At 60.7% G+C, this 56,032-nt stretch carries 53 protein-coding genes and 1 tRNA gene (1 of these 54 cut by a window edge); 23 read left to right on the top strand and 31 right to left on the bottom strand.

Annotation, left to right across the window (positions count from 1 at the left end; all coding sequences use genetic code 11):
- On the top strand, positions 1-1,164 hold the 3' portion of the coding sequence (locus MB824_RS09125) for a dihydrolipoyl dehydrogenase (RefSeq protein WP_238748271.1). The gene continues 264 nt to the left of window position 1, outside the view; only the last 1,164 of its 1,428 coding nucleotides appear in the window; its start codon lies beyond the left edge, outside the window; it ends in the stop codon at positions 1,162-1,164.
- A gap of 292 nt (positions 1,165-1,456) precedes the next feature.
- Here the strand turns inward: MB824_RS09125 and thrS are convergent, their stop codons facing one another.
- Both thrS and MB824_RS09115 read right to left on the bottom strand, forming a co-directional pair.
- Positions 1,457-3,361 (bottom strand): threonine--tRNA ligase, encoded by a 1,905-nt coding sequence (thrS, locus tag MB824_RS09120; protein ID WP_238748172.1) that lies wholly within the window; start codon positions 3,359-3,361, stop codon positions 1,457-1,459.
- Between the two features lie 129 nt (positions 3,362-3,490).
- Positions 3,491-3,567, bottom strand: a tRNA-Val gene (locus tag MB824_RS09115).
- A gap of 238 nt (positions 3,568-3,805) precedes the next feature.
- Here MB824_RS09115 and pnp point away from each other — a divergent pair.
- A complete protein-coding gene (gene pnp / locus MB824_RS09110; RefSeq protein ID WP_238748171.1) occupies positions 3,806-5,923 on the top strand; it encodes a polyribonucleotide nucleotidyltransferase in 2,118 nt (705 codons plus the stop codon).
- Positions 5,924-6,138: 215 nt separating this feature from the next.
- Here pnp and MB824_RS09105 read toward each other — a convergent pair whose 3' ends face one another.
- Complete coding sequence (locus MB824_RS09105) at positions 6,139-6,750, bottom strand: glutathione S-transferase N-terminal domain-containing protein (RefSeq protein WP_238748170.1); 612 nt, start codon at positions 6,748-6,750, stop codon at positions 6,139-6,141.
- Positions 6,751-6,807: 57 nt separating this feature from the next.
- Positions 6,808-7,158 carry a VOC family protein gene (locus MB824_RS09100; RefSeq protein ID WP_238748169.1) on the bottom strand — a complete coding sequence of 117 codons (351 nt, stop codon included), beginning with the start codon at positions 7,156-7,158 and terminating at the stop codon, positions 6,808-6,810.
- A gap of 124 nt (positions 7,159-7,282) precedes the next feature.
- Between MB824_RS09100 and MB824_RS09095 the strand changes: the two genes are divergently transcribed.
- The 3 genes from MB824_RS09095 to MB824_RS09085 all read left to right on the top strand — a co-directional run bounded on the left by MB824_RS09095 (position 7,283) and on the right by MB824_RS09085 (position 9,953).
- Positions 7,283-7,771 carry a GAF domain-containing protein gene (locus MB824_RS09095; RefSeq protein WP_238748168.1) on the top strand — a complete coding sequence of 163 codons (489 nt, stop codon included), beginning with the start codon at positions 7,283-7,285 and terminating at the stop codon, positions 7,769-7,771.
- Between the two features lie 62 nt (positions 7,772-7,833).
- Complete coding sequence (locus MB824_RS09090; RefSeq protein WP_238748167.1) at positions 7,834-8,430, top strand: hypothetical protein; 597 nt, start codon at positions 7,834-7,836, stop codon at positions 8,428-8,430.
- Positions 8,431-8,588: 158 nt separating this feature from the next.
- Complete coding sequence (locus MB824_RS09085) at positions 8,589-9,953, top strand: murein hydrolase activator EnvC family protein (RefSeq protein WP_238748166.1); 1,365 nt, start codon at positions 8,589-8,591, stop codon at positions 9,951-9,953.
- 224 nt (positions 9,954-10,177) lie between these two features.
- On the opposite strand, the gene MB824_RS09080 is transcribed toward MB824_RS09085, so the two are convergent.
- Both MB824_RS09080 and MB824_RS09075 read right to left on the bottom strand, forming a co-directional pair.
- Positions 10,178-10,681 (bottom strand): cytochrome b, encoded by a 504-nt coding sequence (locus MB824_RS09080; RefSeq protein WP_238748165.1) that lies wholly within the window; start codon positions 10,679-10,681, stop codon positions 10,178-10,180.
- Between the two features lie 186 nt (positions 10,682-10,867).
- Positions 10,868-11,536, bottom strand: a complete 669-nt coding sequence (locus MB824_RS09075; RefSeq protein ID WP_238748270.1) for a DedA family protein — start codon at positions 11,534-11,536, stop codon at positions 10,868-10,870.
- A 148-nt stretch (positions 11,537-11,684) separates the two neighbouring features.
- On the opposite strand from MB824_RS09075, the gene ygfZ reads away from it, so the two are divergent.
- From ygfZ to cls, 3 genes are all read left to right on the top strand, one after another.
- Positions 11,685-12,527, top strand: coding sequence for a CAF17-like 4Fe-4S cluster assembly/insertion protein YgfZ (gene ygfZ / locus MB824_RS09070; RefSeq protein ID WP_238748164.1), 843 nt, complete (start codon positions 11,685-11,687; stop codon positions 12,525-12,527).
- A 1-nt stretch (position 12,528) separates the two neighbouring features.
- Positions 12,529-13,035, top strand: coding sequence for a DUF4442 domain-containing protein (locus MB824_RS09065; protein ID WP_238748163.1), 507 nt, complete (start codon positions 12,529-12,531; stop codon positions 13,033-13,035).
- Between the two features lie 166 nt (positions 13,036-13,201).
- Positions 13,202-14,671 (top strand): cardiolipin synthase, encoded by a 1,470-nt coding sequence (cls, locus tag MB824_RS09060; RefSeq protein WP_238748162.1) that lies wholly within the window; start codon positions 13,202-13,204, stop codon positions 14,669-14,671.
- Positions 14,672-14,857: 186 nt separating this feature from the next.
- Here cls and MB824_RS09055 read toward each other — a convergent pair whose 3' ends face one another.
- The 4 genes from MB824_RS09055 to pmbA form a co-directional block, all read right to left on the bottom strand.
- A complete protein-coding gene (locus tag MB824_RS09055) occupies positions 14,858-15,166 on the bottom strand; it encodes a lysozyme inhibitor LprI family protein (protein WP_238748161.1) in 309 nt (102 codons plus the stop codon).
- 316 nt (positions 15,167-15,482) lie between these two features.
- Positions 15,483-16,184 carry a helix-turn-helix transcriptional regulator gene (locus tag MB824_RS09050; protein WP_238748160.1) on the bottom strand — a complete coding sequence of 234 codons (702 nt, stop codon included), beginning with the start codon at positions 16,182-16,184 and terminating at the stop codon, positions 15,483-15,485.
- A gap of 333 nt (positions 16,185-16,517) precedes the next feature.
- Positions 16,518-17,549 (bottom strand): Holliday junction branch migration DNA helicase RuvB, encoded by a 1,032-nt coding sequence (ruvB, locus tag MB824_RS09045; RefSeq protein WP_238748159.1) that lies wholly within the window; start codon positions 17,547-17,549, stop codon positions 16,518-16,520.
- A gap of 118 nt (positions 17,550-17,667) precedes the next feature.
- Positions 17,668-18,999, bottom strand: coding sequence for a metalloprotease PmbA (gene pmbA, locus MB824_RS09040; RefSeq protein WP_238748158.1), 1,332 nt, complete (start codon positions 18,997-18,999; stop codon positions 17,668-17,670).
- 129 nt (positions 19,000-19,128) lie between these two features.
- Here pmbA and yjgA point away from each other — a divergent pair, with 129 nt between their 5' ends.
- The 3 genes from yjgA (at position 19,129) to panC (ending at position 22,602) form a co-directional block, all read left to right on the top strand.
- Positions 19,129-19,662, top strand: coding sequence for a ribosome biogenesis factor YjgA (yjgA, locus tag MB824_RS09035; RefSeq protein WP_238748157.1), 534 nt, complete (start codon positions 19,129-19,131; stop codon positions 19,660-19,662).
- Between the two features lie 131 nt (positions 19,663-19,793).
- Positions 19,794-21,626, top strand: coding sequence for a SurA N-terminal domain-containing protein (locus MB824_RS09030; RefSeq protein ID WP_238748156.1), 1,833 nt, complete (start codon positions 19,794-19,796; stop codon positions 21,624-21,626).
- 136 nt (positions 21,627-21,762) lie between these two features.
- Positions 21,763-22,602, top strand: a complete 840-nt coding sequence (gene panC / locus MB824_RS09025) for a pantoate--beta-alanine ligase (RefSeq protein ID WP_238748154.1) — start codon at positions 21,763-21,765, stop codon at positions 22,600-22,602.
- Between the two features lie 294 nt (positions 22,603-22,896).
- Here panC and MB824_RS09020 read toward each other — a convergent pair whose 3' ends face one another.
- The 8 genes from MB824_RS09020 to MB824_RS08985 form a co-directional block, all read right to left on the bottom strand.
- A complete protein-coding gene (locus MB824_RS09020) occupies positions 22,897-23,496 on the bottom strand; it encodes a hypothetical protein (RefSeq protein ID WP_238748152.1) in 600 nt (199 codons plus the stop codon).
- 27 nt (positions 23,497-23,523) lie between these two features.
- Complete coding sequence (locus tag MB824_RS09015; protein ID WP_238748150.1) at positions 23,524-24,876, bottom strand: aldehyde dehydrogenase family protein; 1,353 nt, start codon at positions 24,874-24,876, stop codon at positions 23,524-23,526.
- Positions 24,877-24,898: 22 nt separating this feature from the next.
- Positions 24,899-25,231 carry a hypothetical protein gene (locus MB824_RS09010; RefSeq protein ID WP_238748149.1) on the bottom strand — a complete coding sequence of 111 codons (333 nt, stop codon included), beginning with the start codon at positions 25,229-25,231 and terminating at the stop codon, positions 24,899-24,901.
- A 293-nt stretch (positions 25,232-25,524) separates the two neighbouring features.
- The gene (locus MB824_RS09005) at positions 25,525-26,313 is read right to left on the bottom strand and encodes a hypothetical protein (RefSeq protein ID WP_238748148.1); all 789 of its coding nucleotides are present in this window, start codon (positions 26,311-26,313) and stop codon (positions 25,525-25,527) included.
- Between the two features lie 99 nt (positions 26,314-26,412).
- Positions 26,413-27,546: an AAA family ATPase gene (locus MB824_RS09000; protein ID WP_238748147.1), complete on the bottom strand. Its 1,134-nt coding sequence runs from the start codon at positions 27,544-27,546 to the stop codon at positions 26,413-26,415.
- A 101-nt stretch (positions 27,547-27,647) separates the two neighbouring features.
- A complete protein-coding gene (locus tag MB824_RS08995; protein WP_238748146.1) occupies positions 27,648-28,445 on the bottom strand; it encodes an RNA ligase family protein in 798 nt (265 codons plus the stop codon).
- A gap of 144 nt (positions 28,446-28,589) precedes the next feature.
- On the bottom strand, positions 28,590-29,657 hold the full coding sequence (locus MB824_RS08990) for an AI-2E family transporter (protein WP_238748145.1): 1,068 nt from the start codon (positions 29,655-29,657) through the stop codon (positions 28,590-28,592).
- Positions 29,658-29,758: 101 nt separating this feature from the next.
- Positions 29,759-30,418, bottom strand: a complete 660-nt coding sequence (locus tag MB824_RS08985; RefSeq protein ID WP_238748144.1) for an NAD(P)H-dependent oxidoreductase — start codon at positions 30,416-30,418, stop codon at positions 29,759-29,761.
- 231 nt (positions 30,419-30,649) lie between these two features.
- Between MB824_RS08985 and efp the strand changes: the two genes are divergently transcribed.
- On the top strand, positions 30,650-31,210 hold the full coding sequence (efp, locus tag MB824_RS08980; protein WP_238748143.1) for an elongation factor P: 561 nt from the start codon (positions 30,650-30,652) through the stop codon (positions 31,208-31,210).
- A 156-nt stretch (positions 31,211-31,366) separates the two neighbouring features.
- Here the strand turns inward: efp and MB824_RS08975 are convergent, their stop codons facing one another.
- The 10 genes from MB824_RS08975 to MB824_RS08930 form a co-directional block, all read right to left on the bottom strand.
- Complete coding sequence (locus MB824_RS08975) at positions 31,367-31,954, bottom strand: RDD family protein (protein WP_238748142.1); 588 nt, start codon at positions 31,952-31,954, stop codon at positions 31,367-31,369.
- A gap of 122 nt (positions 31,955-32,076) precedes the next feature.
- Positions 32,077-33,801: a flotillin family protein gene (locus MB824_RS08970; RefSeq protein ID WP_238748141.1), complete on the bottom strand. Its 1,725-nt coding sequence runs from the start codon at positions 33,799-33,801 to the stop codon at positions 32,077-32,079.
- Positions 33,802-34,068: 267 nt separating this feature from the next.
- Positions 34,069-34,971: a hypothetical protein gene (locus MB824_RS08965; protein ID WP_238748140.1), complete on the bottom strand. Its 903-nt coding sequence runs from the start codon at positions 34,969-34,971 to the stop codon at positions 34,069-34,071.
- A gap of 288 nt (positions 34,972-35,259) precedes the next feature.
- A complete protein-coding gene (locus MB824_RS08960; protein ID WP_238748139.1) occupies positions 35,260-36,678 on the bottom strand; it encodes a hypothetical protein in 1,419 nt (472 codons plus the stop codon).
- Between the two features lie 91 nt (positions 36,679-36,769).
- Positions 36,770-37,432: a YqiJ family protein gene (locus MB824_RS08955; RefSeq protein WP_238748138.1), complete on the bottom strand. Its 663-nt coding sequence runs from the start codon at positions 37,430-37,432 to the stop codon at positions 36,770-36,772.
- A gap of 101 nt (positions 37,433-37,533) precedes the next feature.
- Complete coding sequence (locus MB824_RS08950; RefSeq protein ID WP_238748137.1) at positions 37,534-38,382, bottom strand: SPFH domain-containing protein; 849 nt, start codon at positions 38,380-38,382, stop codon at positions 37,534-37,536.
- Between the two features lie 271 nt (positions 38,383-38,653).
- Positions 38,654-39,121: a tetratricopeptide repeat protein gene (locus MB824_RS11665; RefSeq protein WP_305067915.1), complete on the bottom strand. Its 468-nt coding sequence runs from the start codon at positions 39,119-39,121 to the stop codon at positions 38,654-38,656.
- A 150-nt stretch (positions 39,122-39,271) separates the two neighbouring features.
- On the bottom strand, positions 39,272-39,772 hold the full coding sequence (locus MB824_RS08940; protein WP_238748136.1) for a hypothetical protein: 501 nt from the start codon (positions 39,770-39,772) through the stop codon (positions 39,272-39,274).
- Between the two features lie 284 nt (positions 39,773-40,056).
- Positions 40,057-40,719, bottom strand: a complete 663-nt coding sequence (locus tag MB824_RS08935; RefSeq protein WP_238748135.1) for a PspA/IM30 family protein — start codon at positions 40,717-40,719, stop codon at positions 40,057-40,059.
- Positions 40,720-40,742: 23 nt separating this feature from the next.
- A complete protein-coding gene (locus MB824_RS08930) occupies positions 40,743-41,258 on the bottom strand; it encodes a hypothetical protein (protein WP_238748269.1) in 516 nt (171 codons plus the stop codon).
- 329 nt (positions 41,259-41,587) lie between these two features.
- Between MB824_RS08930 and MB824_RS08925 the strand changes: the two genes are divergently transcribed.
- The 3 genes from MB824_RS08925 (at position 41,588) to argF (ending at position 44,874) form a co-directional block, all read left to right on the top strand.
- Positions 41,588-42,289 (top strand): lipoyl protein ligase domain-containing protein, encoded by a 702-nt coding sequence (locus tag MB824_RS08925; protein WP_238748134.1) that lies wholly within the window; start codon positions 41,588-41,590, stop codon positions 42,287-42,289.
- Positions 42,290-42,403: 114 nt separating this feature from the next.
- Entirely contained in the window at positions 42,404-43,780 is a 1,377-nt protein-coding gene (locus MB824_RS08920; RefSeq protein WP_238748133.1) for a hypothetical protein, read from the top strand.
- Between the two features lie 86 nt (positions 43,781-43,866).
- Entirely contained in the window at positions 43,867-44,874 is a 1,008-nt protein-coding gene (gene argF / locus MB824_RS08915) for an ornithine carbamoyltransferase (protein WP_238748132.1), read from the top strand.
- Between the two features lie 177 nt (positions 44,875-45,051).
- Here argF and MB824_RS08910 read toward each other — a convergent pair whose 3' ends face one another.
- On the bottom strand, positions 45,052-46,437 hold the full coding sequence (locus MB824_RS08910) for an MATE family efflux transporter (RefSeq protein WP_238748131.1): 1,386 nt from the start codon (positions 46,435-46,437) through the stop codon (positions 45,052-45,054).
- A 369-nt stretch (positions 46,438-46,806) separates the two neighbouring features.
- Positions 46,807-47,820, bottom strand: a complete 1,014-nt coding sequence (gene trpS, locus MB824_RS08905; RefSeq protein ID WP_238748130.1) for a tryptophan--tRNA ligase — start codon at positions 47,818-47,820, stop codon at positions 46,807-46,809.
- A 231-nt stretch (positions 47,821-48,051) separates the two neighbouring features.
- Between trpS and MB824_RS08900 the strand changes: the two genes are divergently transcribed.
- From MB824_RS08900 to MB824_RS08880, 5 genes are all read left to right on the top strand, one after another.
- Complete coding sequence (locus tag MB824_RS08900; protein WP_238748129.1) at positions 48,052-50,133, top strand: AsmA family protein; 2,082 nt, start codon at positions 48,052-48,054, stop codon at positions 50,131-50,133.
- 75 nt (positions 50,134-50,208) lie between these two features.
- Positions 50,209-50,595: a diacylglycerol kinase gene (locus MB824_RS08895; protein ID WP_238748128.1), complete on the top strand. Its 387-nt coding sequence runs from the start codon at positions 50,209-50,211 to the stop codon at positions 50,593-50,595.
- A 92-nt stretch (positions 50,596-50,687) separates the two neighbouring features.
- Positions 50,688-51,227, top strand: coding sequence for a hypothetical protein (locus MB824_RS08890; protein ID WP_238748126.1), 540 nt, complete (start codon positions 50,688-50,690; stop codon positions 51,225-51,227).
- 45 nt (positions 51,228-51,272) lie between these two features.
- Positions 51,273-51,803, top strand: a complete 531-nt coding sequence (locus MB824_RS08885; protein WP_238748125.1) for a hypothetical protein — start codon at positions 51,273-51,275, stop codon at positions 51,801-51,803.
- A gap of 96 nt (positions 51,804-51,899) precedes the next feature.
- A complete protein-coding gene (locus MB824_RS08880; protein WP_238748124.1) occupies positions 51,900-52,157 on the top strand; it encodes a GNAT family N-acetyltransferase in 258 nt (85 codons plus the stop codon).
- A 106-nt stretch (positions 52,158-52,263) separates the two neighbouring features.
- Here MB824_RS08880 and MB824_RS08875 read toward each other — a convergent pair whose 3' ends face one another.
- Positions 52,264-52,824: a hypothetical protein gene (locus MB824_RS08875; protein WP_238748123.1), complete on the bottom strand. Its 561-nt coding sequence runs from the start codon at positions 52,822-52,824 to the stop codon at positions 52,264-52,266.
- Between the two features lie 123 nt (positions 52,825-52,947).
- Here MB824_RS08875 and MB824_RS08870 point away from each other — a divergent pair, with 123 nt between their 5' ends.
- From MB824_RS08870 to MB824_RS08860, 3 genes are all read left to right on the top strand, one after another.
- Positions 52,948-54,606: an electron transfer flavoprotein-ubiquinone oxidoreductase gene (locus MB824_RS08870; protein ID WP_238748122.1), complete on the top strand. Its 1,659-nt coding sequence runs from the start codon at positions 52,948-52,950 to the stop codon at positions 54,604-54,606.
- A gap of 260 nt (positions 54,607-54,866) precedes the next feature.
- Positions 54,867-55,385, top strand: coding sequence for a GbsR/MarR family transcriptional regulator (locus MB824_RS08865; RefSeq protein WP_238748121.1), 519 nt, complete (start codon positions 54,867-54,869; stop codon positions 55,383-55,385).
- Between the two features lie 39 nt (positions 55,386-55,424).
- Positions 55,425-55,871, top strand: a complete 447-nt coding sequence (locus MB824_RS08860; RefSeq protein ID WP_238748120.1) for a hypothetical protein — start codon at positions 55,425-55,427, stop codon at positions 55,869-55,871.
- The last annotated feature ends 161 nt before the right edge of the window (positions 55,872-56,032 follow it).

Genomic DNA, 56,032 nt, shown 5'->3' with positions numbered 1-56,032 from the left:
CGGGTCAAAGCCGAGCGCGACCGTTTCGTCGGTTTCGTGCTGGAAGATGTCGAAGCCTGGCCGGCCGAGCGCCGCATTATGGGCGAAGCCAAATTTATCGACGAGCACACCGTCGAAGTCGGCGGCCACACCCGCATCAGTGCCGAGCGCATCGTGATTGCCACCGGCTCGCGCCCGCTGATTCTGCCGCAGTGGCAGCCTTTGGGCGACCGTCTGATTGTCAATGACGACGTTTTTTCTTGGGACGATCTGCCCGAGAGCGTTGCCGTGTTCGGCCCCGGCGTGATCGGTCTCGAACTCGGCCAGGCGCTGTCGCGGCTGGGTGTTAAAGTCGAAATCTTCGGCGTCAGCGGCAATCTGGCCGGCCTGGCCGATCCGGTGATCCGCCGCGAAGCCGTTGCCAGCTTCAGCCAAGAGCTGACCCTGCATCTGGACAGCCGCACCCAGGTTTCGCTCGATGAAAACGGCAAAGTGGTGGTGGACTGGGAAGAAAACGGCCAAAGCGGCCGCTTTGTTGCCGATTACGCGCTGGCTGCCGCCGGCCGTGTGCCCAATACCGACAACATCGGCCTGGAAAACCTGAATATCGTTACCGACGCGCGCGGCGTGCCGGTGGCCGACCCGCACACCATGCAGACCAGCATTCCGCACATCTTTATCGCCGGCGATGCTTCCAACCAGCTGCCCCTGCTGCACGAAGCCAGCGACCAGGGCAAAATCGCCGGCGACAATGCCGGCCGCTACCCCGACGTGCGCCCCGGCCTGCGCCGCAGCCCCATCGGCGTGGTCTTCACCGACCCGCAGATAGCCAGCGCCGGCGAGCGCTACACCGCCCTGCAGCAGCGCTACGGCGAGCGCTTTGACAGCGCCGTCGCCATCGGCGAAGTTTCCTTCAAAAACCAAGGTCGCAGCCGCGTGATGCTGAAAAACCAGGGTCATTTGCGCGTTTATGCCGAACAAGGCAGCGGTCGCTTGCTCGGCGCCGAAATGTTCGGCCCCGCCGCCGAACACATCGCCCACCTGCTCGCTTGGTCGCACCAGCAGGGGCTGACCGTGGCGCAGATGCTCGACATGCCCTTCTACCACCCCGTCGTCGAAGAAGGCCTGCGCACCGCCCTGCGCGACGTGCAGTCCAAGCTGCGCTACGACCATCAGGCAGCCTGAAAGCGCTGAGCAGTCAAACTCAAACCAAAAATAAAACGGCACCGCGTTTCCACGGTGCCGTTTTTGCCTTTCAGGCTGCCTGCGCCCTTGCGATTCGCAGCAGACTTACCGCTTTCCCCTACTCCCGCACCCAAGCAGCCTGAAAACACTCCGCCCTTTCAGGCTTCCGTAATAATAAAAAAAAACGGGCAGTCGTCCGATGGGGGCAGTCTGGTAGGATTTAGGCGAACAGCCTGCGCTACAGCGCTTCAGGCAGCCTAAAAACACTTTTCAGGCTGCCTTAATGCCGTTTTCAGGCTGCTTGCGTCAATTCTTTCTGCAGCAGCTCGACAAACGCTGCCACGCTCATGCTGCCCAGGTCTTCGCCTTTGCGGCGTACGGCGACTTGGCCGTTTTCTTTTTCCTTGTCGCCGACGACGACTTGGTAGGGGTAGCGGTATTGGCTGTTGTCGCGGATTTTGTAGCCGATTTTTTCGTTGCGCAGATCCAGCTCGGCGCGCAGGCCGGCGGCTTGCAGTTGGGCGGCGACGTCGCGGCAGTAGTCGGCCTGTTTTTCGGTGATGTTCATCACCACCATCTGCACGGGGGCGAGCCACAGCGGGAAGGAGCCGGCGTGCTCTTCGATCAGGATGCCGATAAAGCGTTCCATCGAGCCCAAAATCGCGCGGTGCAGCATTACGGGGCGGGCGCGGCCGTTGTCTTCGGTAACGTATTCGGCGCCGAGACGCTCGGGCAGCACAAAATCAAGCTGTATGGTGCCGCACTGCCAGGAGCGGCCGAGTGCGTCTTTGATGTGGTATTCGACTTTGGGGCCGTAGAAGGCGCCTTCGCCAGGCAGCTCTTCCCATTGGATGCCGCAGGCGGTGAGCGCGTCGCGCAGGCCTTGTTCGGCTTTGTCCCAGATTTCGTCGGAGCCGGCGCGTTTTTCGGGGCGCAGCGAGAGTTTGACGCTGACGTTTTCAAAGCCGAACTGTTTATAGATTTTCATCACCAGCTGGTTGAAGTCGCGGGCTTCGGCGGTAATCTGCTCTTCGCTGCAGAAGATATGGGCATCATCCTGCACAAAGCCGCGCACGCGCATCAGGCCGTGCAGGGCACCGCTGGGTTCGTTGCGGTGGCAGGAGCCGAATTCGGCCAGGCGCATGGGCAAATCGCGGTAGGAGCGCAGGCCGTGGTTGAATATTTGCACGTGGCCGGGGCAGTTCATCGGTTTGACGGCGTATTCGCGCTTTTCCGACTGGGTGGTGAACATATTGTCTTTATAGTTTTCCCAGTGGCCGGATTTTTCCCAGAAAGTTTTGTCGAGAATCTGCGGGGTTTTGACTTCGCGGTAGCCGGCGGCGTCGAGCTCGCGGCGCATGTGCTGCTCGATAATCTGCCACAGCGTCCAGCCGCGCGGGTGCCAGAACACCATGCCGGGGGCTTCGTCTTGCAGGTGGAACAGATCGAGCTGGCGGCCAAGTTTGCGGTGGTCGCGTTTTTCGGCTTCTTCGATGCGCTGGATGTAGGCGGCCAGCTCTTCTTTGCTCGCCCAGGCGGTGCCGTAGATGCGTTGCAGCATTTCGTTGTTGCTGTCGCCGCGCCAGTAGGCACCCGCCAGCTTGGTGAGCTTGAAGTTTTTCAGGAAACGGGTGTTGGGCACGTGCGGGCCGCGGCACATATCGACGTATTCCTGATGGTGGTACAGCCCCATTTCCTGCACGTCGGGCATGTCTTCAATCAGGCGCAGCTTGTATTCTTCGCCGCGCTCTTGGAAGGTTTGGATGGTTTGGGCGCGCGGGGTCATCACTTTGATCACGTCGTAGTTTTGGTTGATCAGCTCTTTCATCCGCGCTTCGATGGCAGCGACGTCTTCGGGGGTGAAAGGTTTGTCGGTGGCGATGTCGTAATAAAAGCCGTCTTCAATCACTGGGCCAATTACCATTTTGGCATCGGGATAAAGCTGTTTGACCGCGTGGCCGACCAGGTGGGCGCAGGAGTGGCGGATGATTTCCACGCCTTCGGGGTCTTTGGGGGTGATGATTTGCACGGCGGCGTCTTGGTTAATCGGGTCGGACGCGTCGCGCAGGATGCCGTTTACTTTGCCGGCGACGGTTGCCTTGGCAAGCCCGGAGCCGATGGATTGGGCGATTTGCATGACGGTGGTGGGGGCTTCGTATTGGCGGACTGAGCCGTCGGGCAGGGTGATGTTGATCATGGTATGGCTCCGGATAAGCGGTTTTCAGGCTGCCTGAAAACGGTTTAGGCAGCCTGAAAGCAATCAATAAATAACGGTAAATAACAAAAAACAGCAAAAGTTCCAGAAACCTCTGCTGTCCAATGAATCTGGTAGGCACGATTGGACTCGAACCAACGACCCCCACCATGTCAAGGTGGTGCTCTAACCAACTGAGCTACGTGCCTGTGTGAAAGGGCGCGATTATACGGGGGGCGCCGCTTTTGGGCAAGCCTTGGCCGCAGCTTTTTTCAGGCTGCCTGCAAAGGGTTTTTGTTTAGGTTTTCAGCGGCAAATATGCTAGAATCCGCCCCGTTTTTCAACCCGCCCGCACGCCCGAAACCCTAACCATGCACATTTCAGGCTGTCGCACAGTGTGCATCATTAGAGTTTTAGCGGCGGGCACTTCCATACAAAGGAATCCGCATGTTTAACAAACACGTCAAAACCTTCCAATACGGCCAGCACACCGTAACCCTCGAAACCGGCGAAATCGCCCGCCAGGCCGCTGCGGCGGTGAAAGTGTCTATGGGCGACACCGTGGTTTTGGTGGCCGTTACCGCCAATAAAGAAGTCAAAGCCGGGCAGGACTTCTTCCCGCTGACCGTCGATTATCTCGAGCGCACCTACGCCGCAGGCAAAATCCCCGGCGGCTTTTTCAAGCGCGAAGGCAAGCAGAGCGAAAAAGAAATCCTCACCAGCCGCCTGATCGACCGCCCCATCCGCCCGCTGTTCCCCGAAGGTTTCTATCACGACATCCAAGTTGTGGCGATGGTGGTGTCCGTTGATCCCGAAATCGATTCCGACATCCCCGCGATGATCGGCGCTTCCGCCGCACTGGTGTTGAGCGGCGTGCCCTTTGCCGGCCCGATCGGTGCGGCGCGCGTGGGCTATCTGGACGGCGGCTATGTGCTGAACCCGACCAAAACCCAGCTGGAAAAATCGCAGCTGGATTTGGTGGTGGCCGGTACCGCGCAGGCCGTCTTAATGGTGGAATCCGAAGCCGACATCCTGCCCGAAGACGTGATGCTCGGCGCAGTGGTTTACGGTCACGAGCAGATGCAGGCCGTGATTAAAGCCATCAACGAGCTGGCCGACGAAGTGAACCCCGAAGTGTGGGACTGGAAAGCGCCCGAGCCGAACGCCGAGCTGGTGGCCAAAGTGAAAGAAATCGCCGGCGACACCATCGCCGAAGCCTTCAAAATCCGCTCGAAACAGGCACGCGGCGCGAAAATCGCCGAAGCATGGGCTGCCGTTCAGGCTGCCTTAATCAACGAAGACACCGACACCCTCGCCGCCAACGAAATCAAGGGCATTTTCAAACATCTGGAAGCCGACGTTGTCCGCAGCCAAATCCTTAACGGCCAGCCGCGCATCGACGGCCGCGACACCCGCACCGTGCGCCCCATCAATATCCAAACCGGCGTGCTGCCGCGCACCCACGGCTCGGCGCTGTTTACACGCGGCGAAACCCAGGCGCTGGCCGTCGCCACCCTCGGCACATCGCGCGACGAGCAAATCATCGACGCTCTCTCCGGCGAATACACCGACCGCTTTATGCTGCACTACAACTTCCCGCCCTATTCCACCGGCGAATGCGGCCGCATGGGCGCACCCAAACGCCGCGAAATCGGCCATGGCCGCCTGGCCAAACGTGCGCTCTTGGCCGTGCTGCCCGAGCCGGAAGAGTTCAGCTACACCATGCGCGTGGTCTCCGAAATCACCGAATCCAACGGCTCGTCTTCCATGGCTTCCGTCTGCGGCGGCTGCCTGAGCCTGCTCTCCGCCGGTGTGCCGCTTAAAGCTCATGTGGCCGGTATCGCCATGGGTCTGATTTTGGAAGGCAACAAATTCGCCGTGCTCACCGACATCCTGGGCGACGAAGACCACCTCGGCGACATGGACTTCAAAGTGGCCGGCACCACCGACGGCGTAACCGCGCTGCAAATGGATATCAAAATCCAAGGCATCACCAAAGAAATCATGCAGATCGCACTGGCACAGGCCAAAGAAGCCCGCCTGCACATCCTCGGCCAGATGAAAGAAGCGGTGCAGGGCCCGCAGGAATTGTCGCAACACGCGCCGCGTCTCTTTACCATGAAAATCAACCAGGACAAAATCCGCGACGTGATCGGCAAAGGCGGCGAAACCATCCGTGCGCTGACCGCCGAAACCGGCACCGAAATCAACATCGCCGAAGACGGCACCATCACCATCGCCGCCGTCAGCGCCGATTCGGTGGAAGCCGCGAAAAAACGCATCGAAGAAATCACCGCCGAAGTCGAAGTGGGCAAAGTGTACGACGGCACCGTAGTGAAAATCCTCGACAACAACGTCGGCGCGATCGTTTCCGTCATGCCTGGCAAAGACGGCCTGGTACACATCAGCCAAATCGCCCACGAGCGCGTGAAAGACGTTAACGACTACCTCAAAGTCGGCCAGAGCGTCAAAGTAAAAGCGCTGGAAGTGGACGACCGCGGTCGCGTGCGCCTGTCGATCAAAGCCCTGATCGAAGCGCCCGCGCAGGACAACCCCGCGCAGTAATCCCTGCACCGTAATAAAGCAGCCTGAAAACCGAGTTGTGGTTTTCAGGCTGCTTTTTTGTCTGCGGCAGCAGCCGTTTACCTTTTGACCGTTGCAAAAAGCCTGCAGCAATACAGGCTTTTTTCTCTTTCGTTTGCCCCACAGGCAGCCTGAAAAAAGCAGCCTGAAAGGCGGAAAACGGCTTTTCAGGCTGCTTTTTCAGGCTGCTTTGCCCGTCAGGCGGCGATGGTGGCGCGGATGGCGGCGATGGTAGCGGGTTTGCGCTCGAGCGCTTCGATGCCGACGGCCTGCACGTCGGCGCGCTGCCGGTATTCGGAAAAGGCGGCGCGGTTGGCATCGCCCAGTTGGTCAAACAGCGTAGGATGGCGCAGTTCGGCATAGGAAAAGGCCATGCCCAGCAGATGGTGGGCGAACTCATTGCTGCGCGGATCAAGCGCGGGCGCCTGCTGCAGGCCGCGGACCACGGCTTCGCGAGCACGCGGGATATGCGGGTGTTCGGCCATGCCATCGGGCAGGAATTTGGCCAGCGAATAGGCTTTGACCACCTGGTCGAGCAGCGCCTGCGCATAGCCGGCCAGCGCCGCCTGCTGCGCGTCGTGCAGCGGATGGCTGAACAGGTAGTCGGCAACAAAGGCCGTGCCGCAGATAACGGTACCGTCGTCGGCAAGCAGCGCCGGCACCTGCGAGAGCGGATTGACGGCGGTCAGCTCCGGCGGCGTCGCCCACGGATCGGCGTAAGCCAATGCCAAGCCGTCCATGCCCTGCGAGAGCGCGGTCAGCATAATGGCGCGGGAATACGGGGAAGTGATGCTGGTGTACAGTTTCATTGCCTGCTCCTTGCCTGTTTGAGCAGGAACGTGCCGCGCAGGTAAGCGATCATGGTGTTATCCGATGACTTGTGCCAGGGAAATTCTGTTGCCGTCCGGGTCGTGCAGGTCGCAGCACAGAACGACCTCCCAATCGACAATGTCGCCGGCGGCAATTCCCGCCGTCAGCAAGGCCGCACGGCAGGCGGCAACATCATTCACGCCGATAACGACGGCAGCGGGATGGGCAGCGCCTTCGCTGGCATCCAGTTGCAGCCAGGCATTATCGGCAATGCGCCATTCCGCCATGCCATCCATCGGCACTTCGTCCGGCTCGCCCAGCCAGGCGCCGTACCAAGCCAGTGCGGCGGCATAGTCGGATACTTTAATCACGGAAATCAGGCTGTTTGTGGGAAAGAGCTTTTTCATGTGTTTCTCCATAGGTCGTATTGACGGGTGGGAAAACGGCCATTCTACACGCGCGCGGCGCTTTCCGATAAGGGTGCTTTAGGCGGATAATGGCGGCCTTTTTGTTTTCAGGCTGCCCGATACCATGCACACGTTGAACCTTAGCGGCAACAACAAATCCGAGCGCTATGCCGAGCTGCTGCCGCAAATCGTCGCCCTAATCGCAGGCGAAACCGACCTAACCGCCAATCTTGCCAACACCGCCGCCGTGCTCAAAGAAGCCTTCGGCTGGCTGTGGGTGGGCTTTTATCTGGTGCGCGACAACGATTTGGTGTTGGGGCCGTTCCAAGGGCCGCTGGCCTGCACCCGCATTGCCTACGGCCGCGGCGTGTGCGGACAGGCATGGCAGCAGCGCGCCACGTTGGTGGTAGCCGATGTCAATGCCCATCCCGACCACATCGCCTGCTCCTCGCGCGCGCAGTCGGAAATCGTCGTCCCGCTTACCAACCGTCACGGCAAAGTGTGGGGCGTGCTTGATGCCGATGCCGAAGAGCTTGCGGCTTTCGACGACACCGACGCCGCCGGCCTGCAGCAAATCGCCGCCCTGCTTTCAGGCTGCCTGCCGCCCAAATAGCGCCGGCCGCAGGCAGCCTGAAAATACCGTCTCCCTCCCCCAAGCAAAAAAACCGACTTCCGATGACAAACAACGATTTCAACCCCTACCAAACCCCGCAGGCTGCCGAAGAGCAACTGTTTAACCAACACGAATGCTGGCGCGACGGCAAAACCGTCTATCTGCCGCCCGAGAGCGATCTGCCCCACTGCTGCGTGCGCTGCGGCGAAGCGGCGCAGCCGCCGGCCAGGCCGAGCAAGCTCTACTGGCATTCGCCGCATGTGTATTGGGTGCTGCTGCTGGTATTTATTACCGGCGGACTGGCGCTGCTGCTGTATGCCGTTCTGGCGCTGCTGCTGCGCAAAAAAGTGCTGCTTACGCTGTGCTACTGCCCCAAGCACATCTGGCGCCGCCGCCTGAATCTGGCGCTGGCCATCGTTTTTCTGGTGCTGTTGCTGCTGCCGTTTTTGGTGATATTCTCCGGCGAATACCGCGAAATCAATGCCCTGCTGGTTATCGTGCCTTTGGCGCTGCTTCTGCTGATGGCGCTCTTTAATTCGATTATCCGCATCCGCGCCACCCATATCGACGAAAACCTTGCCTCGATCAAAGGCTTCGGCAAAGGCTTTCTCCAACAGATTCCCGAAGACCCGCTGCGGGCGTCGCAATACCGGCAGTAACCCCGCTTGCCAAGCAGCCTGAAAGCGCCAAACCGGCTTTCAGGCTGCTTTGCTCTGTGCCTTCGGCATACAGGCAGCCTGAAAAATATCCGCCGCCGCTTTTCAGGCTGCCGGCGCCTGCCGTTATAATCGCGGCTTTTCCCGACCAGTCCCCCGCCATGAAAAACCGTTTCCGCCTTCTGCTGCTGGCCGCCGTTTTTGCCTGCACCGCCGCGCATGCCGAAAACGAGAGCGAGCGGCTCGACAGCGTGCAGCAGGCCATCGGCCGTGCCCAGCAGGAGCTGCAGCAGAAAGAAAACGCCCGCCGCCGCGCCGATGCCGCCCTGCAGCGCGCCAAACTGCGCCTGCAGCAGCTCAAACGCGAGCTCGAAGCCATCACCCGCCGCCAAAACGCCGCCTGGAGCAGCCTGCAGAAGCTGCAAACCGATCTCGAAAGCCTGAAAACCGACATCGCCGCCACCAAAGCGCAAGTGGCGCGCCTGATCAACGGCAACTACCGCAACCGCCAAAGCCACGCCCTCGTGCTGTTTCTGAAAAACGCCGATGCCGCGCAAAAAAGCCGTTTTCTGCGCTACAGCCGCCATATCAGCCAGGCCAACGACAAAGTGCTGCAGCGGCTGGCCGAACAGCAGCGCGAATTAAACCGCCAAGAAACGGCGGTCAATGCCGAGCTGGCGCGTCTGGAAAAACTGGCCGCCGCCAGCCGCAGCAAACTCAAACAACTCGGCCAGGAAGAAAGCAAAGCCCAAAGCGACAGCCGCCGCCTGAGCGCCGACATCGACAAACAAAACCGCCGCCTGGCCGGCCTGCGCCAAGACGAAAAACGGCTCAACCAAATCGTCGCCCAAATTGCCGCCCGCGAAGCCGCCCAGCGCAAAGCCGAAGCCGCCCAGCGGGAAAAAGCCGCCCGCGCCAAAGCCGAGCAGGCAGCAAAAAAACCTGCCGCCAAAACCCCGCCGCCGGCAGCCAAAAACCCAGCCGGCAGCCAAAACGCCGGCAAGCGCGACCAACAGCGCGAACGCTCGACGCTGACCGCCGAAGATTTGGCGCTGGATGAAAACAGCGCCCGCACCGAACCGTCCCGCGACAACACCACGTCCGACCAAGCCCGCCCCGCCGCCAAAGCCCCCGAAGGCAGCGGCTTCGGCCGCAAACAAGGCGCCCTGCTGCGGCCGGTATCCGCCGGCGTCAGCGGCCGCTTCGGCAGCGCCCGCCCCAGCGGCGGCGTCTGGCGCGGACTGTTTTTCGCCGCCGACCACGCCGCCGTGCGCAGCGTCGCCGCCGGCCGCGTCGAATACGCCGCCGACCTGCGCGGCTACGGCAACACCGTCATCATCAGCCACGGCGACGGCTACCTTTCGGTTTACGGCGGACTCTCGTCGCTGGCCGTCGGCAACGGCAGCAGCGTCGCCGCCGGCCAAAGCATCGGCAGCAGCGGCACCCTGCCCAGCGGCGAACAGGGCCTGTATTTCGAACTGCGCTACCGCGGCCGCACCATCAACCCGCAGTCCTGGCTGCGCTAAACGGCAGCCTGAAAACGCCGTCTGCCCAAACAAAAAGCAGCCTGAAAGCCGGTTTGCCGCTTTCAGGCTGCATCAGCGCAGGCTAAATGGGCGGTAGGGTGCGCACCGCGCACCGTTTGGCAGATACGGCGGGCAACGCTTTCAGGCTGCCTGTCTGCCCACCCAAACCAAACGCCCGTTTCAGGCTGCCTGAAACGGGCGTTTTGTTGATTGCAAAAACGGATTTAGCGGCCGGCCATGCGCTGCAGCAGTTTTTCGCCTTTAAGCTGGTGGACAAGCGCCATGGCAACATGGCCGATGGCAAAAGCCATCAGCAGCCAGCCCAGTTTGCCGTGGGCGGCGTTGCCGAGATTGGACATCCATTCGATTTTCTCCGCCGCCTGCGGCAGGGTGAATGGGCCGATTTCCAGAGGATGCCGCGCCGCGCCGTATTGGCGGATCAGGCCGACGGCCGGCACCGCCAGCATCAGCAGATACAGCGCCAGATGGCCGAGTTTGACCACCAGCGAGCCGTGCGGGCGCTTTTTCAGATTGGCCAGCATCCACACCACGCGCAGCAGAATCAGCAGCATCAGCAGCAGGCCGGTGGCTTTGTGGTAGGGCATCAGGTCGAAGTTTTCCTGCGAAAACAGCACCGCGCTGTAGTACATAAATACAAACAGCAGCGCCATCGACCAATGGAAAAAACGGCTCACCGAGCCGTAGCGTTCGAAAGTATCGGGTTTCATGTTTTTGTCTTTATTTAAGTGGTTTGCGAAGGCGCGGAGTATAACGGCTTTGCCGCCGCGCACAAAGAGCAGTTGCTCCAGCGGCGTTTCGGGTTGCTTGGGGGTGCTGGCAGCCTGAAAGCTGGGCGGCATTGACGGGAATAAGGGGGTTGTTGCCTTTTCAGGCTGCCTGTTGCGCCTCGCCCTTTACGCGCGCTTTTTGCGCACAAAGGCGCGGACGATTTCCACCGCCATCGGCAGCACCGATACCACGATAATGCCGATAACCAGCAAGCCGAAATTCTGTTTAACCAGCGGCACGTTGCCGAAGGCGTAGCCCAGATAGGTCAGAAGCAGCACCCACGCCAGCGCGCCGATGATGTTGTAGCGGATAAAGGTGGCGTAGTGCATCCGCCCCATGCCGGCCACAAAGGGGGCGAAGGTGCGCACCACCGGCACGAAGCGGGCGAGGATAATGGTTTTGCCGCCGTATTTTTCGTAAAAGGCGTGGGTTTTTTGCAGGTATTCGGGTTTGAACAGGCGCGAGTTCGGGCGCGAAAACAGCCGCGCGCCGAAGGCTTTGCCGATGGCGAAATTGACGGCGTCGCCCAGTATCGCCGCCGCCAGCAGCAGTGCGGCGATCAGGTGCACATTCAGGCTGCCGCCGGAAGACGCGGCCACCGCACCGGCGGCAAACAGCAGCGAATCGCCGGGCAAAAACGGGGTGAACACCAGCCCGGTTTCGCAAAAAACGATCACAAACAATACGGCGTAAATCCACACGCCGTATTCGCCGGCCAGCGCCGCCAGATGTTGGTCGATGTGCAGCACGATATCAATTAGGGCGGAAAAATACTGGGAAGCGGCACTTATCATTTCAGGCTGCCTGAAGTAGTTGGGGGCGCGCATTTTATCGGCAAAACCGCAGCTTGACCATTTTCAGGCTGCCGGCGCTTGAAAGCGGCGTCAAAAGGCGTTATTTTCCGCCATCGCAAATTGTTTCACCGGAAAGGAAACTTTTAACATGTCTGCCAGCACCCTGCCCTTTTTCGCCGTTATCCGCGCCGTCGGCGACGACCGCCACAGCTTTTTGCACGGCCAGTTTTCCAACGACATCAACAACCTTCCCGCCGGCCATGCCTGCTATGCCACCTACAACACGCCCAAAGGCCGCGTGATCGCCAACCTTTTGGCCTACAACGCCGGCGACGAAATCCTGCTGGCGCTGGCCGCCGATCTGGCGGAAACCGTGCTGAAGCGGCTGCGGATGTTTGTGATGCGCGCCAAAGTGCAGTTTGAAATCCTGCCCGACTACGGCGTGGCCGGCCTGCTGCCCGATGATGCCGCTCCCGTTTTCCCGAGCGAACCGCAGCACCAGTTTCCCGCGCCCGAGGGCCGCGCCGAACTGCCGCACGGCGGCGTGATGCAGATTGCCACCGCCGCCGAGCTGCCGCCTTACGACGCCGCCGCCGAAACACGCTGGCAGCAGCACGAAATCGCCAGCGGCTATCCGTGGATCTGCGCCGCCACCAGCGAAAGCTGCGTCGCCCAGATGCTCAACCAGCACACCATCGGCGGCATCCATTTCCGCAAAGGCTGCTACCCCGGCCAGGAAGTCATCGCCCGCGCCCAATACCGCGGCCAGGTCAAACGCGGGCTGGCGATTGCCGAAAACGCCGCGCCGCAGCAGGCCGGCGGCAAAGTGCTCAATAACGGCGAAGACGCCGGCAGCGTGCTCAACAGCGCCGGCAGCCTGAACCTGCTGGTAATCAAGCATTCGGCCGCCGGCGCCGAACTGGCCGACGAACAGGGCAATCCGTTCACCACCAGCCATTATTTCTTCGCCACCGGCGAGACGGAAGAATAAGATGCCGCTGCGCCTGATCCGCCGCCGGCGCCAGCGCCCCAAAAGCGCACGGCGCACGCAAAGGATGCTCAATTTGTGGCCGCCGCTCTTGTTCAGCGGCATCCGCATCACCCATCTGGCCGACGACTTCACCCGCATCCGCGCCAAGCTCGCCGGCTGGCGCAGCACGCAAAACCTGCACGGCAGCCAGTTTGGCGGCAGCCTGTTTGCCATGACCGACCCGATCTACTCGCTAATGCTCAACGGCATTTTCCACGGCCGCTGCTATGTGTGGGACAAGGCCGCCGAAATCGAGTTTGTCAAACCCGGCCGCGGCGCGGTTTATCTCGACTGCAGCATCAGCCGCGACGAAATCGCCGCCATCGAAGCGGCAATCGCCGGCGGCGGCAAGCACCTGCCGGAGTTTACCGTGCGGGTGTACGACGATCACGGCGACACCGTCGCCCTGGTGCGCCGCGTGGTTTATGTGCGCCTGAAAAAAGAGCTGCGCCCGCAGGCGGGGGACTAATCCGCTGCAGGCAGCCTGAAAACCTTTCAGGCTGCTTTTTTCAGGCTGCTTTTTGGCAAACCGGGCAGCCTGAAAAGCCACCGTCTATAATCCGCCCTGTCCCAAGCAGCCTGAAAAGCCGTTTTCTGCCGCTTTCAGGCTGCTTTTTATTCACGGAGTATCGCTAATGAACTGGTCGGACATTCTGATTCTCAGCCACTTTGCTTTAACCCTAACCGTCGCCCTGCGCGTGATTTACGCCCGCCGCTCCGGCAGCGCCGCGCTGGCGTGGCTGGCGCTGTTGTTTGCCTTCCCCGTATTCGGCGTGCTGCTGTATCTCTTAATCGGCGAGCCGCGTCTCGGGCGCGGGCGGGCAGTGCGCCAGGCCGAGCTTCTGGCCTTTCACGACGCCTTTGCCGACCGCTTTATGCCGCCGCAGACCACCGAACCGGCGGAAAAACGCTTCGCCCAGCTGGCCCATCTAGTGCGCATCAGTAGCGGCCATCCCGTTACCGGCGGCAACCACGTGCGCCTTTTGTCCGATACCGACGAGATTCTGCAGTCCTTTGCCGCCGACATCGACGCCGCGCAACACTGCTGCCTGATGGCGTTTTATATTGTCGACGGCAGCGGTCGCGTTGCCGCCGTACTCGAAGCGCTGATGCGCGCGGCACAGCGCGGCGTGCGCTGCCAGCTCTTGGCCGATTCGCTGGGCAGCGCCGCCTTTTGGCGCTCCGGCTGGCCGGCGCGGCTGCGGCAGGCCGGCGTCGAAGTTACCCCTGCCCTGCCCTTTGCCCTGTGGCGCTCGCTGTGGGTGCGCAGCGATTTGCGCAACCACCGCAAGATTCTGGTTACCGACTACCGCACCGCCTACACCGGCAGCTACAACCTGGTCGATCCGCGCCTGTTCAAGCAAAGCGCCGGCGTCGGCGAATGGGTCGATGCCGTGCTGCGCTGCGAAGGTCCCGCCGCCCAAGAGCTGGCAGCGGTGTTCTACGGCGACTGGGCGGGCGAAACCAACCGTAATCTCGACGAAACCATCACCTACCTGAGCCACTACACCGCCGAAATGCCCGATTTCGCCCCCGCCGCCGGCAGCACCGCCGACGGCCGCCAGCTGCAGGTGCTGCCCTCCCACCCCGGCGGCGACAGCTCGCTGGTTTACGACGTGCTGACCAACGCGCTCAATATCGCCCAAGAAAGCGTGCTGATCAGCACCCCCTATTTCGTACCCGACGAAGCCCTGCTCAACACCCTGATCACCACCGCCCGCCGCGGCGTGGACGTTACCCTGATTATGCCGCGCCGCGTCGATTCCCGATTGGTGCGCTACGCCGCCGCAGCCTACTACCAGCCGCTACTGGCCGCCGGCGTCAAACTGCGGATGTTCGACGGCGGCCTGCTGCACACCAAAGCCGTGCTGGTGGACGGCCGCTTCGCCCTGTTCGGCACCGTCAATATCGACATGCGCAGCTTTTATCTCAACCTCGAAGTCAGCCTGATGGCCTACGGCAGCGACACCGCCGCCGACATCGCCGCGCTGCTGCAAAGCTATCTGGCGCACAGCGAAGCACTCGACCCCCAGCGCTGGCAGCAGCGCCGCCCCCTGCGCCGCTTCGCCGAACGCTGCGTGCGGCTGGTCAGCCCGCTGCTGTAAGGCCAGCGGCCACCGGTTTGGGGCTTTCCGGCAGCCTGAAAACCCAAGCTGTAGGGTGCGCCCTGCGCACCGAAACACCGCCCAAACGCTTTCAGGCTACCCAATCTACCGGCAATAAAAAGCAGCCTGAAACGGACTTTCCCGTTTCAGGCTGCTTTTTTTCAGGCTGCCGCATTGGCGTTGCCGTTAAAACGCAAAGGGATACATCTGACGGATTTCCCTGTCGCGCTGATCCATCTTGCGGACATAGCAAAAAGCAAAATGGACGGGCACATAAGACGAAGTATTGCCGTTATCCTGCGTGCATTCATACTGCGCGAACTGCTCCCACAGCTTCTGCGATTGGCGCAGATGCCTTTTTTCTACCGTATAGCCCAATGCTTTCAGATAGGTTTTGCGCAGTTTGGCTTTCGTGCGCTTCTCAAGATAAAAGCTGCAATTGGCCAAATCGATACCTTCCAAGCCCACGCAGCGCGGATCGACGTAGATGGGCACATCATATCCGTATACTGTTGCAGACAGAACCATGCCAAGCAAAAAAGCAGGAAAAAACGTTTTCACAACTGCACTCCGAATGGAAATTTGAAGCTTGGAAGTATAAACACAGGACTAATCGTTCGGGCATTTTTGTGCTTTCCCTGCCGTCTTGGCGTACTCGTCAAACTCTCCGGCTGCTGGCCGGCGATATTGCTGCATGCCGGTTTGCTTAAAGGCAGCCTGAAAGCATTTGGGCGGCGTTTCGGTGCGCGTGGCGCACCCTACGGCTTAGGCTTTCAGGCTGCTTTCGCTATGCGGCCAAACGGTACGGTGCTCAAAAATCGAAATCGATCAAAGCGCCGCCGCAGTCTTGTTCGCGCCAGCGCTGCAGCAACAGGCGGTGGGGTGTAGCGGCGGCGGCGCCGGTTTCAATGCGGCTGATACGGTCGCAGCGGAAATGGCGGAAGTCACCGCGCAGGCAGCACCAGGCGGCGAGCAGGCGCACGCCGCGGTCGCCGAAATAGCCGACCGCCACCGGCTGGACTTGGCGGCGGCTGGCGCGTCCTTCGGCGTCGGTATAGTCGAAACACAGGTAACGGCCGCTGCCGAGCGCGGCGCGGATATGCTCCAGCACCTGCGCTTCCTGCGGCGTACAGCCGGCATCGGCAAGCGGATAGAGCGCCATGTTTTCCAGCTCGGCGGCGGCCGGCGGAATCAGGGCGCGGATTTTTTCCAGCGCCGAGCGGGCGGCTTCGCCGGCGCCGCCCTGCCGCGCCGCCCAGCGCAGGCCGAGCAGCAGCGCGGCCAGTTCGTCCTGCCCAAAGGCGGCCGGCGGCATCAGCCAGCCGCCGCGCCATTCAAAGCCGACGCCGGCTTCGCCGCGGATGTCGGCACCCTGCGCGCGCAGCAGGGCGATGTCGCGGTAAACGGTGCGCACGCTGATTTGCAGCTCGGCAGCCATTTCCTGCGCCGGCAGCGGGCGGCGGCTGCGGCGCAGCAGGTCGGACAGTTGCAGCAGGCGTTGGGTGCGGCTCATGGGATCGGGGGGTGAAATAAGGGAAACGGAACGGGCGGACGCTTATTCAGGCTGCTTTGGCCGGCAAGGCAGCCTGAAAGGTGTAAGGGGCATTGCGGGAAAAGCGGCGGTATTTGTGTTTTTGGTGCGCGGTGCGCACCCTACAAGATCGGGCGTAGGGTGCGCACCGCACACCGAAACGTTCGGACAATCCAAAAACAACAAAACCATGTGCAAACGGTTGGGCGGCACGCAAACGACGGAACAAGCAAGCGCCGTCCGGCCAAACAACACGGCGGGCGAACAGACATCCGCCACCAACAGCCCAAACCCGCTTTTCAGGCTGCCTGTTTGTTATTCTGCCGGCGGCAAGCCGAAGTGGCGGTAGCTCAATTCGGTGGCGACGCGGCCGCGCGGGGTGCGCTGCAAAAAACCCTGCTGGATCAGATAGGGTTCGATTACGTCCTCGATGGTGTCGGGACTCTCGCCGATGGCGGCGGCGACGTTTTCCAGGCCGACGGGGCCGCCGCCGAATTTGAAGAGCACGGCTTCGAGAAATTTGCGGTCCATCATGTCCAGGCCGACGGCATCGACATCGAGCATCGACAGCGCGGCATCGGCCACGGCGGCATCGGCGCGGCCGCCGTGTTTGACTTCGGCGTAGTCGCGCACGCGGCGCAGCAGGCGGTTGGCGATGCGCGGGGTGCCGCGGCTGCGGCGGGCAATTTCCAGCGCGCCGTCTTCATCGAGCGCCATTTGCAGCAGCTCTGCCGAACGGGCGACGATGGTGGACAAATCGTCGGCGCGGTAAAACTCCAGGCGCGAAACGATGCCGAAACGGTCGCGCAGCGGGTTGGTGAGCATGCCGGCGCGGGTGGTGGCGCCCACCAGCGTGAAGGGCGGCAGGTCGATTTTCACCGAGCGGGCGGCGGGGCCTTCGCCGATCATAATGTCGAGCTGGTAGTCTTCGAGCGCGGGATAAAGGATTTCTTCAACCACGGGGCTGAGCCGGTGGATTTCGTCGATAAACAACACGTCGTGCGGCTCGAGATTGGTGAGCAGCGCCGCCAAATCGCCGGCACGCTCGAGCACCGGGCCGCTGGTCTGGCGCAGGTTGACGCCCAATTCTTTGGCGATAATGTGCGCCAGCGTGGTTTTGCCCAGCCCGGGCGGGCCGAACAGCAGGGTGTGGTCGAGCGCTTCGCCGCGCGCACGGGCAGCCTGAATAAAAATTTCCAGCTGCGATTTGGCCTTGTGCTGGCCGATGTAGTCGGCCAGCGTTTTCGGCCGCAGGGCGCGTTCGAGCTGCTCTTCCTGGGCGGACATTTTCTGCGCCGCCACCATGCGCGGCGCGGCGTGGGAAGTAAGATTGTCGGTTTCGAGCATAGGGATTGGGCTTTGAGCAAGGCAGCCTGAAAATGGGAAAACGGCGGTTCAGGCTGCCTGAAAAGGGAAAAAACGGGCAAAACCGGCTTTCAGGCTGCCTGAAAGGCGGCGGACGGAATCAGCTGCCGGCCACGGTCATCTTGCCGACCAGTATCGAGCCGACGCGGTTGCCGGCGCGCGGCAGGGCATCGTCGGCAATGCCTTCGATGGCGGCAAACATTTCCTGCAGCCGGCCGGCCACGGTAATGCCGCTGACCGGATAGGCAATCACGCCGTTTTCCACCCAGAAGCCGGCGGCGCCGCGCGAATAGTCGCCGGTCAGGGTATTGACGCCCTGCCCCATTAATTCAGTCAGCAGCAGGCCGCTGCCCATCTGCCGCAGCAAATCTTCGCGGCCGGCGCAGGTGGCGCCGAGCACCAGATTGTGCGCGCCGCCGGCGTTGGCGGTGGTCTGCATGCCGAGTTTGCGCGCGCTGTAGCTGCCGAGAAAATAGCCGCGCACGCTGCCCTCTTCGATTACGAAGCGCGGCGCCGTGGCCACGCCCTCGCTGTCGAAATAGGTGCTGCCGAAACGGCGCGGCAGGTGCGGCTCTTCGCGCAGATTGACGAAATCGGGAAAAATGCGGCTGCCGATGCTGTCGCAGAGAAAACTGCTGTGGCGGTAGAGCGCGCTGCCGCTGAGCGCGCCGACCAGATGGCCGATCAGGCTGCCGGCCACGGTGTGGTCGAACAGCACCGGATAGCTGCCGGTGGGCACGCTGCGGGCGCCGAGACGGGCAACGGTGCGCTCGGCAGCGGTGCGGCCGATGGCAGCGGCAGCCTGAAGCTCAGCGGCATCGCAGGACATATCGAACCAATAATCGCGCTCCATGCCGCCGGCATCTTCGGCAAGCACGCTGCAGAAAATGCTGTGGTGGCTCACCTGCTGGTGGCGCAAAAAGCTGTGGCTGTTGCCGTAGGCAAACTGCGAGTGGCTGCTTTGCACGTTGGTGCCTTCGGAATTGCCGATGCGCGCGTCAAAATCGAGCGCCGCCGCTTCGCAGTTGGTCGCCAGCTCGAGCGCCTGGGCGCTGCCGACATCCCATTCGTGGTATTTGTCCAAATCTGGGGTGTCGGTGGCCATCAGATCGGCATCGGCCAGGCCGGCATAGGGGTCTTGCGCGGTGTAGCGGGCGATGTCCAGGGCAGCCTGAACGGTGCCGGCCAGCGCCTGTTCGGAAAAGTCGGCGGTGCTGGCGCGGCCTTTGCTCTGCCCCAGATACACGGTCAGATCCAGCGATTTGTCCTGGCGGTGCTCGATCTGGTCGGTTTCGCCCAGCCGCACCTGTACGCTCAGCCCCACTGATTCGCTAACGGCGGCTTCGGCAGCCTGCGCGCCCTTGGCCTTGGCCAGCGCCAGCGTGCGCGCCACTACGTCGCTAAGGTCGGATGCTGTGTGTTGGAACATCATGGTTCTCGGGTCGGGATATCAAGGAAAGGGCGGCATTTTAACCGTTTTCAGGCTGCCTTGCGCCAAAAGCGACAAAGCGGCGCTTTTGCTATATGATGCGCGGCTTTATCCGCCACAGCAGCCTGAAAAATGGATACGCACCAAGACGACGAATGGGTCAGCAAGACCGCCAAGAAAAAACAGATGAACGAGTTGCAGGATTTGGGCATGGAGCTGACCCGTCTTTCTGCCGACACCCTGAAAAAAATCGGCCTGCCGGAAGAATTGGCCGAGGCGGTGCGCGAATACCGCAAAATCACGTCCAACGGCGCTTTGAAGCGGCAGAGCCAGTTTATCGGCCGCCTGATGCGCGACATCGACCCCGCCCCCATCCGCGCCTTTTTATCGGCACTCAAAGGCGAAAACCAGGCGCATAACGCCTTTTTGCAGCGGGTCGAACAGGCGCGTAGCCGTCTCTTGGCAGACGATAACGCGCTCACCGCCTTTATCGCCGAGCACCCGGCAGCCGACGCCGGCGTGCTGCGCACCCTGATCCGCAACACGCGCAAAGAGCAGGAGCAGGCCAAGCCGCCGAAAAACTTCCGCGCGCTGTATCAGGAACTGAAACGGCTGATGCAGCCTGAAAGCGCCGTCGAAGCCGAAAATGACGACCAAGAGTCCTAATCAAGAGTTTCAGGCTGCCTGAAAACCGTTTTGCCGTTTTTTCCTTTTCAGGCTGCCTGACAGCCATGCCGCGCAATGTGAAAACACGTTAAAATGCGCCCCTTTCCCCTTATCCCCTTTTCCGCACCGCCATGTTCCATCTGATCGAAAAATACCGCAAACCTTCCCAGTTTCTGCTCGGCTGCATCGCCCTATCGTTTGTCGGCTTCAGCGCCGTCAGCCTGACCAGCCTGGGCAGCGGCAACTACATCGTCCAAATCGGCGAGAAGACCATCACCCGCGAAGATCTCGACCGCGCCCTGCACAACACCCGCAACAGCGGCGGCAGCGGCAGCCGCGAAGAAGTGTTCCAAGCGCTGCTCAACCAGGCCTATCTGCTCGAAGGCGCGAAAAAAATGGGCGTGGCGGTTTCCGACGAACAAATCAAGCAGATGATTGTGGACGATCCCAACTTCCACGACCAAAACGGCGACTTCAGCCCGCAAATCTTCCGCAACTTCCTGCAAAGCAACCGCATGAGCGAAGAGCAGTACACCGACCGCCTGCGCGACCAGTATCTGACTTTCGCCCTGCAGAAAATCTTTGCCAACGGCAGCATTCCCGATACCCAGGTGGCGCAGTTTGCCCGCAGCGTTGCCGCCGCGCGCACCATCCGTCTGGCGGTGGCCGACGAAAACGCCTTTGCCGATAAAGTTATGGTAAACGACGCCGAACTGCAGAAATTCTACCGCGCCAACCAAAAAGCCTACCGCCAGCAGCAGGCGGTGAAATACCAGTATCTGCTGCTGTCGCCGAAAATACTGGCCGAGCGCGAAAACGTGAGCGATGCCGAAATCGACGAAATCTTCAAGCAGCAGCAGGACAAACTCAAGCCCACCCGCCGCGTCAGCATGATTATGGTGCCGATTCCGGTAAAAGGCGGTGATGCCGCCAAAGCCGCCGCCCGCGCCGAAGCCGAAGCCGCGGCACAAGCCGCCAAAGCCGCGCCCGAGCAGTTTGCCGCCATCGCCCAGCGCTTCTCCAAAGACGGCAGCGCCGCCAAAGGCGGCGACATCGGCGACATCAGCCAAAACGGCACGCTGGAAAAACCGCTGGAAGACGCAGTTTTCGCGCTAAACAAAGGCGAAGTCAGCGCCCTGATCGAAGGCAGCTTCGGCTACTACGTCTTCCAAGTGAACGACATCCTCGACAACTCGCCCGCTGCCGTCAAACAGCGCATCGCCCAAGACTTGAAAGAGAAAAAAGCCGTCCAGTCGCTGAAAAAACTGCGCGAAGACTTGGGCGACTATGTGATCAACAACAGCAGCGAGCTTGAAAGCGCCGCCAAAAAATTCGGCGTGCCGCTGCAAAGCGGCGGCGACTGGCTGACCCGCGCCGGCGCCGCCGAGCAAAAGCTGCCTGAAGCGGTAATCGAAGCGCTGTTTGGCAGCGACGTTTTCGACAAAAAACACAATTCCGACCCGATTAGCGCCGCCGACGGCTCGGTATGGGTGCTGCGCGCCAGCGAAACCCGCCCCGAAGCGCAGCTTTCATTCGAGCAGGCCAAAGAGCAGGTGAAGGCCGACTACATCCGCTCGGAAAGCCGCCGCCTGGCCACCGAGCACAACAAAAAACTGCTCGCCGAGCTGCAGGCCGGCAAACAGCCCGCGCTCAACTGGACCAACCCGCAGCCGGTGATGCCCGAGCAGCTGCGCGGCATGATGCCGCCGGCCGACTATCTGGCGATTATGAAAGCCCAGCCCAAAGACGGCAAACCCGCCTACGCCCTGCTGCAGGGCACCGGCATGCCGCAGCTGGTCGAAGTGCAGTCGCTCTCCGAAGTCAAACCCAATGCCGAAGAGAGCGCCGCCATCAAAGAGCAGCTGGCGGTTATCCAAGGCAACACCCTGATTGAAGCCTATCTGCAGAAGCTGCGGCAGGAAATTCCCGCCAAGCAGGGCAGACAAAAGCTCGAAGACCAATAAGCCCCTTTTCAGGCTGCCTGACATCCCCAGGCAGCCTGAAACGCGAAAACAGGCCGTCCACGCCCTTGCAGGCAGCCTGAAAGCGCAGCTTCAACGAAGTTAAAACCCAACCCGCCACACAAGGAACACCCCCACCATGCAAATCATCCGCACCATCGAAGAAATCCGCCAATGGCGGCGCAGCCACGACAGCGTCGCCTTCGTGCCCACCATGGGTAACCTTCATGCCGGCCATCTGGCGCTGGTGGCGCAGGCCAAGCAGGCTGAGCGCCACACCGTGGTCAGCATCTTCGTCAACCGCCTGCAGTTCGGCCAGGGCGAAGACTTCGGCCGCTACCCGCGCACCCTTGAAGCCGACGCCGAAAAACTGCGCGCAGCCGGCGTCGATGCGCTGTTCGTCCCCGACGAAGCCGAACTCTACCCGCGCGTTGCCCAGCAGTACCAGGTCGAGCCGCCCAATCTGCAAAACGAATTGTGCGGCGCCTTCCGCCCCGGCCACTTTCGCGGCGTCGCCACCGTCGTGTGCAAACTCTTCAACATCGTCCAGCCCGACACCGCCTGCTTCGGCAAAAAAGACTACCAGCAGCTGGTGGTCATACAAGGCATGGTCGATGATCTCAACATCCCCGTGCGCATTATTCCCGTCGATACCGGCCGCGCCACCGACGGCCTCGCCCTCTCCAGCCGCAACCAATACCTCAAGCCCGAAGAGCGCGCCGAAGCGCCGCAGCTCTACCGCAGCCTGCAGGCCGTGGCCGACACCGTGCGCGGCGGCAGCCGCGACTACGCCGCCCTTGAAGAGCAGGCTCGCCGCGGCCTGGCTTCGCGCGGCTGGCAGGTGGACTACATCGAAATCCGCGCCGCCGGCAGCCTGAACACCGCCCGCGTCGGCGACAAACAGCTGGTCGTCCTCGGCGCCGCCCGCCTCGGCGGCACCCGCCTGATCGACAATATCGAATTCAGTCTCGAAGACTAAACCGCCGGCCTAAAGGCAGCCTGAAAGCGTTTTGGCCTTTTCAGGCTGCATCAAACTTTCAGGCTGCCTGAAAGCCGTTTTTAGCGCATCCCATCCCCACTACCGTCATTCCCGCGCAGGCGGGAATCTTGTTGGTGTGCAGCAATGCCTGCCAGCAAGGTAGGCTGGGTCTAGACCCAGCATTCCAGCAATGCGGCTTGTTACGTCGCGCGCCAACAAGCCAAGCAAAAAGCAGCCTGAAAACCGTATCCGCGTTTTCAGGCTGCTTTTATGCAAAACCGACTTTCAGGCTGCCTAGCCCCTATTTTCCAGCGTATCGAGAAAACGGCGGCCAAAGCCGGTCAGCACGCTGCAGTCGTCGCGGATGGCCAGCGCGCGGATGCGGCGGTTGTCGTACAGCATCAGCGCCAGCAGCGCGATCATGGCGCCGCCGAAACCGAGCGACATCAGCAGCGGAATCTTGCTTTCCGCCAACAGCAGCAGCAAAACCGCCGCCAGCGCCAGCGCCGCCATCACCCCGATGCGGCGGCGCCGGCAGCGGCGGCACACCGGCACAAACAGCCGCCGTTTGCGCTGCAGCCAGATTTGCGCGGCGGTAAACAGCAGCGCCAAAACAATCAAAACCGGCGCTTTCCACTCGTCCAGCCACGCAAACAGTACCGGCGCAAAAATAAAAAACAGCACCACCGCCGCGGCCGACAGCAAGAGCGCCGCCGGCGGCGTCCAATACAGATTCACGTTTTTGCCTTCTTCCGCCGCAGTCTCAGCCGCGCAACGGATGCAGCGGCAGGGCAACGCGCTGCCGGCAGCGAGCCAGACTTTGCCGCCGCGCCGCCAGCAGCCCTGCGCCGGCTCGTCGCTGGCGGGGGTTTGGTAGGGATTAAAGTCGTTCATGCCCATCTTCCCAAGGCAGCCTGAAAACTATTTCTGCCAATAAGTCTTTACATTAACAAACTCATACAGCCCGAACTCGGACAGCTCGCGGCCGAAGCCGGAATCTTTCACGCCGCCGAAGGGCAGGCGCAAATCGCTGCTGGTGTGGCGGTTGACGAACACGCTGCCTACTTCAAGCCGCGCGGCCATGCGCTCGGCCAGATCGGTATCGGCGGTAAAGATGCTGGCGCCCAGGCCGTAGGGCGTGCTGTTGGCGGCGGCCACGGCGGCTTCGGCATCGGCCACGCGGATAATGCCCAGCGCGGGGCCGAACACTTCTTCGCGCCACATCCGGCATTGCGGGTTGAGCCGGTCGATAAGGGTGGCGGGGTAGAACCAGCCCGGCGTTGTTTCCGACTGCGGCGGCAGCACGCCGCCCGCCAGCAGCTCGGCGCCGTGCGCCAGCGCGTCCTGCACCTGCGCGTGCACGCGCTCGCGCAAATCGGCGCGGTGCAGCGGCGCGAGCGTGGTTTCAGGCTGCATCGGGTCGCCGCTTTTTAGTTTGGCGCATTCGGCCAGCAGCAGCGGGATAAACTCGTCGGCTACGCTGTCGCAGACAATCAGGCGCTTGGCGGCGTTGCACGACTGGCCGGCGTCGCGGAAACGCGAATGGCAGGCTTCGGCGGCGGCGGCGGCCAGATCGGCATCGGGCAGGACGATAAAGGCGTTGCTGCCGCCGAGTTCCAACACGCATTTTTTCAGGTGTTTGCCCGCCAGCGCGGCCAAATGGCGGCCGGTATCGGTGGAGCCGGTAAAGGCCAGCGCATCGCACGCAGCCAGCGCGGCTTCGGTGTTTTCGTGCGCCAGCCACGCCGGCTGCAAGGGCAGACCGTCTGCCAGCTCAAACAGCGCCGCGCTCACCCGCGCCACGCTGGGGGCGGGTTTGACCAGACAGGCATTGCCCGCGCACAGGGCGGGCACGGCAAAACGCAGCACCTGCCACACCGGATAGTTCCACGGCATCACCGCCAGCACCACGCCCAGCGGCGCAAAGGAAACGCCGCTGATGCTGGCCTGGGTAGCGATGGTTTTGCCGGCGAGAAACTGCGGCGCGAGCTTGGCGTAATAGCGGATCAGCGCCAGCGATTTGTCGATTTCGGCTTCGCACTCGCGTAGGCAGCGGCCGACTTCTTCGCACACCATCGCCGCCAAACGGCTTTTATTGGCGGCCAGCCGCTCGGCAAAAGCCGCCAGCTGCGCGGTGCGCTCGGTGATTTTTAGCGCGGCAAATTCGCGCTGGCGCGCTTTGAGCGCGGCAATCTGGCGCGCGGTGTGTTCGGGCGTGTCGGCGGCTCGGGTGTAAAGGACGTCGCCGCTAACGGTGTGGATGCTGGTAAACATGGTTTCAGGCTGCCTGAAAGGATTAACGGGTATGGAGCCAGTCGGCGGCGGACGCGGCGGGATCGGATGCGGCAGCAGCTGCCGGTGCCGCGGCGGATGCGGCGTTTTCAGGCTGCCTTACGGCAGACGCAGCCGGCGGCGGGGCAAAGCTGCCGCCATCTGCCGGCGGCCGGTAAAACATACCGAAACCGATCAGGCTGAACATCATCAGCGAAAAACCGCCGAGCATCAGGCGGGTAAACAGCATTTTTTTCGCCGGCGTTTTCTTCGCCAGCAAGGCGGCAATCAGGCCGATCAGCCCGATCGAGCCGACAATCAGTCCCAGCAGTACCAAAACGGTAAAAAATTTGTCCATAGTGTTTGTCCGATGCGGTTGGCAAAGGCGGCAGATGGTAGGCAAAAGCGCCGCCCGCCGCAAGATTCAGGCAGCCTGAAAGCCGTTTTACGGTTTTCAGGCTGCCTTAGTATAGTGAAACAAAATAGGAAAGATACAAGGCAGCAAGCCGCAGGCAGTACAGGTAGTACGGCAAGGCACAGCAACGCCATAGATTTTCTATTTTGTTTCACTATTTGATGGCATTTGTCCTGCGGGGCGGTTCCTTGGGAAAGTTTGTATCCGCATGGGAAAAGCACAGAAAATTTTTGGGCTTATTGTCCGAACGGATAGGCTTTCGGCAGGAGATAGCGGCCTTTTGCCGCATTGTAACGGGCGACATACCGCACGGTTTTGATATTTTTCTTCAAACCCGCCCTGCTGCTTACCGTAATCAGCAGCGGATAGCGGCCTGCCGCTGCCTTGCCGTGTTTCTGCACGCGCATCGTGCCGTGCGCGTAAGCTGCGCCCCGCATACATTTTTCAAACCCAGCTGCCGGTTTGCTTTCCTCTGTTTCGCAATGTGCCGCCCATTCTTCCGTATCGCTTAAATTGCCAATCCGCTGTTCGCTGATTTTGCTGCCGCTGTCGTGATACACCAGCACCAGCGAACCGGAGCGGTAGCCTTGCGCCGTTTCGCTTTCTTCGGCAACAAAACCCCATTTGTCTTTGCCGAACTGCTCAAACCGCCAATGTTGCGGCGCATCGCCGAACGTGCCCGTATAAATTTCCGGCTTCGCCGCCAGCAGCCGCCAGCCGCCCGATTCTTTTTTGAAGACAAACAGGCCGGCCATGCCTTTGTCCGGATGGTTTCTGCTTGGTTGCTGGCTGTCTGCATACAGTGTCCTGCCTGTAAACAGCAGATAGAGCTGTTTGCCCTGTGCCGTGTGCCGCGTTTTTGCCTGTGCCTGCTTCATGCAGTGATACACGCCGGTTTCCCGGTTGTACGCCTTGCGGTTGAAACGGCAGTGTGCCTTATCGGCGTATTGCGGGTAATACTGCGCCACGATTTGATCAGGTGTTTGGGCGCGAAGTGTTCCGCAGGCAAGCAGTACGGCTGCCATGGGTATCATTTTTTTCATATCGGGCTTCTCCAAGGGTATGCCGTTTTGCTGCTTTATCATCAGGCAGCCTGAAAGGTAAAAAAACCGTTTTCAGGCTGCCTATTCGGCAACGCAATATTCCACTTCGTGCGCTTCGTCGTAGCTGGGAATTTCCAGTTTGCCGAGCAGGCGGCGGATAACGGCTTCGGGAACGCTGTGTTCGCGCTGTTTGTTTTGGCGCAACAGCTGCGGCCAGGGCACTTCCAGATAGACGATGTGGATGCGGGCGCGGTAGTCGGCAAAGAGTGCCGTCCATTTGCCGCGCAGCTCGCGGGTGAGGTTGGTGGCGTTGAACACGAAGTCTTGGCGATCGCGCAGGTATTGGCGGGCTTGCTCTTTGGCGAGTTGGATAACGCGGCCGGCGGCTTTTTTGTCGGCGGGGTCTATGCGGTGGGCGCGGCGGATGTCGTCGAGCGAGAGTACGGGCAGCTTGGGGAAGCGTTGGGCGATGTGGGTGTCTTTGCCGCTGCCAGGCAGGGCGCTCATCATGTAAACGGTGCAGGCGAAGTCGTCGTAGGGGTGGTAGTCGGGGCTGCTTTCGGGGTGATTGAGATAATGGTAACGCGCGTGGCAGCCTGAAAAGGGGTAGGACGCGCCCCAGCTTTGGTTTTCTTCGCACAGGGCTTGGAACAGGGCGATGCGTTCCAGCAGCTCGGCGGTGTCAGGGCAGATGCGTCCGAGGGCGTCGGCTTTGGCGAGGATGGCGAGCCATTGGGTGTTCACTTGCAGGGCGGCGGCGATGGCGGCGTGTTCGGGCTGGGGTTTGTCGATTGCCCACAGCGGCAGCCCGTGCCAGCGCACCAGTTTGGCGACGGCTTCGCGCACGGCGAAGGGGGCGGCGAGGTCGCAATAGAGAATTTGGCGGGCGGTGTGCTCGCCTTTTTTGGCGTGGCGCGGGGAGATGATTCGGGTTTTGCCGTCGCGCTCTTCGGTGACGGTGGTGCTGCGTTTTTCTACGTCGTGCAACAGGGCGGCGGCAAACAGGATGTGCTGCGCCTGTTCGTCCAGTTCCTGATATTCGGGCAGCCTGAAAAGCTCGGCAGCAACCATTTTGGTGTGGGTCAGCACGTCGCCTTCGCCGTGCCATTCGGCATCTTGCGGCACGGCGGCCATGTCGGCGAGCCAGTCAAAACGGGCGGTGAGTGCGTCCCAGTCGGGGGCGCGGTTGGGGGTGAAATGGGGGAATTGCCACATGGCATGCGTCCTTAGGGGATGATTGGTTTTGGTGGTGGAGTGGGCAGCCTGAAAAGGGTTTGGCGTTTTGTTTTTGCCCAAATTAGGCTTTCAGGCTGCCTTTATTTGCTTTGGTATTGGTAGCCGTGCCAGCCGTATTGGTCGTAATCAATCAGCGTGGCGGGCTGCCAAGTTTTGGTCCAATGCACATCGGTTTTAACGTGTTTGGCGCGCACCAGTTTGAACAGGTTGTCAAATTCGTTGGGCTGCACGGGCAAATCACCGTTGTTGGTGGCAAAGCCGTCGCGGTTGCGGATAACCAAGCCTTCGCAGCAGGGAGAGTTGGTTTGCGGGTCGTAGCCGCCGAGTGCGCCGCCGGTTTCCACATAATCCAGCCAGCTCATGCCGAGATTGGCGGTGAGCCAGTCGGCAAGTTGGCGGTTTTCGTCAATGCCGTTGCGGTACATGTCGCGCAGCGGCTGGGTAATCGGCAGCTCGGGCACGGTGGGGAAGTCAAACAGGGCGGCGTAGAATTTGACTTCGTCCCAGCCGAGCCAGCGCTCGCCCTGGCGCACGGCGAATAGATAGAAATAGGATTCCAGGCGGCGGTAGGCGATGGAGTGGATGCCGTAGAGGTTTTCGCCGAAGAGTTCCAAATCGCCCAAATCGTCTTTGATGCGCTGCCAGCGGTCAATCAGCGGTTTGTCCCACGGATGCTGGGTGGGCGCAGCGTGCGAGCGGGCGAAAACGCCGTGGCGGTTGAAGCAGTTGTTTTGCCCGTCGAGTTTTTCGGTGAGCACCAGTGCGTCTTTTTGGGCGAAGGCGGCAAGGTAGCCTGCGGGCATAAAGCGGTCGTCGGAGGTGGTGCCGAGACTGATGGGGGCGTGCAGGCTGCGGCTGTATTTGGTGGATGGGGTCATGGTTTTGGGGGCTTTTTTTGGGATGGTTGGAGCAGCCTGAAAAGGGCGGCGTAGTGGTTTTGATGTTTTAGCTTCGCAATTCCGCTACGCTTTTCAGGCTGCCTTTGGACTGGGATAAGGCAGCCTGAAAGTGGAAAACAACGTTTAAATCAGTTTCTGCAGTTTCATTTCGTTTTTCAGATAGGCGTAGTACACCGGGGCGATGATGATGCCGCCGATGCCGAAGATGCGCTCACACACCACCATGGCAATCAGCAATTCCCATGCGGTCGATTCGATTTCGGCGCCAATGATTTTGGCGTTGAGAAAATACTCCAGCTTGTGCACCACCACTAAAAACACCAGTGAAGCGAGCGCCACATACAGCGAGACGCCCAGGCTCAGGGTGATGATGACGGCGTTGGAAATCAGATTGCCGGCCACCGGTATCAGGCCGACGATAAAGGCGATAAAGAGCACGGTGAGCCGAAACGGCAGCTCCACGCCGAAAAGCGGCAGCAGCAGATAGAGATAAAGGGCGGTAACGGCGGTATCGATCAGCGAGATTTTCACCTGCGCCAGAAACACGCGCTCGAAGCTGCTTTGGAAGCTGGCGATGCGCCGGATCAGCTCGGCTTTAAACGGCGGCATCTGCACGCGGGTGTGGCGGGTGGCCAGGCGGTGGAAGCTGAGCATGGCGCCGACAATCACGCCGATCAGGATATAGACGAAGGAAGTCAGGCTGTTTTTGCTGATGCGGGTCAGGGTGTCGCCGTATTCGCGAACCAGCGCGGCGGCGGCGGTTTTGATTTCCGCCAGGTTGGCCGGCAGCATATTGAGCAGGGCGGGCGGCAGCTCTTTGCTGTTTTTGGTGTCGGCGATAATCGCCGCCAGCTTGCCGATCATGGTGTTGATGTGGCCGCCGTGGATCAGGTGGTAGATGCCCAACGCCATCAGGAAAATCGCCAGCAGCACCAGGCCGATGGTGAGCACGGTCGAAACCAGATTGATGTTGCGCGCGTTGAGCGAGCGGTGCATGCGCGTGTGGCGCGGCAGCAGGCGGCGGCGCAGCCAGAAAATCAGGCGGTTGGTTTTGCTGATAAAGACATAAGTCAGAATCACCGACAGCAATAGCGGCAGAAAATGAAAATACAGCACGCCGATCAGCACGGCGGCCATCAGGATATAGCTGCTGTTGCGCAGGGCGGGGGAAACGGGGGCTTTGGCGCTCATGTGTGTTCTTTATTAAAAACTCAAAAAATCGGATGTTTGTTGTTTTCAGGCTGCCTTGATGATCAGGCAGCCTGAAAGTTTGGCGGCGGCAGGCAGGCACCCTATTCCACCCACTGCACCACTTCGGCGGCGGCGCGGCGGGTTTTGGCGCGCGGCTCGGCGGCGCGGTAGCCGAAAGCGGCCATCAGCGCGGTGCGGTGTTCGGCCGGATCAAGCAGGCCGTTGTCTGCCAGCAGCTGATCGACGGCGGCCTGGTCGAAGCCTTCGACCGCAGTCGAATCGATGCCGATCAGCGCGGCGGCGGTCATCATATTGGCCAGCGCGATATAGCTTTGCTTGGCTGTCCAGTCGTTAAAGGCGCGGGGCGTTTCGTTGAGCCGAAAATCGTGTTCGGCAAAATGGCTGAACTTGGCTTCGCGCTGCTCAACTACATCCGCGGCAATCGCGTGCACTTCGCTCCACATCCGGTGGCGGTAGCCGGCGCGGGTGGCATCGGCGGTGCGGGCAAGCAGGATCATGAAATGGCTGCAGTCGAGCTTTTCCGCCGCGCCCCAAGCCAGCGGCGCCAGCGCGCGGCGCAGCTCGGGATTCTGTATCACCAGAAAACGCCACGGCTCCAGCCCGAACGAGCTGGGCGACAGGCGTGCGGTTTCGAGAATAAAGTCAAAATCTTCGCGGCTGATTTTTTTGTCCGGGTCATAACGCTTGCAGGCATGGCGGAAATGAAAGGCGTCAAGGACAGTCTGTTTGTCGGCAAACACGGCATCGCTCCTGTAATCGCGTGGTGGAAAACGGCGGCATTATAAACCGCCGCACCAACCGAAAGGCAGCCTGAAAGCGCAGGCGGCGTTTAGCCCGCGCGGCTTTGCCCCAAGGCAGCGGCAGCCTGAAAGGCAAAAAGCGCCGCAAATGCAGCCGGCGCGTTTGATTCCGATGGCCCTATCGGCTAAAATGCCGCGTTTTTTCGTTTAGAACCCCAAGGAAATAAAACCATGAAAACCGCACAAGAACTGCGCGCCGGCAACGTATTTATGATCGGCAGCGACCCGATGGTCGTCCAGAAAACCGAATACATCAAAGGCGGCCGCTCTTCGGCCAAAGTGAGCATGAAGCTGAAAAACCTGCTCACCGGCGCCAACAGCGAAACCATCGTCAAAGCCGACGACAAATTCGACGTAGTCGTGCTCTCGCGCAAAAACTGCACCTACAGCTACTTCGCCGACCCGATGTATGTGTTTATGGACGAAGAGTTCAACCAATACGAAGTTGAAGCCGACAACATCGGCGATGCGCTCAAATTCATCACCGACGGCATGGAAGACGTGTGCGAAGTAACCTTCTACGAAGGCAACCCGATTTCCGTCGAGCTGCCCACCATCATCGTGCGCGAAGTCGAATACACCGAGCCGGCCGTTAAAGGCGACACTTCGGGCAAAGTGATGAAAACCGCGCGCCTCGTGGGCGGCACCGAAATCCAAGTGATGTCCTACATCGAAAACGGCGACAAAGTGGAAATCGACACCCGCACCGGCGAATTCCGCAAACGCGCCTAAGCTGGCATCATCAAAAAGCAGCCTGAAAACCGTGATACGCGGTTTTCAGGCTGCTTTTTTTCATTGCCAAAGGATGCGGCGGAGATTTTGCCCCCCCGCCGCACCCGCCTATCCGCCCTGCCCCGCCGGCGGCAGGCAGCCTGAAAAGCGCGGCGTTCAGGCTTTCACCACCAGCGTCCGTGCCAGCAAATCCTGCATGGTGCGGCGCCGGTTGCTGCGGAAAAACAGCATCAGCAGGCAGATCAGCAGGGCAATCGTGCCGACGGGCGATTCCGTTTTACCATTGGCCATTTCCATTTCCCACGGCAGCAGCGCACCAATGACCCACACAATCAGATAGTAGGCGCAAAAGCGCAGCAGAAAATGGCGCACAAAGCCTGCGGTTTCACCATCGGTGGTAATCACGCGGATGCGCATCTGTTTTTTGCCCAAGGTCTGCCCGTCGCGCGACATCAGCACAACCTGGTACACCAGCAGCCCCAAACAAATCAGGACGCCAACCACTATAACGCCGCCAACCAGCAGATTGCGGCTCTCTTCCGTATCCAGAGACCATGACGATGCCGCCAAACCGAGACCGAAAGCCAGCATCACAAACACCACTATCGGAAAAATAAGAACCAGCAGCCAATCGATAAGCGCTGCCGCAATCCGCTGCCACGGCGTTGCCAGCTCTACTGCGTAATCATCGTCAAAATGCTCTTCAACCACGGTGGATTGGTAGGCCTGACGAAAATCATTCATGTTTCAATTCCTTATCTGTTTGCTTGGTAAAACGGGTTGTTTTTTCTTTTGCTGCCGCGTTTTCAGGCTGCTTTGCGCTGCTGCGGCACAGGCAGCCTGAAAACCGCATTTATCAAAACGGTTTATTGTCCGGGCTCGGGAGTGGGCGTATCCCCGCCCTGCCCTGCACCCAGCGCCGCAGTCAAGCCGTTAATATCGCCGCCGTTTAAGCCCAGCTCTTTGAGCAAACCGTCCACCAGCGGGGCTTGGGCGCGGTAGCGCAGGGCGCTGTTGACCATTTGGTCGGAGAGTGCGGGGCTGGTGGATGCGCTTTGGCCGTCGGCTGTGCTGCCGGCCGCGCCGCCCAGGCCGCTGACTTGCAGGATTTTGATGTCGTCGATGTTTTCCATCGGTTTGACCGATTCGCGGATGATGTCGGGCAGGTGTTTTAACAGCGCGAGGCGGATTTGCATGGCAACCTGGTCGGCGCTTAACACATTGGCCGCTTCGTTTACCGCGCGTTTTCCCTCTGCATCAACCTTGTACTGCTGCTCCTGTGCCTGCGCCAGCAGCACTTTGGCATCGGCTTCGCCCTTGGCTTTCAGGCGGGACTGCTCGGCTTCGGCTTCGGCAGCGATGCGCAGCGCTTCGGCTTTGTCCTGCGCGGCTTGTTTTTCGGCTTCGGCGGCCACGGTTACGGCGATGGCCTCGCGCTGGGCGGTTTCGGCGGCGGCAATCAGTTCCACCGCTTTGGCACGCTCGGCGCGCTCGGTTTCGCGCACGGTAATCACGCTTTCTTCTTCGCGCACGGCGGCGGCGCGGGCTTTGTCGGCTTCAGCTTTGGCTTCCGATTCGGCGCGGGATTTTTCGGCGACGGCAATCGCTCTGTCCTGCTCGGCCAACTCGATGGCTTTGCGCCGCTCGACTTCGGCCTGCTCTACGGCCTGCGCCTTGCGGATGTCTTCGTTTTTCACATCGCGCTCGGCGGCGATGCGCTTCAGATCGACTTCGCGCTCGGCGGCGATTTTCGCTTCTTCGGCCTCGCGTTTTTTCGCCGCTTCCTGCTCGGCGATACCCGCTTCCTGTTCGGCGCGGCGCACGGCGATTTCGCGCTCTTGTTCCAATTTGGCGTACTCTTCTTCGCGGGCGATTTTCAAACGCTGCTGTTCGGCTTCGAGATTTTTGGTTTTAATCGCCAGATCGGTTTCCTGCTCGATGTCGTTGCGTTTTTTGCGCCGCGATTCGATGGTTTCGGTGAGCTTGGTCAAACCCTCGGCGTCGAAGGCATTTTGCGGGTTGAAGAAGCGGAAATCGGTCTGATCCAGGCCGGTAAGCGATACGGCTTCCAGTTCCAAACCGTTTTTGTACAAATCCTCGCTCACTGCCTGCTGCACTTTCTGCACGAAATCAACACGTTTTTCGTGCAGCTCTTCCATCGCCATTTCGGCGGCCACGGCGCGCAGGCTGTCGACAAACTTGCCCTCCACCAAGTCTTTGAGCTTTTCCGGCGACATGGTTTTCATGCCCAAAGTCTGCGCCGCGGTGGCAATGCTCTCGGCGGTGGGCTTCACGCGCACGTAAAACTCCGCCGCCACATCCACGCGCATGCGGTCTTTGGTAATCAGCGCCTGCTCTTCGGCGCGGCGCACTTCCAGCTTCAGCGTGTTCATATTGACCGGAATCACCTCGTGCAGCACCGGCAGCACAATCGCGCCGCCGTTCACAATCACCTTCTCGCCGCCGAAACCGGTGCGCACAAAGGACACTTCCTTGCTGGCGCGGCGGTACAGGCGGGTGAGGATGAGGCCGAGTACGAACAGCGCGACGAGTATGACGCCGGCGATGATGCCGATGGAAACTAAGTTCATGGGTTTTCCTTTCTTGGAGAAGGTTTTTTTCAGACGGCTTCCTGCTGCCTGAAACAGGTTTGGAGAAAATCAAACAAATACAGTGGATTCAAATAGAAATACCTGCATCGTCATTCCCGCGCAAGTGGGAATCCAGACTTCGGGATTCCAAGGAAATATTCAAAGATTGCCACAATTCTAAACCTCTGGATTCCCACCTGCACAGGAATGACGGTATGGGTATTTTTATCTGGATTTACATTAAGGCGGCCTATATTTTCAGACGGCCTAAGGACGGCTGAAACGCAGTTCGCGGGCAAACAGGCTGCGGCGTACATAGACCGTTTCGCCGTCGGGCGTTTCAAAACTGCCTTCGCACCAACTGCCGTCAAAATCGCGATGACTTTCGGGCAGGCGGACGGCAAGCTGCCGCGGGCGGCTATAGCGTCCGCAGCGTCCTTCAACGGTCATTTCCACCGCCACACGCTCGAACGGTTTACCCCACAGGCTGGCCGCGCCCGACAGCGAAGCCAACGACCACACGCACAACGCGCCTATGGCCAGCCAGAACAGGGCGGTTTTGCCCCCCGTGGTTAAAAAAACCCTGATGCGGCCGATTGCCGTTTGCCGCAGATAATGGTTGGACGGCAGGCCGAATACGGTTTCTCCGACCAGCACCTTGCGGCTCATCCAGGCCAAAGGCAGCAGCCATGCGGCGGTCAGCGCGGCGGCGGCCTGCCAGGCAAGGGGCGACAAGAGCATGTTGCCGAATATTTGCCGCACGCACGCCAACAGCACCGTTGCCGACACCAGCCCTATCAGTATCCACCAGCCGCGCCTTTTTCTTTTGTCCAAATTGTCGAACAACTCCATAAAGCCGTTTTGCATCGCAACCGACATTTCCCTGCCCCGATCTACCGCGCCCAACTCTGCAATCAAAGCAGCGGTATTGCGGCACAAGGAGGTGGAAAAGCGGCGGCTGTGTCCGTCGGGCGAGATGGTGCGAAAAGAGAAGATGCGGCGCCGCCTATCGCACAGATAATCGAACCGCCAATCGGTCGGACAGCGGAAACGCGTGCGGCCGAATGCACCGTACAGCACCAATTCCCCGCCGCCGATGGAGGCAAAACGGCGGCAGGTCAAGCCGAACCACCAGCCTTCCGAGCGTTTCAGGCCGTAGAGCAAAAACACACACCGCCGCTTTTGCCGCCCAATCGTGCACCGTCGGCAAAAATCCGCTGACGGCAAGGAAAACCAACAATGCGATAAAGACCAATAGCAGCCCCGTTACCAAAGGCATAAACAGCGTGCCCCAAAAAGAGGTGGCAAATACCGTTTGTCTGCCTTCGCGCCGCACTCCTGCCTGCGGTTGCCTGCCGAGGCCGGCCCAAGATACCGAATCGAATCGCTGTCTGTTGCGGTTTTGGCGGTAGCGCGATTTTTTACGTTGTTTGCCCATTATTGTTTGCCTTTTGTTTTTCAGACGGCCTTTTCGGATGGTTCGATATATTCCAGCAGCGGCAGCCCCGTGGCACGGCTGATTTGTTTAGCCGTTTTCTCCGCCGTCTGCCGGTTGTCGCGCAGCAGCAAATCTGCCTCCAGCAGCCGCACATCTTTGCCGCCTTCTTTGCCCGCCAGCCAGATTTCGTTCAAGCCCACACCCAATCCGCTGTATTTCACGCGGCTGTAAATGCCGCAAAACCCCGATAGCGCATAGCGTTTTTCAGGCAGCCACTTGAAACCGTGCAGGCGGTATACGGTCAGTACGTCTTCCTGCACGCTGTAGCGTACCTTGCGCAGTGTATGCCAATGGTACGCCAGCCGCCATGCGGCAAACAGCAGCGCCGCCAGCCAGAACAGCCGCCAGCCGAACCCGCCCCCGCTCCACACCATCAGCAGTGCAAACAGCAAAAACGGGATGCGCGAGAGCAAAGTGCCGAGCGAATACACGGCAAATTCCGCTCTGTCCAAGAGCTTCGGCGCAGCGCGTTCCAGCAGCTTCGGCTGCAGTTCATGTTCCGCCTGCCTTGCCGCCGCCAGCGCGGCTTTGATTTCTGAGGGCTGCCGCCAAGCAGTTTGTGTTTGCGCCGTTTTCCGGCAGCGACACGCACGAAACACCCCGCGCACTTCCGACACCGCCACCGCCAACAACCCGAGCGCCAGCAGCCCCGCGCCGAAATACAGCGGCTTGGGCAGGCCGCCGCTTTGCCAATCCGCCGCCAAACGCAGCAGCCAGACCGCCAGCCAAGTCCACAACCCGGCTGCTGCCAGATTCACCGCCTGCCGCCACGCAGGCAGCGTTTTCGCTTGCAAGGGCTGCAACTGTGCCGGATTGGCCGCCGTCTCCTCCGCCGCACGGATTATTGTGTTGATTACCGGCCGTTTGGCCAAATCCGTTGCCTGCGCGATATGGTTCTGAATTCTGTCTAATTCGTTCAGCGAACCCTTATGCGGCAGGAAATTTTCCTCCAGCACCAAATCGTTCCGCCCATCCGCCGATTCCAGCCACAAGCGCCCGTAGTAGCCGCGGTAATCGTCCCGCACCTTCTCCGCCGCCACCGCCGCAAACATCGAAAGCGGATACTCCCACTGCGCCTGCCAACCCCAACGCCAGCGCCCTTGCAACAGCACGCCGCGTTCTGTGTCCAACCGCAGAAAGTCCCGCGCCGTGAACATGCGCCAATACAGGAAACCAACCAGCGCCGCACCGCCAAAAAACAGCAGCACCATGGCCAAACGAAGCGCCGTATCCACCCCGTCGCCGGAAATATCCGACAGAGTATCCAGCCCGATAATAAGCAGCAGCAATACCCCTGCGCAGACCACACCGATTTCCAGCATCAAATCCTTAGATGTAGCCGGATACAGCATCACGATTTTGCTTTTATTCTGTTGCATGGCTTCCTCTTTATATTACGGCAGGCTACCTGAAAATGTGGGGTATCGGTTTTTAGCACTGCAGAAATTCGGCTGCTATTTTCAGCTAGCCTTAATCCACCAAACTCCCGCTCGGATTCAAAATCGCCTTAAACGTGTTCCCCTCCAGCGACACCAAAAGCACCGCCTCGCCCTGCTTCAGCACGCCTTCGCCGTCGGGCTCGGCCATCACATAATGCGTTTGGCCGAAGCCGTCTTTCACGCGCACTTGGGCAGGGCTGCCGGTGCGGGCTTGGCCGATCACAATCACGCCGACGCGGCCGATTAGCGTGTCTTGCGACACGGCGGTGGTTTCGTCTTTGGGCAGGATTTTGTACAGGCCGCCGGCAGTGGCGCGCACCAGCGGCAGCGAAAGAAACCATACGGCGACGGCAGCCAGCGTGCCGTTCAAATACGCGCCGAACACGGCGGCAAAGGCCGTCTGAAACACATAGCCCACCAGCCCGTACACGGCGAGAAACACCACCAAGAGCATCAACACCGGCACTTTGCCGACATACAGCCAGCTTAAAAACCGCACCACCACGCCGTCGGCCGCGTCCAGCCCCACTTCGGCGTGGGCGCTGTCGGCCAGGCTGTCGGGCAGCAGGTTGTCCAGCCACTCGCTCGCGCCGCCCAACAGCATCGACAACACTTCCAACACGCCCAACAGCAGCATCAGCGCCAGGGCAATGCCGAAGATTTGGTTTTCAGGGGCGGTAATCAGATTCCACATCGGCGGTTTCCTTTATGGGTTTAAGACGGCCTTGGGTTTTTCAGGCAGTCTGAAAGCGGCTTCGTGTGTTTGTCGGATTCAAGAATCCGACCTACGTCTGCTCAATCGCCGCTCACATTCAACACCGGCGCGGCGTTTTCTTCGGAAAGCAGCACGGTCATCATATTGGTTACCAGCTTGGCTTTTTCGCTGTCGCTCATTTTCACGATATCGCGCTGCTCGAGCTGGCGGACGGTGCCTTCCACCATGCCGATGGCGCCGCGCACCAGCGCGTAGCGGGCGGCGATTACCGCTTCGGCCTGCTGTTTGCGCAACATGGCTTGGGCGATTTCGGGCGCGTAGGCCAGGTGGGTGAAACGGGCTTCGTCGATGCTGATGCCCGCGCGCTCGACGCGCTCCTGCACCATGTCGCGGAACTGCTCGAGAATATGCTCGGAATGGCGGGTCAGGCTTTCGGTATCTTCGGCGGCGTAGGGGTGGTGGGTGGCCAGCGCGCGCAGGGCGGACTCGCTCTGCACCTGCATAAAATCGTGGACGTTTTCCACATCGAGCACGGCGGCGGCGGGGTTGCTGATGTGGTAAACGATGGCGGCGGCGATTTCAATCGGCGTACCGGCGGCGTCGTTCACTTTCAGCGTCGGGGTAACGTAGTTGCCCGAGCGCAGGGAAACGCTTTGGGTTTGGTAAATCAGCGGAATAATCCAGAAAAACCCGCTCTCGGACAAAATGCCGGAATAACGGCCGAAACAGGTGCTCACCAGCGCGGTGTTGGGCTGGACGATACGAAAGCCGCTGGCGGCCAGCACAATAAAGACAAACAGCGGCGCGGCCAGCACGCCGACGGTGGAAAACAGCGCCATGGCAATCAGCACGGCGGCACCGGCCAGCATGGCGGCGGCGAGCCAGCCGTTGAGATAGAACATATTGTGTCTGCTACTGGTTTGGTTCATGACGGGGTCTCCTTGATAAATGGCGGAACGGGGTTTCAGGCTGCTTTCAGGCTGCCTGAACGGGGCAGGTTTCAGTTTCAGACGGCCTTCGGATTTGCGTAGGTCGGATTCTCGAATCCGACGTTTTCCCACAGGGAAAAATCCGCGCTGCCGGTTTTAACTTTGCTGAAGCCTGTGGTTTTCAGACGGCCTTTGGGTTATTTCAGGCAGCCTGAAAGCCGCTTCGGGTGTTTGTCGGATTCAAGAATCCGGCCTACGGAACTGACGCGAATCAGTGTTTTTCCAATTCTTCCCGGCACATGGCGGCGTTTTCGCGGCCGTTGTCGGTATTAAGCTGCTGCTGCGCCGCTGCCATCAGGCGGCAGCCTTTTTGCGGATCGGCGGGCACACCGCGCCCTTCGGCATAGGCCACGCCCAGATTGTTCTGCGCCTTGGCATGCCCCTGCGCGGCGGCTTTTTCGTACCACGGCACCGCCAAATCCCAGCGGTTTTGCCGCATATAGTGGCCGCCTGCCTGATACTGCGCTTCGGCTTCGCCCGCTTCGGCACGGCGGATAATTTCCGCAGGCGGCGGCTCGGCTTCGGACTTGGCAAACAATTTGCCAAACGGCGCGGCATTCTGCCAACCGCCGCGCTCATCGGCCTGCTGCACCAGCCACACCAGCGCGGTGGCGGCGGCCAGCACAACCATCATCGCCAGCAGCGGCGCGGTCAGAGCATTGTCGTTGTTGCGTTTCATCGCGTCGTTTCTTTCTTCAGACGGCCTTCGGATTTGCGTAGGTCGGATTCTCGAATCCGACGTTTTCCCGCAGGGAAAAATCCGCGCTGCCGGTTTTAACTTTGCTGAAGCCTGTGGTTTTCAGACGGCCTTTCGGCCTTTCAGGCTGCCCTAGCGCGCCAGCAGTTGGCGGATGCGCTGTTGCAGGCGTTCGCGCTGCTCGGGGCGGCCGTCGGGCAGAATCTGCGCCCAGTCGGCGTGTGCGGGGTCGATGCGCCCACCAAAGCCGCCGAAGCCGTGCATTGTCAGACTGCGCTTTTTCCAATCCAGCGTAAAAACGGCAAGGGCGCGGCCGGCAGTCAGAACGCTGTTGATGCGCTTGAGCATCCACAGGGCAAACATTCCCATCGACACCGCCATCAGCAAAAACGGCAGCGCGTTGGCGGCTTTGAACGTGCCGTCGCTGTGAAAAAACAAATCGGGCAGCATCCGGTGCAGAAACAGAACCGACAGCGGCACGGTAAAACACGAAGCAAACATGCCGAAACGCAGGATGTTCACCGATTTTCGATCGGCATCGCTTAGGGAAACGGTTTTACGCCAAGTCAGCGGACGGCTGCCGTTTTGCGCGGCGGCCTGCAGTTCGGCAAGCGGGGTTTCGGGCTGGGACATGGTTTTCTTTCCAATAATCGGGGCGGGGTTTTCTTTTCAGGCAGCTTGGGGTCTTTCAGGCTGCCTGAAAGCTCTGTATTTCGTCATTCCCGCGCAGGCGGGAATCTTTTTTCAGCTTGGGTGATGGCGTTTTTTTCTGCCGTTTGCCGAAGCACGCAAAAGATTCCCGCCTGCGCGGGAATGACGGCAGTTTTATTTTCAGACGGCCTTTGCCAAGCAGCCTGAAAGGCCGTCTGAAAGCCGCTTCGTGCGCTTGTCGGATTCAAGAATCCAACCTACCGCACTCACTTCTGCGCCTTCAAAGCCGCCAGCCGTTCGGCGATGCGGTTACTGCGGCTCAGGTCTTCCAATTCTTTCAACTTAGCCAGCTGCGCCGCGTCGCTGCCGCTGTGTACGGCGTTTTGTCTGCCCATCACGCGGTCGAAGGCGTTGCCGCTTTTTTCGGCGTTGCGGGCGATGCGCTCCAGGCCGCTGCCGCCTGCGCCGCCGCCCGCTGCCGCGTTTTGCTGCGCGGCGCGCCAGTCTTGCAGCTGCTGCTGCATTTCGCGTTTTTTCGCCTGCAACGCGGCGATAAAGCCTTCGAGTTCTTTTTCTTGCGCGGCGCAGTCGGCGATGGTGTTTTCGAGCACCGGCAAACGCGCTTCGATGTCCATCTGCTCGGCGATGCCGCTTTCGGCCAAATCGTCGCGCGCGGCGGACACGGCGGCGCGGATTTGGTCGGACAGCGCTTCGTGGCGGTTGCTCTCGTCGGCCATTTTCTTGGCGGCCAGATGCTTTTGCGCCAACACTTTGCCCAACTCGGCACGCACTTCGTCAACCGCACGCTCGATTTCGCGGATGCTCTCGTTCATTACCGCCTCGGGCGCAAGGTTTTCGGCAGCGTCAATCAGTGCGTGGAAGCCGCCGCTCACCAGGCGGCCGACGCGGCGGGACAGGGTTTCGCTCATTTTGTTTCCTTTCGTTTCAGGTTTCAGACGGCCTCTGCGCCAACCTCAGACGCACGGCGCACGATATCGGCCAGTTTCAAAGTGTTTTCAAGCTGTTGCAACACGGTATCGTCGTAAGCCGCGCCTTTGCCGGTAACGGCAAGCTGCAAAATGCTGTCGGTCAGGCGCACAATGCGCCACATCAGCTCGCGCTCGTATTTCTGCAAATCGGGCTGCGCGGCCTCTTCGGGCAGGTCGGCGGCCAGCGTGGCGGCCAAATCGGGCAGCTGCTCAAACAGCCGCGCCACGATGTGCGAGTGCACGCCCGCCTGTTTTTCGGCGTTTAACACGTTGCGTCTGGCCGTCTGAAAAAACTGCTCCTGTGCCGTGAGCGCGGATTCGTAATCGCGCGTCTGCGTGTGCGCGAGCCGCGCCTGCTTCAACAATTCACGGATTTTTTCCGACGGCGTATTCGCGCCTTCAATTTTTAACTCTGCAATAAAATCAGCGTCTTCCTGCGTAATTCGCACGCTCACGGGAATGCGGTTGCCTGCGTTCATTTCCATTTATCCTGTTTTGTATTCATTTGTATGCGAATATACATGAAACATTTTCAGTTTTCAATTAAACTGCGAAAAAAACAAAAACAAAATCACAATTCAATGTTTAAAAAGAAAAATAATAAAGATACAAATGTGTGCAAATGCAACACGCCCGCCATAAAAAGGCAGCCTGAAAACCGTGATTGGATTTCAGGCTGCTTTTTTCGTTTCGCCACCGCCCTTCAGGCTGCCTGCCCAAGCAGCCTGAAAGACAAATTCTGCTGCCGATCACGCACCGCGGCGAAAAAACAGTAGAATGCCCGTTTACGCAAACTTACAAAACCGCCATGCCCGCTCCGCTTTTGCTTGCCGATAACAGCTTCGATACCGCCCTCCACAGCTGGGCGGACAACGAGCAGCGGCTGATCGACTGCGCCCAAGCCGCCGGCTGCGATGCCGTGCTGGTGTTTTGCGGCGAAGACGGCATCGTGGTGCCGCGCAGCTACCGCAGCAAGCCCGGCTTTGACCAAGCCTGCGCTACGCTGGCGGCCGACGGCTTGCCGGTGCATGTGCGCCTGTCGGGCGGCGGCGTGGTGCCGCAGTCGCCCGCCGTGGTCAATCTGTATTGGGCGCGGCCGCTATTGAGCGAGCAGCCGGTACGCGATGCCGAGCAGCAGTATCTGGCGCTGTGCGCACTGCTGGAGCGGCTGTTTGCCGAGATCGGCATCGCCACCGGCTATCAGGCGGTGGCCGGCTCGTTTTGCGACGGCCGTTTCAATCTGGCCGCCGGCGGCCGCAAAATCGCCGGCACCGCGCAATACTGGCAGCGCCGCCGCGGCACGCCCAACGGCTACACCGCCCTGCTTTCGGCGGTAATCCTTGCCGGCGATGCCGCCGCGCTGACCGGGCGCGCCAACTGCTTTGAAGCAGCGCTGGGCAGCGATACGCGCTACCGTGCCGATGCCTGCATCGCCGCCGCCGAACATGCCGATACCGATGCCCCAAAACTGGCCGCCGTTTTGCGCCGGCTGCTGGCCGAAGCAGCCTGAAAACTTACGGCATGGCAACGACTCCGTTTGCCTGAAACCGGAATTCAGGCTGCCCGCATACCGCGCTAAGCAGCCTGAAAGCCTGCCGCCCCAATCCATTTGCCCAAGTTTGCCATGAAAAAACTGCGTGTATTTTTATTGTTGTCTGCCTTGATTTTTGTGCTGCTGTTTGCCGTGCCGCAGTATCTGATCCGGCAGGAAATCGCCGCCGCCCAAGACGATTTGGCGCGGCTGGCAGTCAAACCGGCGCCGGCGCAAACCGCAGGCGGCGATGCGCTGTGGCTTTTGGGCTACCGTGCCGAAAGCGCTGCCGAACGCGAGCGTATGATGGCAACGTACCGGCCGCTGCTGATGCGCGGAAGCCGGCCGCCGGCGCTGGCCGAATACGAACTGCCGCAACCAGAGAACGGAGAATTTACCTGTGGCAGCGGCAAAAGCGCCGCCGACTGTCTGGCAGAAATACGTGGGAATCTGCCGCAATACCGCGATCAGGCCGAAAAATATCGGGAGCTGCTGGCCAATATCGACCGGCTGGCGGACTACGATGCTTTTGCCCAGTCCGGCTGGCCGAACGATCACACCGGTTCGTCCGATATGGCACTACCCCGGTTGCAGCATCTGTTTCTCAGCGTTCCCACCGCCGCGCTGGATTGGGCGGACGGCCGGCAGCAGGCGGCGCTGGTGCGCGTTTGCCGCAGCCTGAAAACCGGACGCACCCTGCTGCAAGGGCGCCCAAATATGCTCTATCCGATGGTCGGCAATGCGCTGATTCAAAAACACACCGCGCTGGCAGCGCAAATGCTGGCGGAAGATCCGTCATGGGCAAAGCGCCTGCCCAAAGAATGCGACGACGCCTTTGCCGTACTGTCGCCGCAAGAGCAAAACCTGTGCACCGCAGTACAGGACGAATTTCACGCTTCGGCCAATCTGCTGCGTAAAATGTCGCCCGAGTGGTCGCCGCGCAAAATGTTTACCGTTATGGCTCTAGCCGCAAATATGAGCGATGAAGACAGCATCGGTTCTCTCCGTGTACCGCGCTGGATGATATGGGTGCCGGTGATGGACATCGAACACAGCCGCGCCCGCAGCGCCGCCTATTATGCACAGGGCTGCAACGCCGAAACGGCCGCCGCTCTCGAACGCGACCAAGCCATCATCTGGCAGCCGCCCGCCCAAGCAAGCTGGAAACAGCTCTGGGCCTGCAGCAACAACGGCCAGGGCTGCGTGCTCTCCGATATTGCGCTCACTTCCTGGGACAGCTATTTCCAACATGTGCAGGACAGCGCCATGCAGCAGCGCGCCTTTCAGGCTGCCCTGGCGCTTTACCGTCTGCCCGCCGCCGAGCGCCGCGGCGCAATCGGCCGCATTTTGGCGGAGCATTCCAGCCCGTCGCGCCGGCTGGTGTGGAACGAACAAAACAGCAGCATCGGCTTTGCGCGCTACAGCAAACACCAAACTGAAAGCAGCGACATTCCCGTCAACCTGCGCTAAACTTTTCAGGCTGCCTACAGGGCGGCAATACCGCGGCAAAGCAGCCTGAAAAACCTGCCGCCGCACCCGCTACATAAGGAGAAAAAATGGACTACCCGCGCCACCTGCTCAAACTCACCGATTTCACCCCCGACCAAATCAACGCCCTGCTCGATCTGGCCGCCGAACTGAAAGCCGCCAAAAAAGCCGGCCGCGAAACCCAACGCCTGCGCGGCAAAAACATTGCGCTGATCTTTGAAAAAACCTCCACCCGCACCCGCTGCGCCTTTGAAATTGCCGCGCATGACCAGGGCGCCAAGGTAACCTATCTGGAACCGGGCAGCAGCCAGATCGGCCACAAAGAAAGCATCAAAGACACCGCCCGCGTGCTCGGGCGCATGTACGACGGCATCGAATACCGCGGCCACGGCCACGAAACCATAGAAGAGCTGGCGCGTTATGCCGGCGTGCCGGTGTTCAACGGCCTAACCGACCGCTACCACCCCACCCAAAGCCTGGCCGATTTGCTGACCATGCGCGAACACAGCGGCAAAGCCCTTGCCCAAACCGCCTATGCCTACGTTGGCGACGCCCGCTGCAATATGGGCAACTCCCTGCTGCTGGCCGGCGCGCTGATGGGCATGGACGTGCGCATCGGCGCACCGAAAGAATTGTGGCCGGACGACAGCGTAATCACACGCGCGCACGAGCTGGCCGAGCGCAACGGCGCCCGCATCCTGCTCACCGACAACCCGCAGCAGGCCGTTGCCGGCGTCGATTTTATCCATACCGATGTTTGGGTCAGCATGGGCGAGCCGCCGGAAATCTGGCAGCAGCGCATCGACCTGCTGCGCCCCTACCGCGTCGGCACCGAACTAATGGCCGCCGCCGGCACGCCGCAAGTCAAATTCATGCACTGCCTGCCCGCCTTCCACAACCGCGAAACCAAAATCGGCGAATGGATCTACCAAACCTTCGGTTTGGACGGCGTGGAAGTGAGCGAAGAAGTATTCGAAGGCGCCGCCAGCATCGTTTTCGACCAGGCCGAAAACCGCATGCACACCATTAAAGCAGCGCTGGTCGCCCTGCTCGACCGCCCGCCGCAGGCAGCCTGAAAGCCGGCAAACGGTTTTTCAGGCTGCCTTTGAAACCGTTTGCCGCCGCTCCGTTTTACCGCTTTCAGGCTGCTTTTTTCTCCGAGCCAACCCAAGCAGCCTGAAAACGCCAAACAGACAAAACCACCGCCGGATCGCACTCCGGCGGCGGTTTTGCCGTTTTCAGGCTGCCTTTAGCTACAGCGCGCGGTGCTGCTGCGCCCAGCGGCTGCATTTTTCCAGATACCACACCAGCGCCACCGCGGCGGCGGCCAGCGAAGCAATCAGCGCCGCCCAAAAGCCGTACACCCCCATGCCGGCGTGGTGGGCGAGCAGATAGCCGGGCAGCAGCCCCAGCCCCCAAAAGGCGATGCCGTGGATCACCATCGGCGCGCGGGTGATTTTGTAGCCGCGCAGGGCGTAAGAAGCGATGCACTGGGTGAAATCGAAAAACTGAAACACCGCGGCAAACAGCAGAATATTGGCGGCAATCGCAATCACCGCAGCATCGCCGGTGTAAAACGACGCCAGCGTGCGGCGGAACAACACCAGCACCGTCAGCGTCAGCAGCGCCAGCGCCCAGCCCATCGCCAGCGACACGCCGGCAATGTAGCGGGCGCGGGCAAACTGGCGCCGTCCCAGCGCGAAACCGATGCGCACGGTGGTCGCCGCGCCCACCGCCGAGGGCACCATATACACCACGCTGGTGATGCTGATCACCACCTGCTGCGCCGATACCGTGTCTTGGCCGAAATTGGCAATCAGCCACACAATCAGGGTAAACAGGCTGGCTTCAAGGAAATAAGACAGCCCGATCGGCCAGCCCAGCTGCCAAATCCGCCGCTGCGCCGCCTTGTGCGGCAGGCTGAAACGCGCCGTCAGACCGAAAGCGGCAAAATACGGATTGCGCACGATATGGCCGCCCAAAGCCGCCGCGCTAAACCAAAACACCAGCGCCGTCGCCAGCCCGCAGCCGGCGCCGCCCATCGCCGGCAGGCCGAGTTTGCCGTACACAAACACATAATTGAGCGGCACGTTCAGCAGCAGCGCCGCCCAGCTCGTCCACATCAGCGGCTTGGGGCGGTCAAGGCTGGAAGCATAGGCATAAAGCGCACGGTAAACCATCGCCGCCGGCATCGCCAGCGCCACATAAAACAGATAATCGCCCAGCGTATCCAGCACATAAGCGCCGTAGCCCTTGCCCGCCAGATAGCCCTGCAGCGGCTTGATCAAAGCCATCATCAGCAGCATACCCGCCGCGCCCAGACCCAGGCCGAACCACATGCCCTGGCGGCCGGTTTCGCCGATTTCGCCCTGCTCGCCCGCGCCGTGCTGCTGGGCGATCATCGGATTGAGCGCGGTCATAATCCCCAAAAAAGTGATGAACACCGTGGCAAACACCGCACTGCCCAGCGCCACCGCCGCCAAATCGTCCTTGCCCGCCCGCCCCGCCATCACGGTATCGACCACGCCCACGCCCACCGACGCTATCTGCGCCAGCAGCATCGGCAGCGCCAGCGACACCAGCTTGCCGGATTCAGAACGAAAAGAAGACGGGGAAAAACGGTTCAGGTTCAAAAGCATGGTTCAAACAATCGGAAAAACGACCGGCCGCACCTTTCAGGCAGCCTGAAAAGCCGGCACAGCATAAAAACAGCAGCCAAAAGCCGCGCATCTTAACCGATAGCCGCCGCTTTTGACAGCCGCCCCAACCCCGCCGCCGGCAAGAAAAAGCAGCCTGAAAAGCCGTTTTAGCGTTTTCAGGCTGCTTTGCTAATTCCGCGCCACCCTGCCGGCATGCGGCGCCGGCTGATTCAAATGCCGGCACCGCCCGCGCGGCAGCTGTTGGTTTTCAGGCTGCCTAAAAGTACCAAGCAGCCTGAAAATAGTTTGATTCGGTTTTCAGGCTGCCTGAAAGCACCAGGCAGCCTGAAAATACGGTTAATCAGCCAATCAGCCCTTCAGCGGGCGGATGCCGACGGCGTCGCGCACTTGGTCGAGCAGCTCGCGGGCGCGTTTGCGGGCGCGCTGGGCGCCGGCCTGCAGGATGTCTTCGATGCGCTGCGGGTGGGCGGTGAGCTCGTGGTAGCTTTCGGTGTAGCCGTCGAGCTCCGCGCCGATTTTGGCGGCGAGCATTTTTTTCGCTTCGCCCCAGGCCAGGCCGTCGGCGAGCGCTTGGGCGAAGGCGGCGGTTTCGGCGGGGGTGGCGAAGGCTTTGTAGATGTCGAACACCGGGCTTTCGTCGGTGCCTTTGGGCTCGCCCGGCGCTTTTAGGTTGGTAACGATTTTGTTGACCATTTTCTGCCGCTCTTTGGGCGTTTGGAACAGCGGGATGGTGTTGCCGTAACTTTTGCTCATTTTGCGGCCGTCCAAGCCCACTAAGAGTTCGACCTGCTCGTCGATGCGGGCTTCGGGCAGCACAAACAGCTCTTTGAAACGGTGGTTGAAGCGGGCGGCGATGTCGCGCGCCATTTCGACGTGCTGGATTTGGTCGCGGCCGACCGGCACGGTGTCGGCGTTGAACATCAGGATGTCGGCGCTCATCAGCACGGGGTAGCTGTAAAGCCCCATTTCGATGCCGTGGTCGGCGTCTTCCTGGCCGTTGTCGAGATTGTCCTGCACCGCGGCTTTGTAGGCGTGGGCGCGGTTCATCAGGCCTTTGGCGGTGATACAGGTCAGAATCCAGTTTAATTCCAGGATTTCGGGGATATCGGACTGACGGTAGAAGGTGGTGCGCTCGGTATCAAGGCCGCAGGCAAGCCAGGTGGCGGCCACGGCGCGGGTGGATTCGTGGATGCGCTCGGGCTCGTGGCATTTGATCAGGCCGTGGTAGTCGGCCAGAAACAGGAAAGATTCGGCGCCGCCTTCGGCTGCGGCGCGGATGGCGGGGCGGATGGCGCCGACGTAGTTGCCCAGATGGGGAATGCCGGTGGTGGTAACGCCGGTCAGGACGCGTTTGGTACTCATGCTGTGCTTTCTGTTTGCTCAACTGCCCGCCGGCGCGGCAAAACGGCCGGCGGCGGGGATAAAAAAGGTCGAATCTTAGCACAGGCAGCCTGAAACCGCGCGGGCCGAAACCGCCGCATCCGCGCGGTCGCCCGCTACACGGCAGGCAGCGTATCCGCAGGCGGTACCGCCGTCCGCCGCAGCGGCGGCTTTAATGCTAGAATGGATTTGTTCCGATACCGTATTGCATCCATGTACGCATTTATCCACACCCACGGCAAATGGATCCGCATCCTTACTTACAGCGCGCTGATACTCGCCGCCGTCTATATCGGCGCCTATGCCTCGCTCTACCGCCTGTCCGAACACGACACTCTGCAGCTGGAAGCGCAGGCTGCGTTGCAGGGCAAAAACCGCACCGTGCGCTTTGCCGAGCGCATCGACCGCCGTCTCTTTCCCCGCCCCACCGTTACCCTTTACCACGCCGAGCTGAGCGAAGCCGGCGGCGGCCGCACTGCCTTTGAAGTCGAAGAAATCCGCATCGGCATGGCGTGGAAAAGCCTGTGGGACGAGCCGGAAGTGGAAAAACTCACTCTCGAAAACGTCCGCGCCGACATCAATATCAACGACGAAGGCGTGTGGGACATCGCCGATTTGTTCCAATCCGCCGCGCGTCCCAGCCCGCGTTTCAACCGCGTCAATATCCGCAACGGCACCCTTACCCTGCGCGAAAACGGCCGCCGCTGGCAGCTGGGCGCCGTCGATTTCACCATGACCCGCGCCGACGCCGAAAACCAGCCCTACACCCTGAGCGCACGGCTCGAAGAACAAGACCTGCGGCTGGACATCAGCGCCGCCGGCACCGTCGGCTGGGACGGCAAAACCTTCTCGCTGCCCGATCTGGCCGCCGATTTTTCGGGCGAAGAACACAGCTACGGCTTTTCAGGCAGCCTGAAAAGTTCGCTGCGCTTTGCCGGCGGCACGCCCGCGGCCGACAAAACCACCCTCACCCTCAACAGCAAACGCTACGACAGCAGCCTGAATCTCAGCGCCGATGCCGCCGCGTGGCAAAACGGCCGCGCCACCATCGGCAACCTCAACGCCGTTTTCACCGCCGCCGAAGGCAGCCGCCGCTACAACGGCACCCTTACCAGCCCCAAAGTCAGCGGCAGCGGCAAAGTGTGGAGCAGCGACGAAACCGTCTTCAACCTCAACACCGAAGCCCCCGGCCAAGATCCGCTCAGCCTCAAGCTCGACGGCAGCGCCCAATGGCGCGACGGCACGCTCTCGGTGCCCGAGTTCAAACTCATCAGCCAGCAAAACGGCGCCGACGGCCGCCAGCGCTTCGTTTCCGAATGGGAAGGCAGCCTGAAACTGCCCGCCAGCGGCAACTGGCAGTTCCAAGCCCAAGGGCTGTTCGACCGCCAGCCGGCCAAAATCGAATTTTCCCGCAGCGGCGACAACATCGGCGGCAGCGCCAATCTCGCCAAACTCAACGCCGCGCCCTATCTCGACCTGCTGCAAAGCGAAACCGCCGCCAGCCCCTACCCCGAATGGCACGACCGCAAACTCAAGCTCAAAGTCGATCTGGCGCTGGGCATGCTCGAACTGCCGGGGCTGAACGTCGAAAACATCGCCGCCACCCTCAACGCCGACGCCGAAGAAGCCCGCTTTGATCCTTTGTCGGCCGAACTCTACAGCGGCCGCACCAGCGGCAGCTTCACCGTGCGCAACACCGTGCCCACCGAATACCGCCTGAAACAAAACGCCGAAAACGTCGAACTGCTGCCGATGCTGCAGGATCTGCTGCGCTACAGCGCCATCAGCGGCAAAGGCCGCGCTATTTTCGATCTGTCGGCCAAAGGCTCCGGCCGCCGCGAGCTGCTCGCCAGCCTTTCCGGCAGCCTGAAATTCGACGTGGCCGACGGTCAATGGCTCGGCATCAACCTGCGCGCGCTGGCGCAGGGCCTGCTCGACAAAAAAGGCGGCGGCCCCACCGTCCACACCCCGTTTTCCCGCTTCGAGCTGGAGAGCACGATTGAAAACGGCATCAGCCGCAATACCGTCAAAGCCCGCCTGACCGACCCCGCCGTCGATATGAGCGGCAGCGGCGAAACCAATCTTGCCGAAGGCACCGTCAGCGAAAGCGTGCTGCTGCACAACGGCGAAGGCACGCCGCCGCTGCCGGTACGCATCAGCGGCACCCTCGACAAACCCACCGTCAGCCTCGACTACCAGCAGATTACCGCCGGCATCACCGACCCCGAAGCCAAGAAAAAAGCCGTCCAAGACGCCCTTTCCGGCCAATGGCAATGGCTCAAACGGCAAAAATAACCGGTTTCAGGCAGCCTGAAAGCCCGTTGCAGCGTTTTCAGGCTGCTTTTTACCCCTTTTTATCAGGGAACGACCATGAATCCCCAGCCCAACCTCACCCCGAACAAACCCGGCAAACGCGGCCTGGCACGCATCTTTGCCGCCCTCGGCTATTCGCGCGACGGCCTGGCTGCCGCCTGGCAGTACGAAGCCGCCTTCCGCCAGCTGGTGTGGCTGCACGCCGCGCTGCTGGTTGTGCAGTTTTTCTGCGATTTCGATACGCCGGTGCGCATGCTGCTTTTGGGCGTGTCTTTTTTGTCGCTGATTACCGAAGCCCTTAATTCCGCCATCGAAGCGGCCGTCGACTATATTTCCAGCGAACGCCACCCGCTGGCCAAGCGTGCCAAAGACCTGGGTTCGGCGGCGCAGCTGTTGGCGCTGGTGATGACCGCGCTGCTGTGGCTGATGGCGCTGTACGGCTGAGCGGCGGCATCGTTTTTCAGGCTGCCGCCAACAGCCCAAACACCGCTTTCAGGCTGCTTCAAGCGTTTTGACTATTTTTCAGGAATCCGAGCATGAACAAACTCTCCGCCCTGTGCGCCGCCCTGCTCTTGGCCGCCTGCGGCAATCCGCACGAGCGCTACGTCGGCCACTGGCAGCCCGCCGCCCGGGGCGCCGATCCCTACCGCGTACTCGAAATCGGCAAAAGCGCCGACGGCAGCTACCGGCTGCGGCGCGATGTTTTGGGCGCCCATCCCGCCGACGAAACCCTGCTCGCGCTGGCCGACGGCAGCCTGAGCAACACCGGCGGCAGCCGGCTGACGCTCTCGGACGACGGCCAAACCCTGCAACTGGCCGATGCGCCCTACCGCCGTCTCCCCGACAGCGAAATCGAGCCGCTGCGCGCGCAGGCGCAGTCCGCCGCCGCCGAGCAGGAAAACAACCGCCAGCGCTGCCAAAGCCTGCTGGCCGAATACGCCAACCGCAAGCTGGCGCTGGGCAAGCCCGACGTCACCACGCCCAAAGAAGTGTGGAGCGAAGTGGTCGAGCAGCACCAGCGCCTGGAAGCCGAATACCGCGCCAAAACCCGACAAATCCGCGGCTGCTCGCTGTAAGGCAGCCTGAAAACCTTTTTTCATTCCACTTTAAGGAGTTTCGCCGTGAAAAAACTGTTCGCCCTGTTTACCGTTTTGCTGCTGGCCGCCTGCAGCAAAGGCCACGAGCGCTACGAAGGCTATTGGAAGATGGAAAACGTTTCCTTCCAATACCTGATTCAAATCCAAAAAACCGACGACGGCAGCTATCTGCTCAAAGACGACGTGCTCGGCGGCAGCGGCAGCAGCCAGGCGCTTGAGCCGCAGGACAAAGGCGTGCTCGCGCTGGCCGGCGGCGAAGCGCTGGAGCTTTCGGACGACGGCGCCACGCTGAAGATGGGCAAAGCCGCCTACCGCCGCATCGACGATGCCGAAGCCGCCGCGCTGCAGCAGGCCGCGCAGCAGGAAATCGCCAAGCAAAAGGCGGTGCAGGCGGAAAATCTGCGCCGCTGTCAGGAAAACAGCGCCGCCTATCAGAAAGAAAAAGCCGCGCTGCGGCAGGGGCGCGGTGCAGCGGCAAAAAACGAAGCCGCCCTGTCCGTCGAATACCGCCGGCGCGCGCTCAAAATCCCCGGCTGCCATCTGGCGGCGGACTAAACTTTCAGGCTGCCCCATACCGGCAGCCTGAAAAGCACTTTGCCTAAGCGGCAACATTTTTTTACAATACGCTTTTTTTGGCGACGGGAGAAAGCGATGAATCCTTTGCAGTTTGTCCGCGAAGCCCAGGCTCTGGTCCACCGCGACGAAGCAGGAAAACTGCTGGCGGAAGCCAAGTGGCGGCGCCTGAACGCCCACACCATCGAAGTGTTCCACACCCATGTGGACGACAGCCTGCGCGGCCAGGGCGCCGGCAACCAGCTGTTGGACGCGATGGAAAAACTGGCGGCGCAGGAAGGCTGGAGCGTGCGCGCCAGCTGTCCGTTTGCCCAGCGCCGTTTTAGCGCAGCCTGAAACCTTTTCAGGCTGCTTCTCCGACAAAAAGCAGCCTGAAAAAGCCGCCGCGGCCATAACAAAGCAGCCTGAAAATCTTTTCAGGCTGCCTTTTCGCAAACAGCATTTAGGGCGCGCGGATAATGGTATAGACGCTGCTCAAATCGTAAACCTTGTAGCGCGCCGGCTCGCGGCGGTTTTCGCCGGCGTAGCTCAGCACCAAACCCTGCCGCCGCGCTTCGTCCACCCAGCCGACAAACAGGCCGCTGTGTTCGTTGCCGCGGTAATCGTGGTTCACATAATACAGCCAGTCGCCCGGGCGGATTTGGCTGCTGTCGGCATAGGGGCCGCCTTTCAGGCTGCCTTTGTGCACAGTTTGGCGGCTGTTGCGCGGCACGCCGGCGCGGGTAAACACCAAATCCAGATAGTCCCAGCAGCCGCCCTTAACGATAACGCGCTCGAACAAAGTCATTTTGCGCGCCTGCTCCAACACCGCGCGCGCCTTGCCGCTGCTTTGGCGCTCGGCCGCCGCAATCAGCGCATCATCGCCGGCAGCCGCATTGACGCTGCGGCCGGCAGACGACTTGGACTGAATTTTGGGACGGCCGGCTTTTTTGGGCGCGCCGCCGCAGGAAGCCAAGAGCAGGGCGCAGGCGGCGGGCAGCAGAAATCGGGCGTAAGGCAACACGGCGTCTTCCTCCAATCAAACAAAAACGGCCGCCACTCTAACACAAAGCGCCGCCACAGGCTTTCAGGCTGCCTGAAAAAGCGGCGGCGCCAAACACAAACACAAACCATAAGGACAACATCCATGAACCCCGAAACCGAACGCGACAGCATGCAGTACGACGTCGTGATCGTCGGCGCCGGCCCGGCCGGGCTGGCGGCAGCCATCCGCATCAAGCAGCTTGCCGAAAAAGAAGAACGCGACATCAGCGTCTGCGTGCTGGAAAAAGGCAGCGAAGTCGGCGCCCACGTGCTCTCGGGCGCGGTGCTCGATCCGGTTTCGCTCACCGAGCTGCTACCCAACTGGCGCGAAACCGGCGCGCCGCTCACCTGCGCGGTGCGCGAAGACAAAGTGCTGTTTCTCACCAAAAAACGTGCTTTCAGGCTGCCTACTGCGCCCAGCTTCCAAAACCACGGCAACTACATCATCAGCCTCGGCCTGCTCACCCGCTGGCTGGCGGAGCAGGCGGAAAACCTCGGCGTCGAAATCTATGCCGGTTTTGCCGTCGCCCAAGTGCTCTACCACCCCGACGGCTCGGTTAAAGGCGTCGCCACCGGCGATATGGGCGTGGAAAAAGACGGCACGCGCGGCGACAACTACCAGCCGGGGATGGAGTTGCACGCGCAGCAAACCCTGTTTGCCGAAGGCGCACGCGGCTCGCTGACCAAAACCCTGATCCGCCGCTTCAATCTGGATGCCGGCAGCCAGCCGCAAACCTACGGCATCGGCATCAAAGAAATCTGGGAAGTGCCGCCCGGCCAGTCGCAAAGCGGGCTGGCGGTGCACACCACCGGCTGGCCGCTCGATACCAAAACCTACGGCGGCTCCTTTATCTACCATATGGACGACAACCAAATCGCCATCGGCTTTGTGGTCGGGCTGGACTATCAAAACCCCTATCTCTCGCCCTTTGAAGAATTCCAGCGTTTCAAAAATCACCCCGCCATCCGCCCAATGCTCGCCGGCGGCCGCCGCATCGCCTACGGCGCGCGCGCGCTGGTCGAAGGCGGCCTGCAGTGCCTGCCCAAACTCAGCTTCCCCGGCGGCGCCCTGATTGGCGACGGCGCCGGCTTTCTCAACGTACCGCGCATCAAAGGCACCCACACCGCCATCAAATCCGGCATGCTCGCCGCCGAAGCGCTGCTGCCGCTTTTGGCAGACTGCAGCGAAGGGCAGCCTGAAAGCAATCCCGAAGCCGCATCCTACCAGCAGCTTTTCGAGCAAAGCTGGCTCTACCGCGAACTCCACGCCGCCCGCAATATCCGCCCTTCCTTCAAATGGGGCATGTGGCCGGCCTTTGCCTACACCGCGCTCGAACAATATATTTTCAAAGGCCGCACACCGTGGACGATCAAACACCACGGCACCGACCACGGCAGCCTGAAAAAAGCCGCCGCCTGCCGCCCCATCAACTACCCCAAGCCCGACAACGAAATCAGTTTCGATCGCTTAAGCAGCGTGTTTCTCGCCAATCTGTCGCACGAAGAAAACCAACCCGTACACCTGAAACTGCGCGACCCCGCGCTTGCCATCAGCCTCAACTACCGCGAATACGCCAGCCCGGAAACCCGCTACTGCCCCGCCGGCGTTTACGAAATCGTCGAAGAAAACGGTCGCCCCGAGTTGCGCATCAACGCCGCCAACTGCGTGCAGTGCAAAACCTGCGACATCAAAGACCCCAGCCAAAACATCGAATGGACCTGCCCCGAAGGCGGCAGCGGCCCCAACTACGGCGCGATGTAGGCAGCCTGAAAAAGCGTTTGCCCACACCGCCCCCTGCCCCACCCAAAGCGAAAAACGTTTTCAGGCTGCATCCGTCCAAACAATCGAATCAACAAACTTTCAGGCTGCCCGCACCACGCGCGGTAGCCTGAAAACAGCTGTAGGGTGCGCACCGCGCACCATCACACCGGCCTGACTTTTCAGGCTGCCTTAATATCCCCCACGCAAAAACTTTTATTTCTGTATTGACAGAAATAACCGCAATCCCTAAACTGCGCGCCATGAAACTGAATCCGACTACTGAAAAATTCGTCCTGCACTGGGGCGAGATGGGTGCCAAATGGGGCGTGAACCGCACCGTGGCGCAGATTCACGCGCTGCTCTACATTATCGGGCGGCCGATGAATGCCGAAGAAATCGTCGAAACCCTCGGCGTGGCGCGCTCGAATGTCAGCACCAGCATCAAAGAGCTGCAAAGCTGGCAGTTGGTGCAGACAGTACACATTATGGGCGATCGGCGCGACCACTTTGCCACTTCCGACGATGTATGGACGCTGTTTCGCACCATTGTTGCCGAGCGCCAGCGCCGCGAAATCGAGCCGACTTTGCAGTTTCTGCAAACGCTGATGGAAAGCCCCGAGTTTGCCCAGGAAAACGAAGACGTGCGCCGCCGCATCAGCCAAACCCGCGACTTTATCGGCACGCTCACCGCCTGGACCAACGAAATGCTGCGCCTGTCGGTGGGCGCGATGGCCAAAATCCTGAAACTGGGCGCGGGAATACAGAAGCTGCTGCGTTAGGCGCAGTACCGCGATTTCAGGCAGCCTGAAAGGCAAACCATGAGCACTTTGATGATTTTTCCCTTAGCCGCCCTTGCGCTTGCCGTGTCGGCGTATGCCTATCTTGCCAAAAGGCAGCCTGAATACCCGAATGCGCGGGTGATTGCCGTGTTTACGCTGTTGGGCGGCGGCTTGGGCGGATTGCTGGTGCTGCTGGCAATCGGGCAGGCTTTTGGCGCAGGGGTTGGGGAGTTGTGGCTGCTGGGCATGGCTTTGGGCGTGGCAATGGGCACGCTGCCTGCTGCGTTGTGCGGCGTGCTGCTGGCGTTTTTGCGCGCGGAGTATTCGGGGAGCAACGTGGCTTTGGCAGTAGCGGTGGGCGCGTTGGCAAGCGCAGCGATGGGGCTGGTTTGGGCGCATGACGGCATAGCTGCTGTGTGGACTGCCTGCGTGGGTGGATTGTCGGCGGCGATTTTATCTGCCATTGTGTTGCCCAAGGCGCTGTAAACCGCGTTTCAGGCTGCCTTTGTGCGAACCATTAGGGCAGCCTGAAAGCCGAAGGCTTTAACAAAAACAGTCCCCATATCTGCAAAATTTTTGGGGCTGTACTAGATAAGCCCTAAATTTCACACCACCGGCGCAGCACTTTAAGCTGCTCGGAAGGTGCG

Origin of the sequence: Kingella pumchi (assembly GCF_022288825.1) — a bacterium.
Taxonomy (GTDB): Bacteria; Pseudomonadota; Gammaproteobacteria; order Burkholderiales; family Neisseriaceae; genus Kingella_D; species Kingella_D pumchi.
The sequence above is the reverse complement of the archived record's forward strand: the minus strand, read 5'-3'. Positions and strand labels throughout refer to the sequence as shown.

What these genes read in the sequence shown, in the direction of transcription:
- thrS (WP_238748172.1), bottom strand. Translation starts at nt 3,361, where the DNA reads ATGATCAACATCACCCTGCCCGACGGCTCAGTCCGCCAATACGAAGCC.
- pnp (WP_238748171.1), top strand. Translation starts at nt 3,806, where the DNA reads ATGTTTAACAAACACGTCAAAACCTTCCAATACGGCCAGCACACCGTA.
- MB824_RS09105 (WP_238748170.1), bottom strand. Translation starts at nt 6,750, where the DNA reads ATGAAACTGTACACCAGCATCACTTCCCCGTATTCCCGCGCCATTATG.
- MB824_RS09100 (WP_238748169.1), bottom strand. Translation starts at nt 7,158, where the DNA reads ATGAAAAAGCTCTTTCCCACAAACAGCCTGATTTCCGTGATTAAAGTA.
- MB824_RS09095 (WP_238748168.1), top strand. Translation starts at nt 7,283, where the DNA reads ATGCACACGTTGAACCTTAGCGGCAACAACAAATCCGAGCGCTATGCC.
- MB824_RS09090 (WP_238748167.1), top strand. Translation starts at nt 7,834, where the DNA reads ATGACAAACAACGATTTCAACCCCTACCAAACCCCGCAGGCTGCCGAA.
- MB824_RS09085 (WP_238748166.1), top strand. Translation starts at nt 8,589, where the DNA reads ATGAAAAACCGTTTCCGCCTTCTGCTGCTGGCCGCCGTTTTTGCCTGC.
- MB824_RS09080 (WP_238748165.1), bottom strand. Translation starts at nt 10,681, where the DNA reads ATGAAACCCGATACTTTCGAACGCTACGGCTCGGTGAGCCGTTTTTTC.
- MB824_RS09075 (WP_238748270.1), bottom strand. Translation starts at nt 11,536, where the DNA reads ATGATAAGTGCCGCTTCCCAGTATTTTTCCGCCCTAATTGATATCGTG.
- ygfZ (WP_238748164.1), top strand. Translation starts at nt 11,685, where the DNA reads ATGTCTGCCAGCACCCTGCCCTTTTTCGCCGTTATCCGCGCCGTCGGC.
- MB824_RS09065 (WP_238748163.1), top strand. Translation starts at nt 12,529, where the DNA reads ATGCCGCTGCGCCTGATCCGCCGCCGGCGCCAGCGCCCCAAAAGCGCA.
- cls (WP_238748162.1), top strand. Translation starts at nt 13,202, where the DNA reads ATGAACTGGTCGGACATTCTGATTCTCAGCCACTTTGCTTTAACCCTA.
- MB824_RS09050 (WP_238748160.1), bottom strand. Translation starts at nt 16,184, where the DNA reads ATGAGCCGCACCCAACGCCTGCTGCAACTGTCCGACCTGCTGCGCCGC.
- ruvB (WP_238748159.1), bottom strand. Translation starts at nt 17,549, where the DNA reads ATGCTCGAAACCGACAATCTTACTTCCCACGCCGCGCCGCGCATGGTG.
- pmbA (WP_238748158.1), bottom strand. Translation starts at nt 18,999, where the DNA reads ATGATGTTCCAACACACAGCATCCGACCTTAGCGACGTAGTGGCGCGC.
- yjgA (WP_238748157.1), top strand. Translation starts at nt 19,129, where the DNA reads ATGGATACGCACCAAGACGACGAATGGGTCAGCAAGACCGCCAAGAAA.
- MB824_RS09030 (WP_238748156.1), top strand. Translation starts at nt 19,794, where the DNA reads ATGTTCCATCTGATCGAAAAATACCGCAAACCTTCCCAGTTTCTGCTC.
- panC (WP_238748154.1), top strand. Translation starts at nt 21,763, where the DNA reads ATGCAAATCATCCGCACCATCGAAGAAATCCGCCAATGGCGGCGCAGC.
- MB824_RS09020 (WP_238748152.1), bottom strand. Translation starts at nt 23,496, where the DNA reads ATGAACGACTTTAATCCCTACCAAACCCCCGCCAGCGACGAGCCGGCG.
- MB824_RS09015 (WP_238748150.1), bottom strand. Translation starts at nt 24,876, where the DNA reads ATGTTTACCAGCATCCACACCGTTAGCGGCGACGTCCTTTACACCCGA.
- MB824_RS09010 (WP_238748149.1), bottom strand. Translation starts at nt 25,231, where the DNA reads ATGGACAAATTTTTTACCGTTTTGGTACTGCTGGGACTGATTGTCGGC.
- MB824_RS09005 (WP_238748148.1), bottom strand. Translation starts at nt 26,313, where the DNA reads ATGGCAGCCGTACTGCTTGCCTGCGGAACACTTCGCGCCCAAACACCT.
- MB824_RS09000 (WP_238748147.1), bottom strand. Translation starts at nt 27,546, where the DNA reads ATGTGGCAATTCCCCCATTTCACCCCCAACCGCGCCCCCGACTGGGAC.
- MB824_RS08995 (WP_238748146.1), bottom strand. Translation starts at nt 28,445, where the DNA reads ATGACCCCATCCACCAAATACAGCCGCAGCCTGCACGCCCCCATCAGT.
- MB824_RS08990 (WP_238748145.1), bottom strand. Translation starts at nt 29,657, where the DNA reads ATGAGCGCCAAAGCCCCCGTTTCCCCCGCCCTGCGCAACAGCAGCTAT.
- efp (WP_238748143.1), top strand. Translation starts at nt 30,650, where the DNA reads ATGAAAACCGCACAAGAACTGCGCGCCGGCAACGTATTTATGATCGGC.
- MB824_RS08975 (WP_238748142.1), bottom strand. Translation starts at nt 31,954, where the DNA reads ATGAATGATTTTCGTCAGGCCTACCAATCCACCGTGGTTGAAGAGCAT.
- MB824_RS08970 (WP_238748141.1), bottom strand. Translation starts at nt 33,801, where the DNA reads ATGAACTTAGTTTCCATCGGCATCATCGCCGGCGTCATACTCGTCGCG.
- MB824_RS08960 (WP_238748139.1), bottom strand. Translation starts at nt 36,678, where the DNA reads ATGCAACAGAATAAAAGCAAAATCGTGATGCTGTATCCGGCTACATCT.
- MB824_RS08955 (WP_238748138.1), bottom strand. Translation starts at nt 37,432, where the DNA reads ATGTGGAATCTGATTACCGCCCCTGAAAACCAAATCTTCGGCATTGCC.
- MB824_RS08950 (WP_238748137.1), bottom strand. Translation starts at nt 38,382, where the DNA reads ATGAACCAAACCAGTAGCAGACACAATATGTTCTATCTCAACGGCTGG.
- MB824_RS11665 (WP_305067915.1), bottom strand. Translation starts at nt 39,121, where the DNA reads ATGAAACGCAACAACGACAATGCTCTGACCGCGCCGCTGCTGGCGATG.
- MB824_RS08940 (WP_238748136.1), bottom strand. Translation starts at nt 39,772, where the DNA reads ATGTCCCAGCCCGAAACCCCGCTTGCCGAACTGCAGGCCGCCGCGCAA.
- MB824_RS08935 (WP_238748135.1), bottom strand. Translation starts at nt 40,719, where the DNA reads ATGAGCGAAACCCTGTCCCGCCGCGTCGGCCGCCTGGTGAGCGGCGGC.
- MB824_RS08930 (WP_238748269.1), bottom strand. Translation starts at nt 41,258, where the DNA reads ATGAACGCAGGCAACCGCATTCCCGTGAGCGTGCGAATTACGCAGGAA.
- MB824_RS08925 (WP_238748134.1), top strand. Translation starts at nt 41,588, where the DNA reads ATGCCCGCTCCGCTTTTGCTTGCCGATAACAGCTTCGATACCGCCCTC.
- MB824_RS08920 (WP_238748133.1), top strand. Translation starts at nt 42,404, where the DNA reads ATGAAAAAACTGCGTGTATTTTTATTGTTGTCTGCCTTGATTTTTGTG.
- argF (WP_238748132.1), top strand. Translation starts at nt 43,867, where the DNA reads ATGGACTACCCGCGCCACCTGCTCAAACTCACCGATTTCACCCCCGAC.
- MB824_RS08910 (WP_238748131.1), bottom strand. Translation starts at nt 46,437, where the DNA reads ATGCTTTTGAACCTGAACCGTTTTTCCCCGTCTTCTTTTCGTTCTGAA.
- trpS (WP_238748130.1), bottom strand. Translation starts at nt 47,820, where the DNA reads ATGAGTACCAAACGCGTCCTGACCGGCGTTACCACCACCGGCATTCCC.
- MB824_RS08900 (WP_238748129.1), top strand. Translation starts at nt 48,052, where the DNA reads ATGTACGCATTTATCCACACCCACGGCAAATGGATCCGCATCCTTACT.
- MB824_RS08895 (WP_238748128.1), top strand. Translation starts at nt 50,209, where the DNA reads ATGAATCCCCAGCCCAACCTCACCCCGAACAAACCCGGCAAACGCGGC.
- MB824_RS08890 (WP_238748126.1), top strand. Translation starts at nt 50,688, where the DNA reads ATGAACAAACTCTCCGCCCTGTGCGCCGCCCTGCTCTTGGCCGCCTGC.
- MB824_RS08880 (WP_238748124.1), top strand. Translation starts at nt 51,900, where the DNA reads ATGAATCCTTTGCAGTTTGTCCGCGAAGCCCAGGCTCTGGTCCACCGC.
- MB824_RS08870 (WP_238748122.1), top strand. Translation starts at nt 52,948, where the DNA reads ATGAACCCCGAAACCGAACGCGACAGCATGCAGTACGACGTCGTGATC.
- MB824_RS08865 (WP_238748121.1), top strand. Translation starts at nt 54,867, where the DNA reads ATGAAACTGAATCCGACTACTGAAAAATTCGTCCTGCACTGGGGCGAG.
- MB824_RS08860 (WP_238748120.1), top strand. Translation starts at nt 55,425, where the DNA reads ATGAGCACTTTGATGATTTTTCCCTTAGCCGCCCTTGCGCTTGCCGTG.